The organism is Arthrobacter sp. NPDC057009, assembly GCF_042673905.1.
GTDB lineage: Bacteria > Actinomycetota > Actinomycetes > Actinomycetales > Micrococcaceae > Arthrobacter.
Genome location: NZ_JBHUSB010000006.1, coordinates 112,364 through 165,986, shown reverse-complemented (window position 1 = coordinate 165,986; position 53,623 = coordinate 112,364). Strand labels below are relative to the sequence as shown.

The window sequence follows — 53,623 nt, the reverse complement described above, 5'->3', positions numbered from 1 at the left end:
GCTGAATTCGCGGCTGAGCCGTTCCTGGGTTGTCCGTATTCCTGCGTCCGGCAAAGGCCCGTCCCGGTAGACGAGGAATGCTGCCACCTCGTCGGCCCGGAGCCCGTAGATCCCGGCCGTCCGGCCGATGCTGTCGGTCAGCACGAACCGGTTCCGAAAGCGCTCATTGAGGCCGGCATCGGTGACCACGAACGCGGCGGCGCGCATGCCCAAGGGACGCAGGTAGGCACTTTCCGGGCCGAACACGCCGGCGCGCACCTCGGAGTGGATGCCGTCGGCCCCGATGAGGACGTCGCCGTCCAGCACGGTGTTCCCTGGGCCGCTGCCCGACACATGCCCGCCGTCGTCATCGGTCCACGCGCGGGAAACCCGTGTGCCGTAGCGGACCCGTACGCGGCCCGGCGGGACGTCGTCGAGTGCGGCCAGCGCAGCCTGTTCCATGTCGGGGCGCATGAGCGTCAGGACCTTTCCGCCGGCAAGGCGGGAAAACTTCGCATAGTCCAGGCGTGCAGTGGCTCGCCCCGCCTCGTCGACGTATTCGGCCGCCTCCACGCGGTACGCGGCCGCCGCCAGCCGTGCGTAGAGCCCGATCGCCTCGGCCGCCTCCACCCCGGGGCCAAAGAAATCCATCATGTAACCGTCCGGACGGGGTCCGTCCGACTTTTCCAGAACCAGGACGTCCCAGCCCGCAAGGCCCAATTGCCGGGCCACGACGAGCCCGGCGATGCCCGCCCCGACCACGATGGCCTTCATGGCCGGCCGTTACGCCCGGGGATGTCCACTGGACTCGCGGGGAATGAGGGTGGGCATGGACCTGCTCACCCGCGGCTCCTTGTCCGGATCGATGATGAGATCGATGGCGGTCCTGGCGATCTGGGCCAGCGGAACCCGGACCGAGGTCAGCGGGGTAGGAAGCCGGGACGCCAGGGGGATGTCGTTGTATCCGACCAGCGACAGGTCCCCTCCGATGCTCAGCCGGTAGCGGTGGGCAGCGGCCATGATGCCCATGGCGATGTTGTCGTTCGCGGCGAAAATCGCAGTGGGGCGTTCCGCGGCGTTTCCGCTCAGCAGCGACTCTCCGGCGGAGAAGCCGTTTTCGATGCCGTAGCCGGCGGCGAGGCTCCACTTTTCCGGCAGTTCAATGCCGGCTTCCTGCATGGCCCTCCGGGCGCCCGCCAAACGTGCATTCGCTGTGGACGTGAAGGACGGCCCCGTGACGACGGCGATGTCCCGGTGCCCGAGATCAATCAGGTGCCGCACGGCCAGGTAACCGCCGGTATCGTCGTCTCCCAGTGCGGACGGACTGACCCCGTCTGTGCGAAGCACTAGTACGTGGGCCACCCGGCGCTGGCGCAGGAGGCGGGGCAGCTCGTCATCCAGGCGGGCGGTGGCCAGGATCAGACCGTCCACGTTGCGGTCCAGCAGGGTTTCGGCGGCGCGCCGCTCGTCGTCCGGCTCGTCTCCGCTGGTGGCGACCATGGCAAAGTAGCCGCGGTCCGCGGCGGCGCGTTCCAGCTCTTCGAACATCAGGGCCATCACCGTGTCGCTCAGGCGCGGCACCAGGACGCCCAGGGTGCGTGTCTCGCCCCGGCGCAGGCTCGAGGCAAACGAGTTGCGGCGGTAGCCGAGTTCCTCCGCGACCTTGCGGACGTGCGCGGCGGCAGCGGACCTGGAAGCTGTGCCGCGTTCGTCGAGTGCGCGGCTGGCGGTGGAGATGCTCACTCCACTGGCCGCGGCAACGTCCTTAAGGGTGACGTTCGCGGCTGCGCCGGCGGGTTCCATAGCGATGCTCCTCTGCAGGGATTGTCCTGAAAGACACTCTATTTCCTCGCGGATGAAAACGTTCTCTTGACAGTGAGCTGGACCACGTTGCAAACTTGAAAACGTTCCCGCAAACGTTTTCACAAACCGTGGGACTGCCGACCATTCAAGAAGACAAGAAGGTAGCTGTAATGACACTAGATCTCCGCGGCCTCAGCCCCGCTCCCGTCACCCCGTTCACCGAAGATGGCGCTGTCGACTTTGCTGCGATCCAGCGTCTGGGTTCGTGGCTCGGATCGATTGAGGGCGTGAAGAGCCTGGTCGTCCTGGGGCACGCCGGCGAAGGCACGTTCCTTACCGAAGAGGAGCAGCTGGACGTTATCCGCGCGTTCGTGGCCTCGACCGACGGCCGCGTACCGGTCGTGGCGGGCATCACGAAGGAGGGCAACAAGACCGCGGCCCTCGAGGCCAAGAAGGCAGTCGAAGCCGGCGCGTCAGCTGGCCTGGTCTACCCCTCGCACGGGTGGCTGCGCTTCGGATACCAGAAGGGTGCCCCGCAGTCGCGCTACCAGGAGATCTACGAAGAGTCCGGCCTGCCGCTGATCCTCTTCCAGTACCCCGACAACACCAAGGCCACCTACGACCTCGACACTCAGCTGGAGATCGCCGGCCAGGAGGGCGTCTTCGCCACGAAGAACGGTGTCCGGAACATGCGCCGGTGGTACACCGAGATCCCCGCGCTGCGCGCCGCATACCCCGAACTGCAGATCCTGTCCTGCCATGACGAGTACCTGCTGCCGACCATGTTCGATGTCGACGGTCTGCTCGTCGGCTACGGCAACATCGCCCCCGAACTGCTCGTCGAACTGATCGAAGCCGGCAAAGCGCAGGACTACAAGCGTGCCCACGCAATTCATCAGCGGCTGCTGCCGGTGACCCAGAACGTTTACCACCGCGGGTCCCACATGGAGGGCACCGTCGCCTTGAAGTGGGGCCTGGTGAACCGCGGCATCCTGGACCACGCCACCGTGCGCACCCCGCTCCTGCCCCTGCCCGAGGGAGCCGACACCGAAATCGCGGAAGCCTTCGCCGCCGCAAACATCGGCAAGGTCACCACCACCGCTGCCGTCTGATCCCCGGCCCCACAGGGCAACCACGGATCCTTACGGGTGGCGGGCACAGCCCGCCACCCGTACCAAACTCTTTACTCTCCACCCCGGTCAACGACGACCCCAGCACCGTTGCTGCATAAGGAGGACTCGCCGATGCGCGAGCAGAATAAGACCATCACCCGCACAGGTCACAGGGAAGAACAGATGGCAACCCAGCAAGGAAACCAGCCCGCCACCACCACACCAAAGCGCCGCACCTTCCTGGGCTACCTGGCCCTGATGGGCCCGGCCTTCGTCGTCGGCGCCTGGCAGTTCGGCCCCGGCAACCTCACCACCGCCGTCCAGGCCGGCAGCCGCTTCGACTACACCCTCGTCTGGGTCATCGCCGTGTCCACCGTCCTGATGATCTTCTTCACCGACATGAGCGTCCGGCTCGGCATCGCCACCCCGGCCTCCCTGATCACCTCCATCAAAGACCACCTCGGCAAATGGGTCGGGGTGCTGGCAGGCTTCGGGGTCTTCGGCATCACCCTCATGTTCTCCGTCGGCAACGCCGTCGGGTCCGGGCTCGGCCTGTCCCTGGTCTTCGGCGGCTCCCCCGTCCTCTGGACGATCGTCTGCACCATCGCCGTCGGCATCGTCCTGGCCTTCCGCAACGTTTACGGCATCGTCGAAAAAGCCCTCCTGGTCATCGTCGTCCTCATGGGGCTTGCCTTCATCGCCAGCACCGTCGTCGCCCAGCCCGACTGGTACCGCGCCCTCGAAGGCGCCGTCCCGACTCTCCCGGCCGGCAGCGAAATCCTCGTCGTCGCCCTGGTCGGCACCAACTTCTCCATCAACGCCGCCTTCTACACCTCCTACGGCATCAAAGAACACCGCCGCACCCGCGCCGACTACCGCGACATCACCCTCGCCGACACCATCCCCGGTATCATCGCCCCCGGCATCATGACCGCCCTGGTCATCATGGTCGCCGCCGCCGTCCTCGGAAAAACCGGCGCCGAAGCAGGCACCATCAACGCCCTTGCCTCCATCTTCACGCCTCTCGCCGGCCCCGTCGGGGCGATGGTCTTCGCCCTCGGACTCTCCGGAGCAGCGTTCTCCTCCATGATCGCCAACGCCACCGCCGGCGGCACCATGCTCTCGGACGCCCTCGGCCGCGGCGCCAAAGCGGGATCACCCGTGGCTCGGATCTTCACCGGCGTCATCCTGGCCTTCGGCCTGATCATCACCCTGGCCTTCCAGTCCTCACCAGTCGGCCTGATCGTCATCGCACAGTCCCTCACAGTCCTCATCGCACCTCTGCTGGGCGTTCTGATCGTCGTCATGGCCAACAGGGCCTCCCTTATGGGGGACCTGCGTAACAAGTGGTGGCAGAACCTTTTCGCCGCCATCGGCCTGATCGCCATCATCGCCTCTTCCATCCGCCTTATCACCACGCTCGTCGGATAGCTGCCGATCAGCTGCGAGTCGGCACTGCTCTTCAGCCGAGGCCTGCCGATTTACCAATAAGGGCCGTTTGGCTTCACGAATTACCAATAAGGGCCGCTTGACTTCACCGAATTACCCAAAAGCGCCGCTTGACTTCACTGAATTACCCAAAAGGGCCGCTTGGCTTCACCGAATTACCGAAAAGGGCCGCCTAACTCGCTTGCTGGGCGGCCTTTTTTGGCGAAAGGGGCGAGCGCCAGCCGGAAAGCTCACCGGAACCGCCGCTGGTTGAGCCTGTCGAAACCTCGTGGCCGGTGGTCGCGAGTAGGCACTGCTCTTCAGCCGAGGCCTGCCGATTTACCAATAAGGGCCCCGTGGCTTCGCCCATTTACCAATAAGGGCCGCTTGACTTCACCGAATTACCCAAAAGGGCCGCCTAACTCGCTTGCTGGGCGGCCTTTTTTGGCGAAAGGGGCGAGCGCCAGCTGGACCGGGCTGATTCCGGCACCTCAACCACGGGACGGCACCTCAATCACCGGGATTTCAGGACCTGGTGGCATGGCCGAGGATGTGCGCCACGGGAGGGGTCAGGGCCTGGACGGAGAAGCCGAACCGCTGGTTGTCCTGAATGGTGAATCCGGCCGCGGTGATGGCACCGAGGGTGTCCCGGTTAATGTGGCATCCTCCGGCAATGCGCTTCCATGCCGGGGTGAGAAGGTCTTCGACGACGGCCAGGACGGGGCGCTCGGAGCGGACATGCTCGTAGTAGGCAAGGGTCCCGCCGGGGCGCAGGACGCGCCGGATCTCCGCGAGCGCGGCAGCCTGGTCAGTGACGCTGCACAGCACAAGGCTGGCGACGACGGCATCAGCACTGCCGTCGTCGGCCGGGATACGCTCGGCCGCGGCAGCCCTCACCGTCACCGGCACGGCGGCCTCGGCGGCGCGGTCCAGGGCGAGGCTTCTGAGGTAGTCGTCGGGCTCGAGGGCCAGAACATGGGTGACTGCCGACGGGTAGAGCGCAAAGGCCGATCCGTCACCGGCGCCGATCTCAATGACCGTCCCGTGCAGGCCGGCCAGCACGCGGCGGCGGTTTTCGGTGGCGCCGCGGCGGTTCATCTGCCCGACCGCCCGCGCGTAGGCCCGGGCGAAGCGCGGATGCTGGAGCCGTTTCAACGCGTCGCTGCCATCCCCTGCACTGTCCATGCCGTTCACTCCTTCCGCAGCATCGCTTCCATCTCGTCGATCAGCCCGTCCACTCCGGGCGAAGCCTTGATGGCGGCCCCGATCCGCTGGCTCCCGGCCCGGTACCGCCCGTCGCCCAGGACCTTCCGTACGGCATCCCGGATCGCCTCCGGTTTGGGCCGTCCCGTTTTGAGGTTAAGTCCGACGCCGGCCCAGGCCACCCGGGCAGCCCCCTCCGGTTTGTCCTCGGTGTCCCCGGCGACCACGATGGGCACGCCGTTTTCCATGGCGTAGTGGAGGCCGCCGTAGCCGCCGTTCGTGACGTAAACGGCGACCTTCGGCATGAGCTCCGCGTCCGGCAGGAACTCCGCGGCGCGGGCATTGGCCGGAAGCGGCGGAAGCGCCGACAGCGGACGGCGTCCGGTGCTGACCACGACGGTGACGTCCTCCCCCGCAAGGCCCTCCAGCGCAGGGCCCACCAGGGCGGTGAAGTCCTCGTTGGAGACGGTCCCCTGCGTCACGTAGACCACCGGGCGGGAGCCGTCCAGTTCACCCCACCAGTCCGGCTTCGGGGTCACCGATGCCGAGGCGGCGTGCCGGGCCATGGGTCCGAAGAAGCGGAGGGTGTCCGGGGCATCCGAGCGCGGGTACTCAAACTCCTCCACAGTGAACTGGGCATAGAGGTCGGCGTTGCGTGCCCAGTCGAGGAAGAAGTCGCCGTTCAGGCCCACCCCGCCCAGCTCGCGCATCCGCCGGTCCACCTGCCGCTGCGTGTCCTTGAGCGCGACGTTGGCCACGAGCCAGTTCAGCGTCCTGTTCCGCAGGCGGGACACCGGCCCGGTCCCGGGCGGCAGCCCGAGCCCGAAGGGTGCGCAGTCCGGGCTGGACAGGGTCAGGGGCAGGATGCCGCAGGCGATGACCGGCGGGCGGCTGGCCCGGGGCTGACGGGTGAGGATGGAGGCCGCCATGAAGCTGATCTCCGCGAGGACGGCGTCCGTGTGCTCGGCGGCAATGGCGGCCGTGAGCGGCACGTACTGGCCCTCGGCCGGGTCGATGATCAGCATCTTCACGCCGTCGCGGATCGCCTGCAGCCCGGTCGCATTGCTGTTTTGCGGCTGCCCGTCCGCGCCCGGCCCCAGAGCCAGGAACTCGGCGCCGCTGGCCTTGACCGCGTCCTCGTATTTGGGGCCGGTCAGGAACCTCACCTTGTGTCCGCGGTCCATCAGCTGCCGGGCCACTCCGAGCATGGGCGATACGTGGCCGTCGTGCGGCCCGCTGCAAACGATGACTGAAGCCATGGGTGGAGCTTAGGGCCTGTGACCCTTCAGGAACAGAGGCGGGACTCCTGCGCCCTGCGGCGCAAGATGCGGCCAGCGCTCCCGCAGCTACGGTCGCCTCCAGCCCGACGCTCCCGCAGCTATGGGCGCCTCCAGCCCGACGCTCCCTCAGCTTTAGCCGCCTCCAGCCCGACGCTCCCTCACGTGCAGCTGCGAGCATTTGGTCGCGGGCGATAGGAAGTGAGGAAGCGTTGGCGTGCAGGCGACAGGAGATGAGGAAGCGTTGGCGTGCAGGCGACAGGATCTGAGGACGCGTCGGAAACTCTTGACGGATATACCCCCTGGGGGTATCTTGATCGTGTTGTCAGTGAAGTGGTATGTCCAGGGGATTACCTCCCCGTCACAGCCGTTCAACCCCAGCGCAACCATCCGTCACAGTGGAATGGAGCTGACAAATCATGAAAGACCACACCGCACACTTCGCACCGCACGAGGCAACAGCCGAACACGCGGAGCACAGCGCAACCGCCGCCCCGACACCTGCCCAGGCCGCCGGCGTCGGACACGGTTCACACATGGAACAGGGTCCGCATGCGGGACACAACACCCACGACGACGACCACGTGGTCCACACCCACGGCCAGCACGCCGGGCACAGCACGGCGATGTTCAAGAACAGGTTCTGGCTGACCCTGGCCCTGTCCGTTCCCGTGGTCTATTTCAGCCCGATGTTCGCCCACCTGCTGGGCTACATGCCGCCCCACTTCCCCGGATCCGCGTGGATCCCGCCGATCCTGGGCACCGTCATCTTCCTCTACGGCGGCCAGCCCTTCCTCAGGGGCGGCCTGCATGAGCTGAAGGCCCGCCGCCCGGGCATGATGCTGCTGATCGGCATGGCCATCAGCGTGGCGTTCGTTGCTTCATGGGTGACCAGTCTGGGCATCGGCGGCTTCGACCTCGATTTCTGGTGGGAGCTGGCCCTGCTGGTGGCCATCATGCTTCTGGGCCACTGGATCGAGATGCGCGCCCTCGGATCAGCACAGGGAGCGCTTGACGCCCTGGCCGCGCTGCTGCCGGACGTGGCCGAGCGCATCACCGACGCCGGCACCGAAACCGTCAGCGTCTCTGAGCTCCGGGCCGGGGACCTGGTGCTGGTCCGCTCCGGGGCGCGGATGCCCGCCGACGGCACGGTGACCGAGGGGCGCGCCGAGTTCGACGAGTCGATGATCACCGGCGAATCCAAGACGGTGCCCCGTTCCCCCGGGGACACGGTCGTTGCCGGCACGGTTGCCACGGACAACTCGGTCCGGGTCCGCATCACCGCCGTCGGGGACGATACCGCCCTGGCCGGCATCCAGCGCCTCGTGGCCGAGGCCCAGGCTTCATCGTCCAGGGCCCAAGCCCTCGCGGACCGGGCCGCTGCCTTCCTCTTCTACTTCGCCGCCGGCGCCGGCGTCATCACCTTCATCGTCTGGACCCTGCTGGGCAGCGTTCCTGAGGCCGTCACCCGCACGGTCACCGTCCTGGTCATCGCCTGCCCGCACGCCCTGGGCCTGGCCATCCCGCTGGTCATCGCCATCTCCACCGAGCAGGCTGCCCGTGCCGGCGTGCTGATCAAGAACCGCATGGCGCTGGAGCGGATGCGGACCGTCGACGTCGTTCTCTTCGACAAGACCGGCACGCTCACTAAGGGCGAGCCGGAAGTACGTGACATTGCAGAGGCCGACGGCGGGGGCCGGGTTGAGCTGCTGGCGCTGGCTGCCGCTGTGGAAGCGGACAGCGAACATCCTGTGGCGCGCGCGATCGTGCGGGCGGCCAGTGAACAGGGCCTTTCCGTTCCTTCCGCCACGGGTTTCAGTTCGATGACGGGCCGGGGCGTGAGTGCCCAAGTGGACGGCCGGACGGTGCAGGTGGGCGGCCCTTCCCTGCTGCGGGAACTCGCGGTCACCGAACCCGCGGAGCTCGCGGCAACCACCGGAGCCTGGATGGACCGCGGCGCGGCCGTGCTGCACGTGCTGGCCGACGGCCGGGTGCTCGGCGCCGTCAGCCTCGAAGACGCTGTCCGGACAGAGTCGCGGCAGGCCGTCGCGGCCCTGCAGGACCGGGGCATCAAGGTGGCCATGATCACCGGCGACGCCCGGCAGGTGGCCCAGGCCGTGGCGGCCGAGCTGAACATCGACGAGGTCTTCGCCGAGGTCCTGCCCGCGGACAAGGACAAGAAGGTCACTGAACTGCAGAACCGCGGCCTGAAGGTGGCGATGGTCGGTGACGGCGTCAATGACTCGCCCGCCCTGGCCCGGGCTGAAGTGGGCATCGCGATCGGTGCCGGGACCGACGTCGCCATGGAATCCGCTGGCGTGGTGCTGGCCGGCAACGACCCCCGGGCCGTGCTGTCCATGGTGGATCTGTCCCGCGCAAGCTACCGGAAGATGTGGCAGAACCTGGTCTGGGCGACGGGCTACAACGTCATCTCCGTCCCGCTGGCGGCGGGCGTGCTCGCCTTCGCCGGCATCATGCTCTCCCCCGCGGCCGGTGCCGTGCTCATGTCGGTGTCCACCATCGTCGTCGCACTTAACGCCCAGCTGCTGCGCCGGGTGAAACTGAACCCGGCCCAGGTTCGTTGACCCCTGGGATTAAACGTCATCTACCCGGCGGCCATCGCCGGGTAGCCTTAAGGGACATACCTGCTACCGGACTTTTCCGGCACGGAAGGAGGAACCGTCGTGACTGCAGCCCGCAGCCTCGCCTCAGTGTTCCTGCACCGTGCCGGGATGTTCTCCCTGGTGTTAGCCCTGATCGCCGGCATTTTCGGCATGCACGTGATGAGTGGCCACCACAGCATGCACTCGGTGAGTGCGGTGACGGGCACGGAATCCATCGGGCAGTCCGGCCACCTGCACCACGCGCATGCGGCAGGCGAAGCCGCCGCTGTCACCGCAGGTGCTGCTGACACAGGTCAAGAAATTCCCGCTGCCGCCGGCTGCCCGGACGGGGACTGCAGCGGTGCACAGGCGATGACCGTCTCCTGCATCCCGGCGGGCAAGACAGGCTCACTGGCCGCGCCGATGCCGGGAACGGCCGTGTTTGCCGCAGCACTTGTCCGGGCCGGCCCGGCCGGACAGGTGAGCGGGCGCAGCGCCCATAAGCCCGCCACGCCCACGCCTTGCGAACTGTCCATCAGCCGGACGTAAAACAGGACCCGCCGGGAAACATCCCGGCGCAAGCACCACAAGCGCGGCGCGTGCCGCGCCTTCACGCGCTGACTGAAGCGCGCCAACCCCTCTCCGGCGCCCGGCGCCGATAGAACGCTTGAAGGACCTGATCTAAATGAACAAGAAATTTCTGACCCTTTCCACGGCAGCCTTCGCGGCGGCGATCGCCCTGGCCGGCTGCGGCGGCGGATCCGGCGGCGGCACCGCCACCACCGGTACGGACACCTCCACGCCGGCCACCACATCCGCAACTGCGCCGACTGGCGCTGCAACCGTCGCCGCGGAACACAACGCGGCGGACACGATGTTCGCGCAGATGATGATCCCCCACCACGCCCAGGCCGTGAAGATGAGCGACATGATGCTCGCTAAGAAGGATATTCCGGCGAACGTCACGGCCCTGGCGGAGAAGATCAAGGCCGCCCAGGCCCCGGAGATTGAAATGATGACCGGCTGGCTCAAGAGCTGGAACGAACCCACTGCAGCGCCCGGCGGACACGGCATGTCCACCCACGGCTCGGGCTCGTCCACTCACGGCTCTGGCTCGGGCTCGGGCATGGGCTCCGGCATGGGGTCCGGGATGATGAGCGACGACGACATGAAGAAACTCGACGCCGCACAGGGCACGGAAGCCGCGAAGCTGTTCCTGACCCAGATGACCGCCCACCACCAGGGCGCCATCATGATGGCCAAGACCGAGGAAAGCACCGGACAGAACCCCGACGCCGTTGCCCTGGCGAAGGCCATCATCACCGCCCAGGAGAAGGAAATCCAGGAGATGAAGGACCTGCTGGCCACTCTCTGACCGGCTTTCGGGCGGGCCGGATGCCGGCTCACCATACCTCGCCCCCTGCCGGCACCGGCGGCCAAGTGCCGCCGGTGCCGGGTCCGTCCACATCACTTTTTGGAGCATCGCCTTGCCTTTTCCCCCCACCGTCCGGGCCCGTCGGGTGCCCGCCCTGGCCGCCGCCGTCGTCCTCTTCACGCTTTCGGTTCCGGCCTGCGCCGCCCCGGAGCCGGCCGCCACAAGTCCGGCGGGTGCCGCCACGCACAGCCATGGTCCGGCCCTCCCCAGCGCGCACATCCACGGCCTGGCCGTTAACCCGGATACCGGACAGGTGCTCATGGCCACCCACGACGGCCTGTTCGACGCCACGAAGCGGCCCGCCGCCAAAATCGGCGGGACCAACGACCTCATGGGTTTCACTCCCGGGAAAGAGCAGGGCGTGTTCTACGCTTCCGGCCATCCCGGCGAGGGTTCCAGCCTGCCCAATCCGCTGGGACTCATCCGGTCACGGGACGGCGGAAAAACGTGGGAGCTGCTCTCCCGCCAGGGAGAGTCCGACTTCCATGCCCTCACCAGCACCAAATCCGGGATCGTCGCCTATGACGGCACCCTGCGTGTCAGCCCGGACGGCAAGGCATGGACGAGCGTGAAGGCGGCGTTCGCACCCGCAGTCCTGGCAGGGCATCCGGACAGTGACACCGTCCTCGCCACCACCGGCGACGGCGTGCAGCGTTCAACCGACGGCGGCGCCACATGGACGCTGAACAGCGCCGCACCGGTGATCCAGTTTGCCGGGTTCGCGAGCCCCGGCGAGGCCGCCGGCATAGAACCGGACGGCACCGTCCACGTCTCGGCCGACGGCGGAGCCACCTGGACCAGGACAGGCCGCGTTGACGGCGGGGTCCAGGCCATGTCCGTCCTTAAGGGCCAGAAGGGGAAGCCCTGGATCTGGGCCGCCACGGACAGCGGGATCGTCGTTTCCACGGACGGTGGGGTCACGTTCCGGCCCGCGGACGCGGACTGACGCCGCGCCTGAGCCTTCCGTTCCAACCGAAGATCCTCCCCAACCGAGGAAGGGCAGACAGCAGGAACCTGGCGGGTCTATGGTGGCGTCATCAATGGCAGGCACGGACACCACCGACAGGAGCAGATCATGACGCACCACATCACCGCGATGCTCAAGGCCCACCCCGGAGGCACCGGTTCCGAAGACAAGGAAAAGCTCGCCGCGTGCATTGCCGCCTGCTTCCAGTGCGCCCAGGCCTGTACCGCCTGCGCCGATTCCTGCCTGGCCGAGGAGACGGTGGCTGACCTGACCCGGTGCATCCGCACCGATCTGGACTGTGCCGACATCTGCGCCGCGACCGGTGCCATAGTCACCCGTCAGACCGGTGACAGCTCCGCGATCGTCCGGTCCATGCTCGAGGCCTGCCGAACCGCCTGCGCTGTTTGCGCTGCCGAATGCGAAAAGCACGCGCACATGCACGAACACTGCAGGATCTGCGCCGAAGCCTGCCGGCGCTGTGAAGAAGCCTGCGCCGCGCTCCTGGAGTCACTCAGCTAGGCGTCCTACTTGAGGACCCGCCTCAGTCCTCGAAGTGGGCCGCTGCCACCGGTGCGCCGGAAACCCCCGCGACAATCTCCTCGGCGAGGGCATGCAGCTTCTGGTTCCGTGTGCTGGAGCCGCGCCGCAGGATCTCAAAGGCCTGGTCGTGGGAGCAGCGGTTCTGGGCCATGATGATGCCGCAGGCCAGGTCGATCGCGGTCCGGCTTTCCATGGCTGCCCTGAGGTTTTCGGCGAGCTGGTCGGCGGCGGCGATCCGCAGCGCCAGATGCAGTGCCTGCCCGGCCACGACGGCGAAGACCTCGGCGTCGGCAATGGCGTCCTCAGTGAACAGGCCGCTGGCCGGGGCGAAAAAGTTCAGGACCGCGGACGCGTCCGGCCCCAGTGTGAGCGGGATGCCCAGAACGCTCCGGCACCCGGCCGCCTCGAGACTCTCGCGGTACTGCGGCCAGCGCGGATCGGTGGCGACATCAGCGACGAGCACCGGGGCACCCGTCCGAAGCGCGTCCTCGCAGGGCCCCTGGCCCAGGTGCTGTTCGATTTCGTCCAGCATGACTGCCTCATTACTGCTGCCCGCAATCGACGCCCTGCGCTTGCGCCGGTTCAGCGTCACGGCGCATTCAATCCGGTGGCCGGTGGAACGCGTCATCATGGCGGCAGCGAAACCAGTCATCCCGTCCAGGAAGCCCCTGATGTCCGCGGTATTGGCGATCAGGGCATGCAGCTGCTCGAAATCGTCCGACTGATCGGCAGTACTCATGACCTCCAAGTTAGGAGCAGCGGGACAGTCGGACAAGACCGTCCTTCACCCCATTATCTGTGCCAAAACTTCAGGCGCATCGGCGGGCGCGGACAACAACGTCGTGCAGATTCACCTCGCGCCCGCCGTTGCCCAGGGTCCTGCTCACCTCGTCGGCGGTGACCACGTCCCAGACGGCGGGGTCGAGCCGGGCCGTGATCGCTGCGGCGGTGGCGGTCGCCTTGGCCGGCGGATGGTCCTGGTGGGCGCGTTCGTCGTCATGGCTGTGCCCGTGGCCCTGGTCGCGGTGGCCGACGATGAACAGGGTGCCGCCGGGCGCGACCCACGAGGCGATGCGGTCGTAGAAGTCGAGCTGGGGCATCGTGGGGTGGGCATAGTGCGTGGTCACGAGGTCGAAGGTGCGGCCCGGTTCCCAGGTCTCCAGGTCGGCTTCGGTCCACTGCACGCGTCCGCTGACCTCCGGATTTTCCGTGGCGGACGCATGGGCGCTGGCCCGGTTCAGGGCTGCGGCAGAGATGTCCGCCGCGGTCACCTGCCAGCCCCGGGACGCCAGCCAGATTGCCTCGGCGCCGGTGCCGCATCCGGCATCGAGCGCGGAGCCTGCGGCGAGCCCACCGACCTCACGGAGCAGATGGGGGTTCACCGCGTTCCGGGCCTCGAAGCCTGGACCCTCCTGCCAGTGCTGCTCCCAGTAGTCCTTGTCGAACGAGTGCGTAGGCGTGTGGTCATGGTCGGGTGCCGGGGAACCAACCTTGGTGACGTGCCCTGCGACGGCCCGGTCGGCGTCGTCCGTGACCATAAGGGCATTGATGTGCTGGGCAGCCCGGGCACCGGCCGCAGCGGCGGCGCCCACCTGGGCGCTCAGGTCGGAGGAGTTGCCGGCCGCCCAGACACCCGGCACCGAGGTGGCACCGAACTCGTCGGTCTCGATGAACGCGCCGGCCGGGTGCACGGTGGCCTGGATCCCGATGCCGGCGAACAGTTCGGAGCGCGCCACCATGCGAGGCGCCACTACGACCACCTCGACGTCGACAACTGTCCCGTCAGCCAGGAGAACGCCCGTGATCTGGTCGTCCTTAACCTCGACGGCGGCGACGCGGCCGGTGATGACCGCGATTCCCAGAGCGTCGAACCTGGCCCGATCACCGGCGTCGAGCCCGTGGTCCTGGGCAAAGAAGGTGACCTGGTCACTGAGCTGCCGGAACATGAGTGCCTGGTGGACCGACATGGGCCCGGACGCGATCACGCCGATCCGGCGGTCCCGGACCTCCCAGCCATGGCAGTACGGGCAGTGCAGGACGTCCCGGCCCCACCGCTCGCGCACCCCGGGGATGTCCGGCAGCTCGTCGACCAGGCCGGTGGCGATCAGCAGCCGGTGCCCGTGGAGCACGTCGCCGCTGCGCAGAGTCACCGTGAACCCGTGCGGTGCGTGCGAAACGTCGGTGACCTCCCCGTCCACGATGCCGGCGCCGTAGCAGCGGGCCTCCTCCCGGCCGCGGGACAGCAGCTCGAGCGGGCTCATCCCGTCACGGCCCAGCAGTCCGTGGACACCGTCGGCGGGGGCGTTGCGCGGCGACCCCGCGTCCACCACCACCACGCTCCGCCGCGACCGGGCGAGCATCATGGCCGCACTCAGCCCCGCCGCACCGCCGCCCACGACAATCACGTCCTGCATCTCTTTGACTTGGCTGTTCATCAGTCCTCCACGTTGTCCGCTCCTGCGCCTTATTGACAATGATTCCCAGGAAGGGCGAAGATCGGCAAAGATATTTGCCAAACGGAAAAGGACACCTGATGGACGGCTCCATCGACCGGACGCTCGATGCCCTCGGCCCGCGCCTGAAGCGCCTGCGCCAGCGCCGCGACCTTTCGCTCACGGACCTTGCCAGCGAGACGGGGATTTCGGTCAGCACCCTGTCCAGGCTCGAGTCCGGGCTGCGGCGGCCGACCCTGGAACAGCTGCTCCCTCTGGCGCGCGCCCACGGCCTGACCATCGACGAGCTTGTGGACGCTCCGCCCACCGGGAACCCGCGCATCAACCTGCGCCCCATCCCCTCCGGCGACGGCTCGGTGATCCTCCCCCTGACCCGCCGCCCCGGCGGCATCCAGGCCTACAAAATCGTCAAGCCCGCCGGCGACGACAACGCCGAACCCGAGCTTCGGACGCACGAGGGGTATGACTGGGTGTACGTCCTCAACGGAACGCTCCGGCTGGTCCTCGCCGAGCACGACCTGCTGCTCAAGGCGGGCGAAGCCGCGGAATTCGACACACGGACCCCGCACTGGTTCGGTGCCACCAGCGATGGCCCGGTGGAGTTCCTCAGCCTGTTCGGCCGGCAGGGCGAGCGGGCCCACCTCCGGGCCGCCCCGCGCGACCCGAAGGCGAGTGCCGCTGACGACTGACTGGAAACCACTGTGGTGCTTGGAGTTTTTGTCCAGCTGTCACGACTTCGGGGGCGTTTATCCCCCATTATCTGGACAAAAACTCCTAACGTTGGGCGGCGTACGACGACGGCCGGCCACCCTGGGGGAAGGTGACCGGCCGCCGTCGTCCGCTTCCGGCCGCCCTGCACGGCGCCCGGAAGGTGCCAGGTAAAGCTAGGAAAGGCCCGTCTGGGTGACCTGGTTCAGGTTGAAGCCGACGCTGCCGAAGTTGTAGGACTTGCCGACGTCGGAGCGGCCCGTGGTGGAGGACAGGAACTCGAACGTGATGGTGGCGGTGACCGTCGCGGATGTCTTCAGGGGGTTGTTGACCGGAGTGCCGCCGACTGTCAGTGCGGGAGCCGTGATGGCGACGTTGTCGGCGTTGAAGCCGTTCTCCGCACCGGTGCCGGCGGCGGTGATGGTGGCGGCCATCTTGTCACCGGTCAGGGTGACGGTCAGGTTCTGGGTGTAGGTGAGCTTGTCGCCGGGGACAACCTTGTAGGTGTTGATGTTGATCGTGGTGCCGGCGCGGTCCTTCCAGACGCCGGCGGCTGCGGCGACGTTCAGGTCGCCGGCGACGATGGTGCCCGGGGTGCCGGTATCGGAGGCGTTCCAGGAGGCCAGGGTTCCGCCGCCGCCCAGCAGCAGTGCCGCACCAACGGTGATGGCGGCGGTTCCCTTGATCAGAGCGCTGTTCTTCATGATGAGACCCTTCAAATCTTGTGAGCAGATGTTCTGGGAAGAACATTGCAGGGGCAAACTCAGGTATCCATGCCGCAAAAGGTCAAGAATCAGTCAAGAAAAACAGCCTGCTGATGAGTGGTATCTTGAGTCACCGCCCCGTTCGGGTGGTGACACCAATTTGGCACCTGCCGCGTGCACCGATGCGCGCTGCGGACACCCGTGCAACAGGAAGCTGGGGCTTGTATGCGCTTTTTGAAGAATCTTCGCGTGCCGAAGAAACTGCTCTCTTCGAAGAAACTGCGCGCCGGAAGCGGTGCGCTGGCCGTTGCCGCAATGCTGGCCGTGACAACAGCGGGTCCGGCCGGTGCGGTCACCGGTGACTACGTCAAGGACAACGAGCATCCGTTCGTTGGCCTCATTGTGTTCTACGGCCCCGGCGGCGGGTTCCACCACCGGTGCTCGGGCTCCCTGCTCACGCCCACGGTGCTCCTCACAGCCGGGCACTGCACCGCCGGCGCTTCCTCAGCCCGGGTGTACTTCCAGCAGGATGCCGGCGTGGACTGGAGCCCGGAAACCGGGACAGATCCGGACACCGGATATCCGGGCAGCTGCGCGAAGGGGACGCTGGGAACCCAGTGCGCCACCTCCTCCGAGATGTACAACTACGGCTACATCAGCATGGCGGCAGTCCCCGAAACCAAGGACGCCGGCCTGGTGATCCTGGACCAGCCGATCATGCTCGACGAGTACGCCCGGCTCGCCGCACCGGGGACCCTGGACGCGCTGGCCACGAAGCGCGGGCAGCAGGACACAACCTTTACCTCCAGCGGCTACGGCATTTCCGCGGCCGGGCCGGGCGGCGAGACCTCGTTCCGGGAACGGCTCATGGCCCAGTCCAGGCTGACCAACCTGACCAGCTCCAGCACCGACGGCTACAACGTCCAGACCAATGGCAACGGCAACGGCCTCGGCGGCACCTGCACCGCTGACTCCGGCGGCCCGCTGTTCTACGGCACAGCCGAGTCCAACACCATCACCGGCATTACGTCGTTCAACCACAACCGGTACTGCAACGGAACGAACTTCTCCTACCGCACCGACCGGCAGGACGTGATCGACTGGATCGCCGCCACCACCGGAAGCGAGTTCGCCCAGATCGCCTTCGCCCCCGCCGCCGGCTGACCCTTTCCCGGGCAGAACCAGGCGGATCCGCCCCGTTCAGGGGACAAACTTCACCACCCGCCGTCGGACGCGTTCGACGGCGGGTGCCCGCCCGCCGTCGACCGTTCACCTTCGCAGCGCCCGGCTTCCGGCCCTTACGCCAGGAACTCCGAGGCCACCTTTGCCGCCACGGTGCGCACCGCATAAACCGGCGCAAAGACCGGCCGCTTCGGCAGCAGGGGCGCAGGCGCCGGGTGCTCGACGCCCGGCAGGGCGATGCGCTGCAGGGCAATCCGCTGCCATGCCCACGGCAGGAAATAGTTCCGGGCCCAGGCGAGGTCCCCGGCCCTGGCATCGCGCCAACTGCTGCTTTGCGGCGGGGCCTTCGGCTCCAGAGGCTGCAACGAATGCGGCACCTGGAGTGTGTCCAGCACCTTCATGGCGATGGTGTGGTGGCCCAGCGGCGAGAAGTGGAGCCGGTCCGGGTCCCACATCCGCGGATCCCTGAGTTGCCGCAGGGTCCAGAGGTCCACCAACAGGCAGTCGTGTGCTGCGGCGACGATCCGGATGTTCTCGTTGAAGATAGCCACCCTGGACCGGCTCCGCCCCAGGATCGGAGTGTGCCGCCAATCCGGGCCGGCGAACAGCATGATCGTGGCGCCGGTTGCACTGAGCCGTTCCACGCCGGCCTCGAGTTTGGCGGCCAGCTTGTCGGGATCGGTCCGGTGGAACACCATGTCGTTCCCGCCGGCCGACAGCGTGATCAGGTCCGGCTTCAGCTCCAGTGCTGGCTCCGTCTGCTGATCAAGAATCTGCCCCAGAAGCAGGCCGCGAATGGCCAGGTTGGCGTAGGCAAAGTCTTTCCGCTCTGCGCTGAGCTCCTCTGCCACGCGGTCCGCCCAGCCCCGGAGCCCTCCGGCGCAGCGTTCCTCGGGGTCGCCGACACCCTCCGTAAACGAATCTCCCATTGCCACATAGCGGCTCCAAGGGTGTGGGGCCGTTGCGTCCGCAGCGGAGTTTCGGGGTCCAAAGTGGCCGATGTTTTTCATCGCCTCGTCCTCTCCCTTGCGCCCCGGCGCTGTACGCCTGCGGCGTTATCCAAGGAACGTTCGAAGTCTCCGCAAAATTCCTCAAAAGTGCCGCAACTTGTGAATTTTTTCCCGGCCCGTCCCCGGCGCGAACGTACAGTTGTGGCCCCGTTTCCGTGCGGAAATGGGGCCACAAGTGTCCGTTCGCGCTCCCTGGGCGCTCAGTAGAAGGAGATGAGCTCCACAAGTTCGCCGACGCGGTCCTCCGGGTAGTTCCGGGCGATGTCCGCCTGGGTGAGGATGCCGATCAGGTCGTGGCCGTCGATAACCGGCAGCCGGCGGACCTGGTGTTCTTCCATGGTCCTGATCGCTTCCTCGATGGAATCGTCGGCACCAATGGTCACCGGCTTGCCTTGGCCGAAATCGCCGGCCTTGGCCGTGCGGGGGTCGCCGCCTTCCGCGAAGCACTTGATGACGATGTCGCGGTCGGTGAGCATGCCCTTCAGCTTGTTGTCCTCCCCGCAGATCGGCAGGGCACCTACGTCCAGTTCCTTCATCTTCCGCGCGGCTGCTTCCAGCGTTTCGTTTGCACCGATGCATTCAACGCCGCCGGTCATGATTTCGCGTGCTGTGGTCATGGCGCTCTCTCCTCATTGAGTGGATAGGCTCTTGGGCCGCGCCGGTGGTGCCGGTGCCTTCGACTGCGCACCAGACGCATCAACGGTCACGCGTTAACGCTAAGTATGCTGACCGTTGCTGTCCAGACGTGAAAGGTTGGCGGGCTCCCGGGCTGTCCATTGACGGTTCCGTTCCCGTGCCTGACACTAAGGCGATGAACGGCACTGATGAAGAGAAACAGTCGACCATCAACCAGGTCGTTGAACGGCTGGCCGGGCGCTTCCCGGATGCCGACCGTGGACGTATCGCGGGGATAGTGTCCGAAGAGTATGACGCCCTTGACTCCGGCCGGATCAGAGCGTTCATCCCCACCCTGGTGGAAAAGGGCGCGAAGGCCCGGCTGCGCAACGAATTGGCACCCGAGGTCACCTGACATTTGCCCGCCGGCCTCCGTACCCGCCGGCCCCGGTTCTCACGCGGTGGCCCCTTAAGGCCGTTCCACTGCCGCGCCCCAAAGGTTTTCCCAAGGTTGTCCGGCAAGAATTTTTCTTGCCGGACACTCGTATGCCGCGCGAAACCCGGCATGGCACCGGGAACGGCGGGCCCTCCCCGGACCCGGTGCCTTCACTACCGCAGCGCGATGCCCGTGTGGCTCTCCAACGCCCCAAGCAGTTGCGCCTGGAACGCTGCGTCTTTTACGGCGGGATGGGGCTCCCGGCGCTGGTGATGGAACCAATATCCTCCGGACTCGCGGTCCCCACCCGAGCGCGTGGCGAGCCACACCTGCGTGACATGCCCCAGCTCCAGGTCATCAGGCGCGGCAGGTCCGCCCATGCGGGTGGGCACCCAGCCCGGATCCACTGCGTTGACTTCAGCTTCCGGCCAGCGGTCGGCCAACGCCGCTGCAAGCGCCGTGACATACAGCTTGCTGTCGGAGTAGGCCGCAGGCCTCGTCGCAGCATTCGTCCAGTCGATTCCGCGGAGGTCCGGCGTGCCGTACCGGTGCATGCCGCTGCTGATGTAGACGAGGCGGCGCGGACGGGCCATGAGCGCGCTCAGGACGTACGGGGCCACAGTGTTCACCGCAAAGATCTCGTGGCCGCTGTACACGCCCGCGTTATGGATGACGGCATCGAACGGGCCGTATCTGGCGGCCTGTTCTGCCACCTGCACCGTCTCATTGAGGTCGGCCAGATTCCCGACGACGGTCCCCGCGGCCTGCTCCCGCACCTCGCCGGCGTCCGCGAGCCGGGACTCATTCCTGGCATGCAGCACCACGTCATGGCCCTGCCGAATCAGTGCCCAGGCGGCGTTCAGCCCGAGCCCGCCGGCAGAACCGGTGATGAAAATTCTCGCCAATCTGTGCTCCGTTCCGCGCTTGCCGCGTATCAGACTGCCTGATCAACAGTAAAGCCGGCACCCCTCGTCCGGGAGGTACTGGCAGGGACTCCCACGGTTGTTAAGAGAGGCCCTACGGTCGAGGTGTGAACGGGTCCCTGCCATGAGCCTGCCGGAAATTCCCGTGCCAGGGCGGGAAGAGATTCGGGGGTCCTGTAGTTACCCCTTACGGCAGGGCCTGCCTCTCGCCACCGCGAGTGGGTGAAGTTTTCACCTGCGGCCCGTTCCACCGACACCGATACACAGGAGAACCATGCCTACCGTCAACGCTTACGCCGCGCCGTCCGCTACCGAGGATCTCATCCCTACGACCATTGAACGCCGCGACGTCGGCCCGCACGACGTCCTCATCGAAATCAAGTACGCCGGCATCTGCCACTCCGACATCCACACCGTCCGCGGCGACTGGGGCCCGCAGCAGTACCCGCTTGCCCCCGGCCACGAGATCGCCGGCATCGTCACCGAGGTGGGTTCCGAGGTGACCCGCCACAAGGTCGGCGACCGGGTCGGCGTCGGCTGCATGGTCAACTCCTGCAAGGAGTGCGCCAACTGCCTGGCCGGCGAGGAGCAGTACTGCCTCAAGGGCAACGTCGGCACCTACGGCGCCGTTGACCGCGACGGCACCATCACGCAGGGCGGCTACTCCACGCACGTGGTGGTGGTCGAGGACTTCGTCGTCACCATCCCGGACGGCATCGAACTCGACGTCGCCGCTCCCCTGCTGTGCGCCGGCATCACCACGTACTCCCCGCTGCGCCACTGGGGCGCCGGCCCCGGCAAGAAGGTCGCCGTCGTCGGCCTCGGCGGACTCGGCCACATGGCCGTCAAGCTCGCCCACGCCATGGGCGCCGAGGTGACCGTGCTGTCCCAGTCGCTCAAGAAGCAGGAGGACGGGCTCCGCCTCGGTGCGGACCACTACTACGCCACCAGCGACCCCGGCACGTTTGACGCCCTCGCCGGGAGCTTCGACCTGATCATCAACACGGTCAGCGCCTCGATCGACATCAGCTCCTACCTGCAGCTGCTGTCCCTCGACGGCACGCTGGTCAACGTCGGCGCCCCCGCCGAGCCGCTCCCGGTCAACGCGTTCGCCCTCATCGGCGGACGCCGCGCCTTCGCCGGTTCCATGATCGGCGGCATCCGCGAAACCCAGGAGATGCTCAACTTCTGCGCCGAGCACGGCCTCGGCGCCGAGATCGAGGTCATCCCGGCGGACAAGATCAACGAAGCCTACGAACGCGTCCTCGCCTCGGACGTGCGCTACCGCTTCGTGATTGACACCGCCACGCTCTAAGGCAATAAGCGCCCGACGGCGGGCCGATCACCTAAGGGGGCCGGCCCGCCGTCGTACGGAAATTGCCTTATCAGCAGCCGGATCCGCAGGGCCTGGGGGGAATGCTGACGGATCCGGCCGCACTGTCCCGGCACGGGATAGACGCGATCCCGCCGGGGCTTTCCCATACTGGCGGAACGGACTTGGAGAAAACCGGATCCCAACGCCTGGCCGGCCCCAGACCACCCGTTTTGGGGGTATACAAGCGATCACTCCCACTTTTCTTACGGCTGGCGGAGGACGATAATTAAATCGACCACCGGGGCTGGGCCGGCGGCGGTGTCGCCTGTCTGAGACCAGGGCGACCCCCCCAGCCGCCGCCGTCCCTTAAATTCCCAACTGACTCGCAGTTGTTGCCGTTTTCAGCCTTGAAAACGACAACTACTGCGAGTCAGTTGGGTTAATTCGGGAACTCAGGCGTGCGTGGGCTCCTCGACCAGCGCTGTGGCGATGCTGTCGGCGTCCTCCAACGCGGCGAGGTAGCGTTCCGCGTCCAGGGCCGCGGCGCAGCCGGTGCCGGCGGCGGTGATTGCCTGGCGGTAGCGGTGGTCCACGGCGTCGCCGCACGCGAATACGCCGCTCAGGTTCGTGCACGTGGTGGGCGACTCCACCTTGATGTAGCCCTCGGCATCGAGCTCCACCTGGCCCGCCACCAGCTCGGTGCGCGGCACATGCCCGATCGCCACGAACAGCCCGGTCGCGGGCTGCTGCCGGGTTTCGCCCGTCCGGGTGTCGGTCAGGGTGACGCCGCTGACCTTGCCGTTGCCGTGGATCGCCGTGACGGCCGAATTCCACGCGAACGTGATCTTCGGATTGTCCTTGGCCCGCTGCGCCATGATCCGCGAGGCGCGCAGCTCGCCCTTGCGGACGACGACGGTCACGGACTTTCCGAAGCGGGTCAGGAAGGTGGCCTCCTCCATCGCGGAATCGCCGCCGCCCACCACAATGATGTCCTGGTCGCGGAAGAAGAACCCGTCGCAGGTGGCGCACCACGAGACGCCGTGGCCGCTGAACTGCTTCTCCTCGGCCAGCCCCAATTCCTTGTACGCCGAACCGGTGGCCAGAATGACGGCGGGCGCCTCGTACATCTCGCCGCCGCCGGTGACCACACGCTTGAGGTGGCCTTTGAGCTGAACGGAAGTGGCGTCGTCGAACACCACCTGCGCGCCGAACTTCTCCGCCTGCTGCTGCAGGCCGTCCATCAGCTCGGGCCCCTGGACGCCCTCCGGGAAGCCGGGGAAGTTCTCCACCTCGGTGGTGTTCATCAGCGCGCCGCCGGCCGTGACCGCACCGGCCAGGACCAGCGGCCTGAGGCCAGCCCGGGCGGCATAGATCGCGGCCGTGTAGCCGGCGGGCCCGGAGCCGATGATGATCAGCTGCTCGGCGCTGACCTTCGCTTTACTGGCCTCCCCTGCGGCGGCATCCTCGGGCTTGGCGGTCTTGGTCACGGCTGGCTCCTTCTCTTCGGACTCATTCAGGCAAACTGCTACTGGGCGTCGGCGTGGCGGCCGGGCAGCAGCTCGGTGACCAGCGCCTCCACGCGGGTCCGGATCTCGTCGCGGATGGGGCGGACGGATTCAATGCCCTTACCTGCGGGGTCTGCGAGCTCCCAGTCCTCGTAGCGCTTGCCGGGGAACACGGGACACTCGTCGCCGCAGCCCATGGTGATCACGACGTCGGCCTCCTTGAGGGCTCCGGTGGTGAGGACCTTCGGCACCTCCGCGGAAATATCGACGCCGACCTCGGCCATGGCATCGACGGCCGACGGGTTCACCTCGAACGCGGGCTCCGAGCCGGCAGAACGCACCTCAATTGCCCCGCGGGACAGGCTGGTGAGGAAACCGGCGGCCATCTGCGACCGGCCGGCATTGTGCACGCAGACGAACAGGACTGTGGGCTTCTTCGCTGGATCCTCGGTCATGGCTGTCTCCTGAAGTTGGTGCGTACTCAAGTGCAACAAGAGCGGCCAGTTCAATCAAGAGCCCGAGGGGAAAGGGCGCATGTCAATCAAGAGCCCGAGGGGAAAGGGCGCATGGGAATGCAGTGAATTTTGTGGGACGATGCGGCATGAACAGCGGTGCGGGCGGCCACGTGGTCCTGCTCGGAGACTCAATCTTTGACAACAAGGCCTACGTCGACGGCGGCCCCGACGTCGTTGAGCAGCTGCGCGGTGAACTCCCGTCCGGCTGGAAGGCAACGCTGCTGGCCCTTGACGGGGACGTGATCGCCGGAGTCCACCGGCAGCTGCTCGCCCTTCCCGACGACGCCACCCACCTGGTGGTCAGCGCCGGCGGCAACGATGCGCTCGGCTTCGCCCACCTGCTCGAAGCGCCCGCACGCTCGGTGGCCGAGGCCCTGGAGCTGTTCGCCGATGCTCAGGAGCGGTTCGCCGCCGACTACGAGCTGATGGCAGGCGCGCTTGCGGCATCCGGCCTGCCGGGAACGGTGTGCACCATCTATGACACGCCCTCCGCCGGCCCCCTTTACCGGCTGATCAGGACCGCCCTCACGGTGTTCAATGACCGCGTGACCAGGGCCGCGTTTACCCGGGGCCTCAGCCTGATCGACCTCCGGATCATCTGCGACCACGACGGCGACTACGCCAATCCGATTGAACCCTCCGTGCAGGGCGGGGCCAAGATTGCCAAGGCGATCGGCGCGCTGCTGGACCCGAACCGCCGGGCGCCGCGGTCAACGGTCATCGGCGGCTGACACCCCCAGCAGATTCACCTGGGCGGGGCTGTGGAGCCGCGGACCACCAGCCGGGGCGTGACGCACCTGTCCGCAATGGGGGCCCCGGGATTGCTCAGCCGTTCCAGCGCGACGCCTCCGGCAATTTTTCCCAGTTCCACAGCGTGCATGTCCACGGACGTCAGGTCGATCCCGTGTAGCCGGGCAGTCCGCGAATCGTCGTAGCCCACGAGCGAGAGGTCGCCGGGAACCGTCAGCCCCATCCCGTACGCGGCTTCGCGGACACCCAGGGCGAACTGGTCGTTGTGGGTAAAGACGGCCGTCGGGCGGCCGGGTCCGCCCAGCAGCTCCGCCGCCGCACGTTCCCCGGCCTCCTGGGTGAAATCGCCAGCCACGACGGTGCGCGGGCTCAGGCCGGCGTCCCGCATCACTTGCTCGTAGGTCTCCTGGCGGACGGTGTGGCCGTCAAAGGGCGGTCCGGCCAGGTGGGCAATCCGTGTATGCCCGAGGCCCAGCAGATGCTCGACGGCGGCCCGCGCCCCTGCGCGGTCGTCGGGGTACACGCTGTCCACCCCCTCCACCCGGCGGGTGACACTGACCACCGGAACCGTCTGCGCCAGTTCCCGTACCCTTTCGTCAGTCTCGAGCAGCGTCGCCGCGATGATGATCCCCACCCGCGCCTCGATCAGCGAGTCGACCGCACCCTGGTCCTCGCCGCCGATCGAGCGGGCGACGCTCAGGATGAGCCGGTTGCGCGCCTGCGGCAACGCCAGCCGGACACCGTTGAGGACGTCCGAGAAGACCTCGTTCCGCAGGTCCAGAAGATAAAGTCCGACGGCGGTCCGGGACTTGCTTGCCAGGGCGGCGGCTGCCGCGTTGTGCCGGTATCCCAGACGTTTCGCGGCGTCGAAAATGGCCTGTTTGGTCTCATCGCTGACCCCCGCGGCGCCGCGGAAGGCGAAGGACACGAGGGTGCGGGAGACGCCGACTTCGCGCGCAACATCAGCCTGGGTGGCCGGGCGGTGCTGCCGCTCAAGAGTCATACCGCCATCCTCCCACGGCGGGAAACACACGAAATTAAAATCATTTGTAAGTTTGACCTTACATTTAAGCCTTTCGCGCGTTAGTCTTGTCTGTGACGGCGGGCACACGACCCGCAAAACTGAGACAAGGAAGTCCTGATGTCTGCAACCCAAGCCCAGCGCGACGGCGCATCCAGTCCCTCACTTCCCCCGCTGACCAACGGCCCGCACCGTAAGCGCCTCGGCATGGTGGCCACGATCGCAACCTTCGGCGGCCTGCTATTCGGCTACGACACCGGTGTCATCAATGGCGCACTCCGGCCCATGACGGCCGATCTTGGCCTGACCCCCATTACCGAGGGCATCGTCACCAGCTCCCTGCTGTTCGGCGCCGCCGCGGGCGCGGTGGGCGGCGGCCGGCTCTCCGACACCTGGGGCCGCCGGAAGACCATCATCCTGCTGGCCATCCTGTTCCTCGTCGGAGCCCTCGCCTGCGTCTTCGCGCCGAACTTCGAGGTGATGGTCATCGGCCGCGTCATCCTCGGCCTCGCCGTGGGCGGCGCCTCCTCGGTGGTCCCCGTGTACCTCGCCGAACTGGCCCCTTACGAAATCCGCGGCTCGCTGGCCGGGCGCAACGAACTGATGATCGTCATCGGCCAGCTCGCGGCATTTGTCATCAACGCCGTCATCGGCAACGTCTGGGGCGAGTTCGGCGGCGTCTGGCGCATCATGCTCGCCGTGGCCGCGGTACCGGCGGTCGCCCTGTTCGTCGGCATGCTCCGGATGCCCGAATCCCCGCGCTGGCTGATCTCCCGGGGCCGCAACCAGGACGCACTGGCCGTACTGAAGACCATCCGCTCAGCCGACCGCGCCGAGGCGGAAATGGCCGACGTCAAGCACCTCGCTGACGAGGAAAAGGAAATGAACCTCTCCGGCTGGGGCGCGCTGAAGAACAAGTGGATCCTGCGCATCCTGCTCGTCGGCATCGGCCTGGGCGTGGCGCAGCAGCTGACCGGCATCAACTCGATCATGTACTACGGCCAGTCGGTGCTGGTTGAGGCCGGCTTCGATTCCGGTGCCGCCCTCATTGCCAACATCGCCCCGGGCGTCATCGCCGTCGTCGGCGGTGTCATCGCCCTAAGCATGATGCAGCGGGTCAACCGCCGCACCACCCTGCTCGTCGGCTTCACGCTGACCACCATCTGCCACTTCCTCATCGGCATCGCCTCCATCGCGCTGCCCGTCGGCAATTCAGCGCGGCCTTTCGTGATCCTCTTCCTGGTGGTGGCCTTCGTCGGCTCCATGCAGACCTTCCTGAACATCGCCGTCTGGGTGATGCTCTCGGAGATCTTCCCGCTGCACATCCGCGGCTTCGCGATCGGCGTCTCCATCTTCTGCCTCTGGATCGCCAACGCCTTCCTGGGCCTGTTCTTCCCGTCCCTGGTGGCGGCGGTCGGCATCACCGGAACGTTCTTCATGTTCGGTGTGGTGGGCATCCTGGCCCTCATCTTCATCTACACCCAGGTGCCGGAAACCCGTGGCCGGACGCTCGAAGCCCTCGAGGAGGACGTCACCACCGGCGCCATCTACCTGGTGCACAAGACCCCTGCGCCCGCGGCGCACTAGCCACTGCAGCACTAGGGCGTGTCTCCTAAATCCTGGGTTCCTTAGCCGGGATGCTTGATGGGTGTCTCGTACTTCTGTTTTGACTGACGGGCAGTGGGCCCGCATCCAGCCGTTGCTGCCGTCCTCTGCCGGCCGCCGAGGTCGTCCTTTCAGGGACGACCGTCGGGTGGTCGAGGGCATCATCTACCGGTATCGGTGCGGGATCGCCTGGCGGAATGTGCCTGCCGAGTTCGGTCCGTGGCAGACCATCTGGAAGCGTCACCGCCGCTACAGCGGTGACGGAACCTGGGACAGCATCCTGTCGGCACTGCTGACCGTCGCGGATGCCCAAGGAGAAGTGGATTGGTCGATCTCGGTCGACTCGACGGTGAACCGCGCCCACCAGCACGGCACAAACCTTCCCCGCACCACAGGGGGCCGGCGCGAATTACATGAATCTGTTTGCTGAGCCGGACGATCATGCAATTGGGCGGTCCCGTGGTGGACTGAGCACCAAGATTCACGCCCTCGTCGACGGCAAAGGCAGGCCACTGGTACTGCTGGTCGCTCCAGGCCAGGGCGGGGATGCGCCGATGTTCACCCACCTGATGGACCAGTTGAAGATCACTCGGGCCGGCCCGGGCAGGCCACGTACCCGCCCGGACCGTGTCCGCGGCGACAAGGCCTACTCGTCCCGGGCGATTCGGACGCACCTTCGCGACCGCGGCATCGTGGCGGTCATCCCGCAACCATCCGACCAGATCGGCCATCGGAAACGACGGGGATCCACCGGGGGCCGACCGCCCGCCTTCGATAAGGAGGACTACAAAGGTCGCAACGTCGTCGAACGCAACTTCAACATCTTCAAGCAGTGGCGAGCCCTGGCAACCCGCTACGACAAACTCGCCCTTACCTACCGCGGCGGGGTCGTCCTCCGGGCAATCAGCATCTGGCTGACAGCTTTAGGAGACACGCCCTAGCCCCCTGTTACCCCGCCCCGTCCGCCGGATTCACCCGAAGCCGGCGGACGGGGCTTCGGCGTTCCCAAGGACCTCAGCTGGCCGGCTGGAAGAGTTCGACGACGTTGCCGGCCGGATCCTCCAGCAGGATCTGCTGGCCGCCCGGCCCCTTGACGATGTCGTTCCGGAACGGCACTCCCGCGGCGCGCAGCCTGTCCACCTCGGCGGCGATGTCAGTCACGATGAGATGGATGCGGTTCCATCCACCCGGTGCCGGGACCGCGCCGTCGGGCATTGGCCTGCCCGCCGAACTGGTGGGCCCGCTCAACAAGAGCCGCAGCTGCCCGCGCGCGACGTCGGCAAAGGCCGGTGCGGCGTTCATTCTTACGGTGAAGCCGAGGTGCTTCGTGTAGAAGCCGACGGCGGCATCGACGTCGTCCACCATGTACCGGACACTGACCAGGTCTTTGACGTTTGCCAGATCCTCGGGGTTGCTGGACATTTCCCTTTCTCCTTAAGTTGGGAGTCGTCTCTATACGGAAGCCTCATCAGATGGAAACCCCGTCGGGTGAAAGCCCGGATCAGACGTGCTGGTCCACGATGACGGGGTTGCCGTCGGGGTCCACAAGGATGAAGCTGGCAGGCCCCGTACCGTCCCCGGTTTCAGCGATGAAGGGAACACCCAGTTCCTTCAGCTGGCGCTGGAGATCGCGCACATCGGTGAACGACTCCAGCTGCTGCGCGTCCTGGTTCCATCCGGGGTTGAAGGTCAGGGAGTTCTTCTCAAACATTCCCTGGAAGAGCCCGATCACCGTCTGCCCGTTCCGGAGGATCAGCCAGTGCTGGTCGGCGTCGCCCCCGGATTTGGTGAATCCCAGCTTCTCGTAAAACGCCGCCGATGCCGCGATGTCCTTGACCGCCAGGCTGAGTGAGAAAGCGCCGAGTTGCATGAGCTGCTCCAGTCTCCGGAACGTTCCGGGCCACGTACTTTTTCCGATGGTACTCGCGGCACGGCCGAAGGGCTGGGTGTGGGCGGCACAACACTTGTCCGACACAACACTTGTTCAACACCAAAGTTGCTAAAACGCGTCCGTGTGGTTGAGTTCCGGCAGGACCACCAGGGGGTCTCCGGCAAAGTGCAGCCTGCGGGAAGACTGCCCATCAATCCAGGTGAAAACAACGGAGCCGCCAAACGGCACGCTGCCGGCGGCGCCGGAGCGGACAGGGCTGCCCGGGTTCCGGGTCTCCATCTCCGGCCCCGGGGCCAGTGTCCCCCACGCTGCCGGCAGGTCGGCGTCGTGATCGTTGCCAGTGTTCGCATCCATGCATCTATGGAACCAGCTGCGGGTGAACAGGCTGTGAACGTGGCCCGGGCAACACGCCGCCCCAGTTCACACCCTGCGGACCCCCCGTTCCCCCGTGGGGCCCAAGGAACCCCAAAGTTCTTCCAAGGATGAACGCCGATACTTTATCCAGGGCCGGCGGCGGTGGCCCTTGGTCCACCCTCCGGGACCTGGCTGCCTAACCCAGTCCGCCGCCGGCCCCAAACGATGCTGCTCCCCGGCAGCCAGCCGCGTATGCTGTACAAGCGAGCTACTGGCGGGTAAATTCAATACAGGCCTCTGCGATCTTCCTGCAGCGACCCCTTCAGGTGTTGTGCACCGCCCGGAGGTAACGCCGCTGTAGCCTCACGGTGGCCATCCCGCACCCCAGAGGAAAGAGCCTGCCATGGCCACCTCGCATTTCCAGCAGTTCCTTCACGACGCCACCTCCCCCGCCCCCGAAACTGACAGCCCGCTGGGGCCGGACTGCCTTTACGGGCTGTATACGAGCTGGTGCCTGCTCCAGGGGCTGACGCCGAAAACCGACTCGTCCTTCCGGGCCGGCATGCGCCGCTGCCGCATCAACCTCCGTGGCACCAAGCGGCGGATGAAAGGGCGCGCCGCGGCCGACTACATCCTTGCCAGCTATCCTTACGCCGGCTGACCATGTCGCTCAGTTCCCCCGACTTCCGTTCCGACGGCGCCGGCGAAGCACGGGTCCGGCCCGTGATGTGCAGCCGCTGCGGCACCGATTACCACCTCACCGTCAGATCGGTGACGGACATCCGGGACTGTCCGCCCGACGTCGTCATGGTTGCCTACACCTGCAGCCGTTGCCGGCTCTTCAGTGAACATCCTGCCCAGGTCGCCGACCTGTCCGCGGTCCTGGGGCGCCGGAAACAATCAGGGGACGTCCTGATCTTCGGCGGGCATTACATGCACTGCGGACAACCGATGGCCAAGGCAGGATCGGAGCTCCGCCGGCTGTCCGCACCGCTGTCCACTGAAGGCGCAGCGGAGGACAATCTGGATGTCTACCTGGCCACCCGTGTCCTCAGGTGCGTGTGCGGCTTCCAGATGGAACTGCCCGAATGACGGGAATCGTACATTTGAAGTACAAACTTACGCCCGGGTAACTTTGTGCGGGGCCCCATCCTATTCCCCCATGCGGATGGTCGTCCCCGGGAAGCCCCGCACCGCCTTCACAATGGTGCGGGGCTTTTTCGCGCCCCGGCCCCTCCCGTCTTGAGGTTCCCGCCTTACACTGGGCACACCTACTACAGGCCGGGGGGCACGTTTGGGTACACGGGGGCTTTGTCTGGTCATCGAGGATGACCAGGACATTCAAGATCTGGTCACTCTGATCTTGGCGCGGATCGGATTTGACGTTCACGCGGTGGGCAACGGCGCTGACGGGGTGGCCGCAGCGTGGGAACACCATCCCGTCCTGGTGACGCTGGACCTGAACCTGCCGGACATGGACGGACTGGAGGTGGCGCAGCACATCCGCGCCCGCTCCGAGGCACCGATGCTGTTCATCACGGCCCGGGCGGAGCTCGACGACGAATGGGCCGGCATGGCATCCGGAGCCGCCGCCTACCTGATCAAGCCTTTCCGCCCGCGGCAGCTCACAGAGACGGTCAACAAGCTGTGCCCCGTCGGTCCGCTGACGGCCCACGGCCTCGAACCACGGGCCTGACGGCGCACCGCAGCACGGGGTTCCGGCAACAGCGCCAGCCAGCCGGCGTCGTTCCTTTCTGTTTCCGCGCCCTGTATGCGCAGGCGGGACATCGGCTCCATAATGTCCCCATAAAACTTCGGGGACACTCGCGCCGGTGAGCTGGCAGGGCGCCGCAGGGTCCCAGGCGGCCGCCCCGGCTGTCGGCGAAACGGGCGGCCACGCGGCCCGGGCAAGGACGGCCAGTCCGCTCCCGGAGCCGACCCGTTCCCGGAACTGACCGGGGACCAACGCCATCAACTCAACGAGGAGTGAACTGTCATGCTCAAAGACACACCAGTCGCAGCTGTCCTTCCGGCGAAGGACATTGCCAGGGCGAAGGAGTTTTACCGGGACAAGCTGGGACTGGAACCCCAGGCACCCGGGGACGACGACGTGATGTACCAGTGCGGCAACGGAACCAGGTTCCTGCTGTACCGAACAGACAACGCGGGCACTGCGAAGAACACCCAGATGGGGTGGGTCACGGACAACGTCGAGCGTGACGTGCAGGAACTGCGGAGCCGCGGCGTCGTCTTCGAGGACTACGATCTCCCCGGCTTGAAGACCGAGAACGGCATCGCCAGCTCGGATGCCGGCAAGGCGGCTTGGTTCCTGGACAGCGAAGGCAACATTCTGAGCCTCTTCGAAATGCCGTAGTTCCGGCAGCTCCGTGTTCGCGGAGTTTGGTGCGGCGCCATGCCGGGGCGGGAACCGGAAAGGAGTCGGAACCACGCTGTTCCGGCCCCTTTCCGCCTATTTCGCGGCCCCCGGGCAGTGAAGGGTTTCGACCTGCCCCGCGACGCTTGATCCCTCTGCCCCGCCGGAGCAGAGGGCCCCCAAAGAAGAGGATTGAAAAAACCATAAATTCATCAATTCCTCAATTACGAGTCTCGCCGACGGCCGCCTTCGCCGTCAATAGCCAAACCCTTAGTGCCCAAATCGAGACCTGTCGGACATGCGCCCCGGGTGGGGCCTACAAGCACGTTTGGACAGTCTCAACTTCGGGTGTCGGCAGGCTCAACTTCGGGCTACGACAGGCTCAGCGGGCGCCGGGGTCCGCAACCGCCTCGCCGGACACCTCGGCCAGCGTGAGGCTGCGCTCCCGCGCCTCAGTCAGGAATCCGGCCAGGACCTGCTCGGTGGTGCGGCCGGTTCTTGCACTGACGGTCCGGACAGCGTCAGTTACCAGCGCGCGCCTTCCCAGCGATTCCTCCAGTACAGCCGCGGACTGGTCGGTCAGGACGGCCGCCTCCAAGCCACCCGACACTGCCTGCGACTCTCTGATGCGGGCCAGGCCGCCCGCGTCCGCGGCGGCTCGGGCGCGCAGCACGGACTCGGCAACAAGCAGCAGATCTGCGATCTCGGGAACGGACAGCCAGTACTGCAGGCGCCCGTCTGTCCGACGCCCCGTCACAAGATGCTGGGCACGCAACTGAGCGAGATGCCCGGCCAGATGCGATGGCTTCAGTCCTGTGGCTGAACACAATTCCGCCACGCTGGCAGGGCCGGACGCGAGCACCGCAAGCGCATGGACCCTTGCAGGGTGCGCCAGCGCCTTGAACAGTTCCGCGTCACCAGCCGCGACCCGTTCCCCGAGTCCTGCACGTCCCGTCACAGCTGCCCCAATCTGACAGAAGCACACATGTTCTTAACCGATTATCTCCCCACAAAACCCTCGCCAGCGCAATGGAATTGGCATTTTCCACTGCGGCATTACCACGCTGAATTCGTTGTCATGCAAGGGCCAATACCCCTCCCGGCGGACGCACTGCGCTGAAATAATTGTGTTAATCGTTTTCAACATACGGCGGTCTGCCACCCGGGACGGCGCGGCACCCTGCTGGCCCAGGAAAGGAACGAACACCCATGCCTGTCTCACCAGCCACTCTTGGAAGGACCGGAACCCGCCCCCGCAGCCGGCCAGGTCCCCGCGGGCCAGCCCGCCACATGTCGGCCAGGTCCTGATGCAAGCCAACCTGCCCCTCGCCGATGAACTGGCAGCTCTCACAGCCAGGATCGCCGACCTCCTACTGACCCACGAAACTGTCGACGAAGCCGTTTCGGCGCTCGCCCAGGCCCTGAAGGAGGCCATCCCGGGAACCCTGGGGGCAGGCGTCAGCCTGATCGACACGCGCGCCCGGCGCACCAGCACGGCCTCAACTGATCCCGACATCCTGCAGGCAGACAAGCTTCAGTACGACCTTGGACAAGGACCGTGCCTGACTGCCTGGGCCCAGCAGACAACAGTCACGGTCCAGGACACGCGTACCGACCCCCGGTGGCCCGCCTGGAGCCGTGCCATTGCCGGCTTGCCCGTTCGCTCGGTGATCAGCACGCCGCTGTCCACCCCTGACGGCGCCATCGGGGCACTGAAGGTCTACTCCCCCGTCCAGAACGGCTTGGACTCCAAGGCCGTCCGGTTGCTTGAACTGCTCGCCCGCCCGGCGGCGCTGATGCTGGCCAACACCCAGGCCCGCGACGCCGCCGAGCGGCTCAGCGACGGACTGATCAGCGCCCTCGGCGCCCGCGATGCCATCGGCACAGCCACCGGAATCGTCATGGAACGGCTCCATGTCAGCCGGGACCAGGCACTCGCCACCCTCATCAGCACCTCCCGGCGCCGGAACGCACCACTGCACCAGCTCGCCCGGGACATCATCGGCGGCGGCAACCTGTAACCGTCCGTCATAAAACTGCCTTACCACGCGCCGTAACGGCACGTGCATGAGGGGGCTGCCGCCGTCGTCAAAAACCTCACTTCCGGGGCCGGGAACGGGTGAAGCCGCAGCCGGCTACAGCATTTTCCGGCTCTGCGCAATTTTGGCGCGCGCGCCGGTTCCAAGGAAAATAGCGAGACAGCACACAATGCACGTCCCGCTTACTTCAGGAGAACCATGACTAACAACATTGCCCCGGGTGCCGGGTTGAACGCCGCCCCGACCGCAGGCGTGGTCGCTCTGGACGACCTGGATCTCACGCCCGCGGGACTGGCCGACGCACCGGCGAGCGAACTGGAGACGGACACCCTGGTGCACCCTGGCGTCAGCTAGGTTGCTCCACCTGGCCAAGCGCCAGGCGGCTCAGGTACCGCAGAAGGTCCGGTAGGGACCAAAGCTTTCCGGCGCGCCCTCCGCGTAGCGCTCGACGCCGGGACGCTCGTTATAGGGGTCCGTCACCGCTTCGAGCAGCCGCTGGAGCGGGCCAAGGTCACCTTCGGTCGCAGAGCCGAGTGCTTCCTCAACGAGGTGGTTGCGGGGCACATAGGCAGGGTTGATCCGGTCCATGGCGTCCGCATCCGGGTTCAGCGCCCGCCAGCGTTCGGCCCAGGCATCGAATGCCTCCGGCTCCGGGAACATGCTCCGTGCAGGGCCGCCCTTGCCGCGGGCCGTGCTGCCAAGCCGCCGGAAGAACGACGTGTAGTCGACCCGCCCCTCCCGCAGAAGCCCGAGCAGTTCGTCAGTCAGGGGCGAAGCATCGTCATCGGCAACACCGTCCAATCCGAGCTTCGCCTTCATGCCCGCGAACCAGGTGGCACTGTACTGCTGGCGGAATGCCCCCAGTGACTCCTGGGCGCGCTCGACGGCAAGCTCCTCGTCGTCGTCGAACAGCGGCAGCATCGCCTCCGCCAGGCGCGCAAGGTTCCACTCTGCGATGAGGGGCTGGTTCGCATAGGCGTAACGGCCGGTCTCGTCGATGGAGCTGTAGACGGTGGCGGGGTCGAAGGCGTCCATGAAGGCGCAGGGGCCGTAGTCGATGGTCTCGCCCGAGATGGCCATGTTGTCCGTGTTCATCACGCCGTGGATGAAGCCCACCAGCATCCACTGGGCCACCAGCGAAGCCTGGGGCCCGATCACCGCATCGAACAGTGCCAGATATGGGGTGTCCGCCTCCGCGGCGTCCGGATAGTGGCGGGCAATCGCGTGGTCGGCAAGGCGGCGGAGGAGAGCGCCGTCACCGGTCGCCCGGGCGTACTGGAAACTTCCCACCCGCAGATGGCTGCCCGCGATGCGCGTCAGGACCGCTCCCGGCAGCACGGTTTCCCGCTGGACGGGACGGTCAGTGGCCACGACGGCGAGCGACCGGGTCGTGGGAATGCCCAGCGCGTGCATCGCTTCGCTGACGATGTATTCGCGCAGCATCGGCCCGACGACGGCCAAGCCGTCGCCACCCCGGGCGAACGGCGTGCGGCCGGAACCCTTCAGGTGGATGTCACGGAGGCGGCCGTCGACGCCGGCAATCTCACCGAGCAGGAGCGCACGGCCATCACCCAGTCTCGGCGCAAACCAGCCAAACTGGTGGCCGGAGTATGCCTGCGCAACGGGAGTGGCGCCGTCGGGCACTGCATTGCCGATCAGCAGCGGAAGCCCTTCGGGGCTGCTGAGGAAAGCCGGATCAAAACCCAGTTCCGCGGCCAGCGGCTCATTCAGGACCAGCAACCGGGGGCTTGGGACCTCCTCGGCCTTCCAGGGGATGCCCATTTCGGCAAGCTCAGTGGCGAAGCGGCTTTCAAAGGTAACGGTTGATGCGGCTGAAGCGCTCATCTTTCAAGCATACGTTCGCCGCCCGCCCCAACGCCCCATCAGATCCTGCCGCCTTTCCCCCAACGCCCCATCAGATCCTGCCGCCTTTTCGCCAACGCTCCATCGCATCCCGTCGCCGCCTGGCCAACGCTCCATACCTAGTGCAGGCACGAAGTGCACGCACTGTGGCAGCGGGAGCGACAGTAACCGTCAGAAGCGGCGGGTGGGTGTCCCGCGACGACGGCGGCCTACCATCGACTCCGCGACACCAATGAGGGCAACGGCCGCAACAACAGCAACGACGAAGCCGAGGACATTCAACTCAAAGATGTCGCCAGTACCGAGCAAGCTGGCCACAACTCCACCGATAACGGACCCCGCCAGCCCCAAGAGCAGCGTGGCGACGATCCCGAGATTCTGCCTTCCCGGTTTGATGAGGCGGGCAAGGGCCCCGATAACGAGACCGGCGACGATAAATCCAATCATGATCCATAGCCTTCCTACTTGCACATGACAAGTTCTGAGATGGTGTAGGAAGTCTACTTACTATTAGATCGTAATCATGCTTACTATTGCTGCGTGCTGGTTCATCAGCAGCAGCTAACCCTCAAAGGAAAGAGAGCAATGATGACCGAGAACCCATTCGGCACCGACGTGGAGAACACGGGCCCGGGCACGACCGGTTCGGGCACCACGGGCTACGGCACAACTGGAACGGGCACCACCGGCTACAACGCCACGGGCGCGGGCAGTGCCGGCTACGGCACAAGCGGCTCCGCCACGGCCTACCAGGACGATGCTTCCAAGAAGGATGTGGCCAAGGACGAGGCCGCCCACGTGGCGGGCCACGCTGCCGGGGCAGCCCAGAACGTGGCCGAGACGGCCAAGTCCGAGGCGAAGAACGTTGCCTACGAGGCCAAGAACAGCGCGCGGGACCTGCTGCACCAGGCAAAGTCTGACCTGACCAGCCAGGCCGGCACTCAGCAGACCAAGGCCGCCGAAGGCATTCGCAGCATCTCCTCGCAGCTGCGCACCATGGCCGAGGCACCGGACCAGCAGGGCGTGGCCTCGGACCTGATCCGGCAGGCCGCCGACCGCTCCGAATCCGTCGCGTCCTGGCTGGACAACCGGGACCCGGGTTCGCTCCTAAATGAGGTCAAGTCCTTCGCCCGCCAGCGCCCGGGCACCTTCCTGCTCCTCGCGGCAGGCGCTGGCCTGCTTGCCGGACGCCTGGGCCGCAGCCTGCAGGCCGGCGCCCCCGAAACCGGCACCGGCTACGGAACAACGGCCGGCACTGTTCCCCAGTACCCCGTCCAGCCGCCCGTCACGGAAAGCAGCCTGACTTCACCGGCCGCTCCCCTGTATGACGCACCGCAGGCAACCCCGACGAGCTACGCGGAGACGGTGTATGGCGAGGCCGCACGCCCCGGATTTGACGCTCCGGGTTCAGCCGGCGTTCCGCTGCGCGATCCCGAGGACCCGTACACCGAGGGTGGAGGTCGTCCCCTGTGAGCAGCCAGATACCCGATACCCCGCCAACGGCCGCGCACGCGAAGGCCGACACCACGTCCCTGGGCGACCTCCTCGGTGAGGTCACCCGGGACCTGTCCACCCTGATCCGGCAGGAAATCGAACTCGCCAAAGCCGAACTCAAACAGTCCGGCACCCGCGCCGGCAAGGGCGGCGGCATGCTCGCCGGCGCCGGCGTCGCCGGGCACTTCGTGCTCCTGTTCCTCTCCATCGCCCTCTGGTACGCCCTCGGCGAGCTGATGGGACTGGGCTGGTCCGCCGTCGTCGTCGCCGTGATCTGGGGCATCATCGCCGCGATCCTGGCCTCCGTCGGACGCAAGGAACTCAAAGCCATCAAGGGCATGCCCCAGACCGTCGAAACCGCCAAGGAAATCCCGCCCACCCTCAAACCGAACGGAGACCACCGATGAGTGAGAACCCGGACGCCATCCGCGCCGACATCGAAGCCACCCGCGCCCGCCTCGGCACCAACGTGGACGCGGTCGCCGACAAGGTCACCCCCTCCAACATCGTCCAGCGCCAAACCAGCAAGGTCCGCGACGCCGTCTTCGGAGTAAAGGAGAAAGTCATGGGCACCGCAGAACACGCCACCCACAGCGCCTCCGGCCACCTCCACTCCGCCGCCCACACCACCGGCGGCGGAGTCCACCAGGCCACCGACGCCGCAGGCAACGCCCTCCACGGCGCCGGCGAAGCGATCGCCGACGCACCCCGCCAGGTCGCCGCGAAAACCCAGGGCAACCCCCTGGCCGCCGGGCTCATCGCCTTCGGCGCCGGACTGCTCGTCTCCTCCCTGATCCCGCCCAGCGAGAAGGAACGCGAAGCCGCCGACAAGCTCAAGACCGCGGCCGAACCGGTCACCACCCAACTGACCGAAACCGCCAAGGACATGGCCCAGGGCTGGAAGGAACCCGCCCAGGAAGCCGTCGAAAACGTCAAGGCCACCGCCACCGACGCCGCCCAGCACGTCAAGGAAGAAGGCCAAACCGCCGCCTCCGACGTCAAAGCAACCGCCACCGACGCCAAAGACCACGTCCAAAACACGTAGTCGACATGAGCCGGACTGATTCAGCAGGGCTCTGTCCCGGCACTGAATCCGCCCTGCTGCATGTCCCCTGGAACGCTGCATCCGCAACCTCGTGGATGCAGCGTTCCAGTCGTCTTCAGGCGTTCTTAAATCCAGTCCGCGTACAGCCACCGCCCAAGAACCGATCGGAACCAAACGATGACCACCCAACTGACTCGCAGTAGATGCCGTTTTGGGCCCTCAAAACGGCATCTACAGCCAGTCAGTTGGGCCGCGCCGGCGCCGGGTCCGGGCGTCGTGTATCCCGCGCAGAATATTGGGAGTAGGCTCGAAAGCAGAGGTGAAGCGCGGAGCTCCTGCGGTGGTGTTTGCCTTGTTTGTTACGCGTTGGCCGTGGATCCAACCAGTCCGCGATCGTTTCCGGAGCTTGGATCCGGCCCAAAGAATGGATTGTGGGATCCTCCTCCCAGTGGATCGAGGCATGCGATGGCCGCTGAGCCTGGCCAGGCAGCCTCGTCTGCCCAAAATCCGCCGCCGTCGCTGGAACAGCTGCAGGATCTGCTGCTGGAGAGCCCGGGCTTTGACGAATTCCTCCTTGAACTCAGCGTCTTTTCGGCGGCGAAACTCGCTGCGCCCGAGCCCCTGCTGTGCGCGATTTCCGTGGAACGTGACGGGCGGCCGGTTACCGTGGCCAGCAGCAGCGAGGCAGCCAAGAGGATGGATGAAAAGCAGTACGGGTTCGACGACGGCCCTTGCCTGACAGCCCTGAGGGAAAACCGGAGGGTGCTGGTCGAGGACCTCGAGGAGTCTGAACGGTGGCGCCGCTACGCCGGGGCGGTGGGGCACGGGGCTGCATCCGTTCTAGCTGTTCCCATCGATGCCGGACCGGACGCCTCAGCAGCCCTGAACTGCTATGCCATGAGCACCGACCTGTTTGACGAGGCCGCCATCGCCTCGGTCGAGTCCTACGCCCATTCGCTGTCGCGCATACTGCGCCTCGCCCTGCGCGTCCACCGGGTGGCACTACACCCCGAACGGCTGCACGGAGCCCTGCAGTCCCGGGCCGTCGTCGATGCCGCCCTCAGCCTGGTCATGGCCCAAACGCGCAGCAGCCGTGACGAAGCAGCCGGAATCCTCCACGACATGGCGCTGTCCAGCAAACAGCAGTTGAAGCGGATAGCAGCGGACATCCTGAACGGCGCAAAGCTTCCGGAGCGGGCAGGACACGGTGATGAAACGCATGGATAAGCCCTCCGGAAGTAGCCGCAGGACCCCTGACTATGATGGGAAGCACCTGCCGGACGCACCTCGCAGAGGGGCGTTTCCCATCCTGATGACATGTGAGGCCACCCCGTGACGCGGAACCAACCCATGGCAGGTGAACTGTCCGAGATCTTCGCACGCGTGGCCGGACTCCTGCTGACGGAAACAGTGGTCGACCATGCCGTGGAAAGCCTGGCACAGGTAGCGCACGAAAGTGTAGCCGGCAGTGTCGGCGCAGGCGGCACCTTGATCGATGCCCAAGGCAGGCCAACCAGTACGGCGTCGACAAACGCCCTGGTGGAAGAGATGGACCGCCTGCAGTACGACCTCGGGGAGGGTCCCTGCCTGTCCGCCTGGGCCGGTGCGCGACCCGTCCGCGTTGACGATCTTCGCGAGGAACGGCGCTGGCCGGAGTGGAGCGCTGCCAGTGCTCCGCTGGGCCTGCTGTCCTGCCTCAGCGTCCCGCTGTGGGTGCCGGACGCCACCGGCGCGAGCGGGCAGGAGCCCATTGGAGCGCTGAAGGTCTACGCAGACCGGCCGCATGCCTTTGATCAGCACAGCGAGCAGATCCTGTCCCTCCTGGCCGGTCCTGCAGCACTCTTCCTGTCCAACCTGCAGGCCCGGGATCGCGCCTCGGCGCTCAGCGCTGCCCTGAAAGATGCCCTGCACAGCAGGAGCGTCATCGACATGGCCAAGGGTGTGCTCATGGAGCGGCTGCAGGTGGGCGAACGGGACGCCCTGCAGGTCATGATCAAGCGCTCGCGCACGGAGGAAGCGTTACTCAGCGCCGTGGCGTTGGGGATCCTCGAACCGACCATGGACCTCGCCGCCGGTCGCCATGAATCTTGACCCAGACGGCGAGGAGCAGCGGGAACAGACTGCCAAGGCATTCCGTTCGACGGACCTTGAGGTCGACGAGCTCTGGATGCACTACTTCAGCATCGGCGGCGACGCCGGAGCGATGGAGATTGAGGCCTACCTCCACGGCTCCTACATGCTGCGCCCCATCCAGCGGGACCTTCTGGACCACGCCATCTACGAACTGGGCAATTCTTTCGACAACTGACCCGTTCAGCGACGACTAACCCGTTCAGCGCGGTTGCTGGGATGGGTTCGTGGGGACTCCGTGAGGGGGCGGATTCACCGGTGGTCCCGACGTTGCTGGGGTCACCTTCGATCCGCCGTCTGCACCGCTAACTTCCGGGGTGGGGGGAGCCGAACTTCCGCTGGGCTCGGCGCCTCCCTTGAGCGCCTCCAACCGGTGCTCCAATATCTGGACGACCGGAAGCCTGTTGCCATGGGCACGTTCGTACTCCAGCAGCTGGCCCACGCCGCCTTCGTCCAAGGCTGAGATCCGGGAGGGCAAGGTTCCGCTGGGAATGTGGTCATAATCGGCCAAGGGCAGTTCATCGTGTCCAGGAACATCGTTCATGAAAGAAACCTCCTAAAACAACAGCCTGCACCGGCCGGTGGGGACGGCAGGCAATGGATGCGTCCTGCCAAACTAGCAGTGATCGGCCTGCTGCATAAGGCGCCGGTTACGTCCTGTTCAGCCGGTTGGGGAACTTGACGGCCCACCCGGCACGGACTAAACAATAAGTAACCTTAGTAATCGCTATCGTCCAGCACGAGGAGGAATTGCCATGAGTGAAAAGCCAGGTAACCAGACGCCGGACACTCCCAATGTCAGCGAGACCGAACTCCGGGAAATGAAGGCGGATGAGCTGCGTGAGGAGGCCCGCGGCGAGAACATCAGCGGAGCCTCGAACATGCGCAAGGAGGAGTTGGTGAAAGAGGTCGCCAACGCCCGTTCCCAGGGCGGCGGGGGCAGTGACTCCCGGGATGGGGAAAACAACGACGGCGGTGCTGACGCTGACGATCTGGGCGCCGGGCCGGAAGGCGGCAAGATCCGCCACGGCGACGCCTCATCCAGCTCGCTGAAATATTCACAGGAGGTCACCTCCACCGAGGACGAACCGGAACGCGAAGGCCGCAGCCTGGCCACGACCCACCATGAGGTCATCAGGCAGTGGGCAGAGGAACGCGGCGGATCCCCGGCCACCGTTGAAGGCACCGAGCACGGCGACCACCTGGGCGTGCTGCGCATTGATTTCGGCGGCGACGATAGCAAGCTGCGCCGCGTCAGCTGGGAAGAATGGTTCAAGACGTTTGACGACCGCCGTCTCAATTTCATCTACCAGGAACAGCGCACCGACGGAACACAGTCCAACTTCTTCCGGCTGGAAAATCCGGAACGTGAAGACGCGTAGGGGTGCCGGAGGCCTCCTGCCAGGGCTCATCGCCCTGGCAGCGCTCTCCGGCTGCGCCCCCGAAGGAACGGCCGCCACCGGCGCGGCCGAAGCATTTCACCGTGCCCTGGCCGGTTCCGACATGGCCGCCGCCTGCTCGCTGCTGCAGCCCCACACCCGGGAGGAGACGGCCCGCTCCAGCGACTCCGGAACCTGCGAGGACCAACTGGAGAAGGAGAAGGCGAAGCTCACGGACCCCGGAAACGTGCTCCGCACCGAGCAGTACGGCCAGGACGCCTTTGTTCAATTCGAAAACGACGCCGTCTTCCTCGCCGTCTCCGAGGGAGGCTGGAAGGTCACCGCCGCCGGCTGCAAGCCCAACGGCGAAGAGGCGCCCTACGCCTGTGAAGTGGGAGGCAAGTGAGATGCGCTGGAGCTTCACCCTGTACCTGGTCCTGATCCTCGGCGGCCTGGCGTACATGGCCGCTGTCGGCCTGATGCACGGATAGGCGGACTGTGAAAAAAGCATTGAGGAACAACGGCCTCAGCCTGTTCTTCGGCCTGATCTTCCTCCTCGCCCTCCTCGGCCAGGCCCTCACCGGCCATGCCCTGTACAACGAGGAACAGCTCAGCTCCGGGCTGGAGGAAATCAGCCTCGCGCAGTACCTGGTGTCGTCCAACTTTGCCGTGGACGTCTCGGAAAACTGGCAGTCGGAGTACCTGCAGTTCCTGCTGTACATCTTTGCCACCATCTGGCTGGTCCAGAAGGGCTCCCCGGAATCCAAGGAGCTGAACGAGCCCGGCACCGAGTCGGACAAGGAACAGCTCGTGGGCGAGTTCAGCAACGCCAAATCGCCGAAGTGGGCCCGCGTCTCCGGCTGGCGGCGTACCCTCTACTCCAACTCGCTGGGGCTGACGATGGGACTGATCTTTGTCCTGTCCTGGCTGGTGCAGTCCATTTCCGGCAACAGCAACTACAACCAGGAGCAGATCCAAAACTTCGAGCAGCCCGTCGGCTGGACGGAATACATCGCCTCGCCGGAGTTCTGGAACCGCACGCTGCAGAACTGGCAGTCCGAGTTCCTGGCCGTCGGATCCATGGTTGTGCTGTCCATCTACCTCCGCCAGCGCGGCTCACCCGAGTCCAAGCCCGTGGGCTCGGCACACGACGACACCGGCACAACCGGCTGATGCCGGCTTAGAGGTCGGCTCAGAGGCCGTCGACGGCCCAGCCTTCCTGGTAGTCCGGATGGTCCTTGTACACAGCGGCGAGGGCCATCAGGACGTATTCACTGGTGGCGCCGATGGCGGTGGGAACGTCGGTGACCAGCGGGACATTGCCCAGGATCTTCCGTTTCGCCGCGCATTCCGACAGCACACGGCCGGGATTGAACCACCCGACGACGGGTCCTGCCGTTCCTTCCGTCTCCAGTCCCTGCCGGGCATCCGCCTCGTCCTCCGCGATCCGCGCTTCCAGAAAATCGATCAGGTCGGCCATATGAAGTCCCTCGCATTCAATTTGGGTAGGTGGATAGAGTCCATCGTCCGGACCCTCAGTCGCGTCGGTATGGCGTCAGGCTTCCTCCTTCGGACGGTGCCGCCGCTGCGGGGCGAGCGGAACAACAACCACCGGCCGGGTCTGCCGGTGCGTGAGGTGGACGGCCACGGAACCGAGCAGCAGCTGCTCCAGCCGGGCGCCCACCCTTCCTTCGCGCGTCCCCACCACGATCACCGAGGCGTCGGCCGAATCGGCCAGCCGGGCAAGCGCCCGCGCAGGTTCCCCGACAAGGGTCAGCAGCGACCAGCGGATCCCGGCCTTGCCGAGGACACCCTGCAGGTGCTCCCTGAGACGGGCGCTGGTCTGCTCGGCGTCGTCAACGGTTCCCGCGCCCGCCGACTGCAGAAGGTCCTGGTCGTCCCGCTCGTTGCTGAGGTAGGACGTGATGTCCACATAGGCGCAGATGAGCTTGACGTTCAGGGAGTAAGCCAGCCGGGCGGCATGCTGCACGACGGCGGGCGGCTGCCCGGGCACAACGCCCGCCACCACCGGGCCGGCGATGCGCTGGGGGACGAATTCGCCCTCGCCGCTGGGAAGCCCGGCCTTCTTCGCTGGCTCATTCATGAGTGCTGCCATTCCACGCTGTCCTTACGGCAGATCGGGGTGACTCTCATTGTCAGCCTACTAGGGCCCATTGGCACCGGCGGGCAACCTGACGGAGGATGGGCGCATGGCGGAACGCGGAGGTAGCAGGCAGCATGCCGTCGCCGGCTGGTTCTTCGGCTCGGTCAGTGTTGTCCTGGGCCTGATCATCCACGCCGGGACCGGGCATCCGGTGCCCGCGGTGCCTCTCCTCGTCGCCACCGCCGCACTGCTGGGCCTGGCCGGTGCAGTCGTGGCCCGCATCGGTGTTCCGAACTGGGCCCTGCTGGTGCTGGCGGGTATGGGACAGCAGACCGTTCACTGGGCTTTTGCGTTTTTCGCCAATCCGCTCGCCACCACCCTGGGCGGCGGCCACGGACATGCGTCCGCCGCGCAGTTCACCGGCCCCGGCCTGCTGCTGGAAGGCGTCCCGTCCCAGCCACTGCATGTGCTGCTCCACGTGCACATTGCCGCAGCCCTGCTGACGTTTGTTCTGGTTCAGCGGCTGACAACACGGGCCACGAAGCCGTCCGGCCCGGGTGCCGCAGCGTACCCGGGATAGTGCAGCCCGCATGTTAAGTTGAATCGGTGGGACAGACCTGCCCTACACGCCAGTCTGGGAGAGCCAATACGTGGAACCGCATTCGCCAGTCCGAATCCTGACCGTCTGCACGGGCAACATCTGCCGTTCCCCGGTAGCCGAACGCCTCCTCCAGGCGGGTCTGGACCAGGTGCTTCCCGGCGGCTTTGAGGTTCGCAGCGCGGGAACCCGTGCCCTGGTGGGCGATCCCGTCCAGCCGCTCTCCGCGGACATCATCCACACCTTTGGCGGGACAGCGGAGGACTTCGCGGCGCGCCAACTGACGGGCAAGATCCTCCGGAACGTGGACCTGGTCCTCACCATGACCTCCGGCCACCGGGGTGAGGTGCTCCAGCTCGATGCCTCGCTGCTGAAGCGCACCTTCACCATCCGCGAGTTCGCCAGGATGCTCGATGTCCTGGAGGAGCGGGAAGGCCAGGCACCTCCGGCGGCGGGCCTCAACGGTGAGCGGCTCGCGGCCAACACCAGGCTCTGGCGCAAGCTCCCGGCGCGCGCGGCATCGGTCCGGCATCTCGCACTGGCCCCCGACGCCGCGGACAACGACGTCGTGGACCCCTACCGCCGCAGCGCCGATTACTACCGGCAGATGGAAGACGAGCTGGCCCCGGCGATCATCTCCATCCTGCGTTTCGCCCGGCTCAACGCGCCCGCTTAAGGCGGCCGGCCGCCGTCGTTCTCACGGACGGCTTTTGGTGATACCTTCCGATCATGAAATCCCGGAACAGTCCGGGAGCCGGGGCCAACGGCGACCCCGCTCCGGGTGCCGACGGCGGCACCAAACCCAAACGGCCCATACGCAACGTTGTGCTGGCAGCGGTGCTCGGGATTGCCCTCGTGGCGGGCGCCTTCCTGGTCAGCCTGGCCCAGGTCTGGAACAACCAGACCGCCAAGACAGAGATCAGCGCGGCCCCCGAAAGCCCCACGCAGACAGCAACCGCCAAGCCCTCCCCCACCAAGAAGCCTGCGCCCAAACCGCTGAAACCGCCGGCGCCGGCCAAGCTGCCCATGAACATCCTGCTGATCGGCAGCGACCACCGCAGGGGTGATCCCGCCTTGCCCAGCGGCCTGCCAAACCAGCGCGCTGATGTCCTCATGCTGGTGCATCTGTCCGGCGACGGAAAACAGGCCTACGGGATCTCGCTCATGCGCGACCTCTGGGTCTCAATCCCCGGCTACGGCGAAGCCAAGATCAACGCCTCGCTCGAGCAGGGCGGAATCCCGCTGGCCGTGAGGACCGTGGAATCCCTGTTCGGGCAGAAGATCCACCACGCCGTCATGATGGACTTCGAAGGCTTCAGGGGCATCACCGAGGCGCTCGGCGGCGTGGACGTCAACAATCCGCAGGCCTTCACCTCAACGCACGACACGCGCCAGCACTTCCCGGCCGGCGTGAACCGGCTCAAGGGCCAGCGCGCGCTCGAGTTCGTCCGCGAACGCTACGCGTTTACCGACGGCGACTACCGCCGGGTCGCGAACCAGCAGCTGTTCCTGCGCTCCACCCTGGCCAAACTGCTTTCCGCCCGGACCCTGGCCAACCCGGTGACGCTGTATAAGCTGGTCAACACAGCGTCGAAGTACATCACGGTGGACAAGGGACTGAACGCGGCGGGGCTGGCCAGCCTCGCGTACAGCCTGCGGAACGTCAGGATGCAGGACGCGGTGTTTTTCACGCTTCCGACGGCGGGCACCGGGTTCAGCACGGACGGCCAGTCGATCGTGGTGCAGGACCCCTCCGCTGTGGCCGCAGTGGGGGCGGCGCTCGGGAGGGACCGGCTGGGGCAGTACGCCGCGACGCTGGGGAAGTGACGCTCTTGGAGCGCCGATCGTGAGGGGTAGCCAGTGAATAAGCTGATCTGGGTCATCGCAATTGTTGCGGTGCTGTTTTTCATCGTGGGCGCCGCCGTGGAGGCCGTGTCCTTCCTGCTGTGGCTGGCGCCCGTCCTCCTGCTGGCGGCCCTGCTGGTGTTCTTCGTCAACCGGTCGGGCGGCAAACGCATCCCCTAAACGCGTCCTCACCTCCTGCCGCCTTTCTCCCAACGCTCTCTCAGATCCCGTCGCCTTTTGGCCAACGCGTCCGCACAGGTGATAGAGCGTTTCCCGTTTGGCAGCAGGATGTGAGGGAGCGTTTGGCTCGAGGCGACTAAATCTGAGGACGCGTCTGAGGTTCCGGGCGGGTGATTACTCTGCTGACATTCCGGGTAAGGCACTAGTAACGTGAAAATTCGCAGGCCTAGCCCAAACGGGAGTGCAATCGTGGGACAGAACGGAACCTCCGCTGACGGAACGCACAAGGATGCCCCGGTGCCCGCTGCCTGGACAGCCGGCGCCGTGGAGCTCATCCTGATCCGGCACGGCGAGAGCCAGGGCAACGTGGCCGCCACCGACGCCACTGTTTCCGGCGCGGAGGTGATCGCCGTCCCGGCCCGTGATGCCGACGTCGAGCTTTCCTCCACGGGACGGGAGCAGGTAACTGCCCTGGGACGCGCCCTGGCGGCGGTCCCCGAGGACCGGCGGCCCGACGTCGTCATCTCCTCCCCCTACATGCGCGCCTACCAGACGGCCGAGATCGCTGTGGAGACGGCGGGCTGGCCCGTCCCCGTCCGCTCGGACGAGCGCCTCCGCGACCGTGAGCTGGGCATTCTGGACATGCTCACGGCCTTTGGCGTGGAAACCCGGCTCCCCGAGGAGGCAGAACGACGGCGGTGGCTCGGCAAATTCTATTACCGGCCGCCGGGCGGGGAATCCTGGGCGGACGTGGCGCTGCGGCTCCGCTCTGTGATCGGCGAACTGAACGCGCTCGGCAGCGGCCACCGGGTCATGCTGGTGTGCCATGACGCCGTGGTCATGCTGTTCCGGTACATCCTTGAGGGCATGTCTGAACGGGAGCTCCTTGACGTGGCGGCCAGCAACCCGGTCCTGAACGCCTCGCTGACCCGCTATGTCCGGCCGGAGGGCGTGGGCCCGTGGACGCTGGAAAGCTTCAACGTGGCCCACCACCTCATAGAGCAGGGCGTCGAAGTGACCGAACACGCGGGGGATGCCAATGTCCACCCGCGCTGAGGCCTCCAACGCTGCCCCCAATGCTTCCGCCGACAATGCCGGCACCCTGATCACTCCGACGCTCCTGCGAAGCTGGCCGCTGCCGTCGGCCGGCGCGGACAAGTACTCCCGCGGCGCGGTGCTGGTGGTCGGCGGCGGCCGCCGCACGCCGGGCGCCACATTGCTCGCCGGCACGGCCGTGCTTCGGGCCGGGGCCGGGCGGGTGACTTTGGCAGTCGCCGAATCGGTGGCGGTCCAACTGGCCGTGACGCTGCCCGAGGCGGGGGTGATCGGACTGCCCGAAGCTCCGGGCGGCTCGGTGGGCGACGCCGGACTCGAGGATCTGCTCGGGGATTATGATTCTGCGGATGCGGTGCTGATCGGCCCGGGACTGGATGACATCGGCAAGACCGAGGCGCTGCTGCGGGGACTGCTCCGGCATGACTCCTCCCGGGATTCCGGTGATGCGCCGGCCCTGGTGCTCGATGCCTATGCCCTGGGCGCACTCCCCCGGCTGGTCGACGAACTCGGTCCCTGGGCTGGCCGGCTGATCCTCACACCCAACCCCACCGAAGCGGGAATCCTGCTTGGCCGGGATACGGAAGATCTGGCGGCGGACGCCGTCGAAATCGCCCGGAAGTACGGGGCAGTGGTGAGCTGCCAGGGCGTGATTGCCGGGCCTCCCGGCGCCGGCAATCCGGACGGCGGAAACCCCGACGGCGGCTCTCCGGACAGTGGATCCCCCGCCTCCGGGAACCATTGGGAGATCACCACCGGCTACGGCGGGCTGGGAACCTCGGGCAGCGGCGACATCCTGGCGGGCGCCATCGCAGGGCTCCGGGCCCGGGGAACCAGCGACGCGCAGGCTGCATGCTGGGGGACGCATCTTCATGCAGTGGCAGGCGACAGACTGGCCAGCCGGGTGGGCAGCCTCGGCTATCTGGCGAGGGAACTAGCGGACGAACTGCCGCGGCTCATGATGGAGCTGGCCACGTAGGCAAGAGGTGCCGCCAGCGGATCACTTCATCGACTTCAGCATGGACCGGAGCGATGCGGCAGCCATGGTGGCTGCGGCCTGCGGCTCGGCGCGGCCAGCTGCGACGTCGCCGACGGCCCTGGCTATGGGCAGTTCTGTCATCGCAGCTCCGGCAAGCTCCCCGTGGCCCTCGACGATCCCCCAGCGCTCCAGGTCGTTGGCGCCCTGCAGCAGGGTGGAGAGAACGTCCCTGGCATAAACGCTGCCGAGCCGTTCGGTCCGGCCGGCCGCAACGGGCGTGGACATCCAGGCCTCGGCGTATTCGGCCGGGTTTGCAGTGCTGCCCGAGCGCACCGGAATGCGCTCCTCCGGGGCAATGGCGAGCCAGTCAGCATAGCCGCCGGTCAGGAAGTACTCCACGAAGCGGCGGGCAGGTTCGGCGTCCGAATCAGCCGTGACAGTCCACGAGACCACTTCACCGAAGTGTGCCGGCCGTTCCCCGTCCGGGCCCTGGAGACCGGCGACCACTCCGGTATTCCGTGCCAGGAACAGCGGGTCCTTGATGCATTCCGCGCAGCCGGGCCGGGCATCGGTCCGGGTACCGGCCAGCTCATCCAGCATGTTCGTGGGCCAGATCGCCATGGCTGCCTTGCCGGCGAAGTAGGCGGACCGCACGGAGTCAATGTCCTGTATGCCGGGCATGGAATAGTTCTTGAGCAGGTCACGGTAGAAGCGCAGGGCCGCAATGCACTGGGGGCTGTCGAAGGTGATGCCTCCCTTGGCGTCCACCATCTCGCAGCCGTTACCCTGCGCAACGTGCTCAAACGACTGCTGCGTGAACGCCTGGCCTGTCTTGTTGGCCGCAACTATTCCGGCGAGCGCCGGGGAATCCAGCGTCCTGGCCGCGGCTACAAGGTCCGCGTATGTCCGGGGCGCCTTCAGCCCGGCCTTCGTGAAGAGATCCTTGCGGTAATAGACCAACTGGTGCCAGGCGGAGCCCGGAACGGCCAACTGCTGGCCGTTGTGGCGGGTCAGTTCAAGCGCCCGGGCGGACCACGTCTGTTCCCCGAGGCTCTGTACGATGGCCGCGTTGGCCGCGGAGTTGATGTGGCCGGAGGCCGCCATGGTCCGGACCTGCCCCAGCGACAGGGAAGCCATCACGTCGGGAAGGTCTCCGGAGGCGGCTGAAGACGCCATGACCTGGTTGAAGCGGTGCGAAGGAACGCCCACGAGGTCGGCTTTCACCCCGGTGGCGGCGGTGAAATCCTCGATGACGGCGCGGAGCTTGGCCATCCGGTCCGGAAGCGTCTCGGTAGTCCAGACGGTGATGTTGTGGTGGTCGATATCCGGGGCAGGCCCGGGCGGCTGGCCTTTGCCGGGCGTACAGGACACGAGAAAGGCCGCCGCCAAGGAGACTACCGCTAGAACAGCCGCCCTGACTTGGCCTCTGGTCCTATTCACTTGGCACTCCTGCCATACGTGTCCGCAGTACGGAGGCACGCGGGGCGTCAACCCCGTACAACTAGGAGACCTGTGTGATAAGCGTAGCCAATAGGTTCCCGGCTGTCAGCAGGGCCTGCCTGACCCGGAAAATGAATGCCCACATGAAGGGACGGCCTCCGCTCGTTGAGCCGGAGGCCGTCCGCGAGAGGATCCGGACGCTGCTGCCGTGCGCTGTCTGGCGCGGTGGCGTGCTCCCGGGCTAACCGCCCCTCTGGCAGCCAAATTGAAGCCCCGGGTCCTCCCGTTCACTGCCGGCCGCGTGGGCTGGCTGTAGATGTTTTATAGCACCGGCACCACACCGCCACAAGGGTGCAGTTGCGGGTATTTTCCTTCCGGAGTTGGCGCCGTCGGGACGGGAAAACGGGAGCTGACGACGGCGGGCGGCCGGCTGTTCCTGCGGCTCCCCGCCGGCTTGGGGTGCTATTGCTAGGCCCGTCTGGCCGGGAGTATTTTAAGCGTGGGATTGAGCTCAAGCAGCAGGGCGCCGATGCCCCCTAACCAGGAGCGCGTCAATGACGACCATCTCCAACGCCCACCTGCCCGGCGAAGCGCAGCGTCCCTCCGGCGACCCCCTGTGGTGTTCGCAGTGCCAGACGGATGAACATCTGATCGTCGAATCGATCGAGGCCCTTCATCCCCCTCAGGACGGCGTCGTCGACGTTTCCTACACCTGCGTGGAATGCGACCACTTCTACGCCCACGCCGCCGGTGTCCATGACGTGGCGGGTGTGCTGAACCGCCACGGCCAGGTGATGGGGGTGCTGCAGTTCGGCGGCGAGTACTTCCACTGCGGTACCCCGATGGCTTCGCTCAGTTCGGGGACCAGCAGCATCTACGGTTCGGAGCTCGGCCACTACCCGACCATCCACGACGTCCACTTGCCCACCCGGCTGCTGCGTTGCGGCTGCGGATTCCAAATGGAAGTGCCCGACTGAACAAGAGCCCCGCACAAGGGCTCGACAGAAAACCCCGGAATGAGGAGAACGGCAATGTCCATCCTGGCTCGCGACATCATGACCGGCGGGGCCGAGTGCATCGGCGTCAACGAAACCCTGGAGCAGGCTGCCAGGAAGATGAAGGACCTCGACGTCGGTTCGCTACCGATCTGCGGGGAGGACAACCGGCTCAAGGGGATGCTCACAGACCGGGACATTGTGGTCCGCTGCCTGGCCGAGGGCGGCGACCCCAAGAGCACCACGGCGGGCGATCTCGCTGCCGGCAAACCCGTGACAATTGGCGCCGACGACACGATTGAAGAAGCTATCCGAACCATGCAGCAGCACCAGGTGCGCAGGCTGCCGGTGATTGACGGCCACGACCTGGTCGGGATGCTCAGCCAGGCCGACATTGCCAGGAATTACCCGGAAGACCGGGTGGGTGAACTCGTGGAGTTCATCTCCTACTGAGCGTCCCCAGGCGGGGCGTCCCTTAATCGGGCGTCCCTTAATCGGGCGCCCGGTGCCGCAGCTCCGGCATCGGCTGAATCCGGATCGGCTGCCTCGGTCGGCGAGAACTGCGCGTCCGGATACACCTGCTCGGGACGGTCGCCGTAATAGCGGGCCAGCCAGCGGCAGAGGCCGTCCAGGCCGGGCAACAGCACACGTTCAGTGACGTTGGCCTGGTCAAGGTGGTTCCGGATGGCCCACTTCAGCTCCGCCGGAAACACCACCTTGCGGTAGAGCTCGGGGTGCCCTGCCAGCCAGTCTGCCAACGACGCCTCCGGATCAGTCATGATCGAGAAGACGGCCGACTGGTTGACGATCCGGTCATCCAACGACGGCGGTTCGAAGAACAGCGGGACGCCGGCGCCGTCGTCGGACCTGTATTCATCAAAAGCTTCCAGCGACCCGGCGGCAGCAGTGAGGATTTCGGTGGTGAACAGGCCGTGGCCCAGCGGCTCCACGTGGGTCCGCAGGCCCGGCGGCAGGAGCTCGTGCGCCGCCACGTAATCGACGCACCAGATCACGCCGGGACGGCCGTAGCCCCGCGGATTCGAGGTGGCGAAGTGCAGGGCGACGTACGGGGAAAACGTCCAGTCGAGCAGGCGAGTTGGCAGTCCGTGGTGCTGCGCAACGCTCAGCCAGTTCCACAGCGAATCCCCGGGGGTGGCATCCCGGTGGGCGTACTTCTTGAAGTTGCGCAGCAGATGCTGCTCCAGGCCGCCGGCGGCTTCGGCCTGCAGCCTGGCCAATCCGGTCTCCAGCGGATACTCGTCCGAGGACAGGCCGCGGTACGCGATGTTGATGCGGTACTTCGCCTCTGACGGCTGCCACTGGTCCTGCGTCAGGGCAAAGATCAGCTGCTGAAGATCTTCAACGTGGACTTCCTGTCCGTTTCCCACGAGACCGCCTTTTGGACTGGAGCCGCATAAATTACCAAGGGCACTTATCTTTAGATACTAATCATGCTTACTATATTCATGCCAGCACCGGACAACCGCAGGAGAATTTATGCGCAGGCTGTTTGCTACTCTCGCCGCCCTAGTTGCCATCGCCGGCGCCGCGCTTTCGCTCGCTGCACCGTCCCATGCGGGACCTTCCGCCGCGGCTGCAACGAAGGCCCACACTGTGACGGTTCACCCTGTGACCGCGCACTTGGTCCCCGTGCAAGCGGGGACGTCCGATGCGGCCGGAACGCCGGCGCCCACCGGTACGTCGTCGCCGTCCGCAACCCCGTCCGAGCCTCCCGCCAATCCAGGCACTGGAGAACCGGCCGAATCGGAAGCCAACCGCCTCAACTGGGCCCCGTATGTCATCGGGGCGGTGCTGATCGTCACCGCTCTCATCGTCTTTGTTTGGCGACGCCGCCGCGGAAACAAAACCATGGTTTAGGCGCCGCCGAAAACGGGCTTCCTGAATAGGCACCAGTCACTATCCGTTCCACCCAATTCCATTTGAAGGAGTAGTCGCCATGACCACCATGGGCAGCGCGGCCGGTGCAAGGTCCCGGCTGCAAAGGGCCGCCCAGGCCGTAGGGGCAGTCTTCCTGCTCGTCGGCATCCTCGGGTTCATTCCCGGAATCACCACGAACTACGCGGCTCTGGGAATGGCCGGGCCCGCGTCCGACGCCCTGCTGCTGGGCGTCTTCCAGGTGTCGATCCTGCATAACATCGTCCACCTGCTCTTTGGCGTGGCCGGACTTCTCATGGCACGGACGCCGGGGCAGGCACGGAGCTACCTGCTGTACGGCGGGATCATCTACCTGGTCCTGTGGCTGTACGGCCTGCTGATTGGGCACGAGACCGCTGCGAACTTTGTTCCGGTCAACACGGCCGATAACTGGCTGCACTTCCTGCTGGGTGTCGGCATGGTCGGTCTGGCCCTGATGCTGTCCCGTGACACCCGGAGGGTCCACGGTCCCGCCACGGGCCATTAACCGGTAAACCTTTTGCGGGGGTGCCGCAGGCGCTATCCTGATGCCGTCGGTTCTGTGAACCGCTCACGGTCCTGCCGGCACCCTCGCACCAAACGGGGCGTTGAAGCGCGATGCCGGGGAGTGGCAGACGATGACCGCATATCAGCAACCAGTAAGCATCACCACTGAGGCTCCCAGGGTTGTGCCCCGCCGAAAAGGCAACATGGTGGTCAGGTGGGTCACCACAACCGACCACAAGACCATCGGGTATCTGTACCTGATTACCTCCTTCGTGTTCTTCTGCCTCGGCGGCGTGATGGCCCTGCTCATCCGCGCCGAACTCTTCGAGCCAGGCATGCAGGTCCTGGTG

At 66.4% G+C, this 53,623-nt stretch carries 63 protein-coding genes (2 of these 63 cut by a window edge); 40 read left to right on the top strand and 23 right to left on the bottom strand.

Annotated elements, in window-relative coordinates:
* Positions 1-753, bottom strand: partial view of an FAD-dependent monooxygenase gene (locus ACFTR6_RS08765; protein WP_377957611.1) — the 5' portion only. Its footprint begins 429 nt before the window's first position; the window shows 753 of its 1,182 coding nt (coding positions 1-753); its start codon is at positions 751-753; the stop codon falls past the left edge of the window.
* Positions 754-762: 9 nt separating this feature from the next.
* Positions 763-1,782, bottom strand: a complete 1,020-nt coding sequence (locus tag ACFTR6_RS08760) for a LacI family DNA-binding transcriptional regulator (protein ID WP_377957610.1) — start codon at positions 1,780-1,782, stop codon at positions 763-765.
* A 170-nt stretch (positions 1,783-1,952) separates the two neighbouring features.
* Between ACFTR6_RS08760 and ACFTR6_RS08755 the strand changes: the two genes are divergently transcribed.
* Together ACFTR6_RS08755 and ACFTR6_RS08750 are read left to right on the top strand one after the other, a co-directional pair.
* A complete protein-coding gene (locus ACFTR6_RS08755; protein WP_377957609.1) occupies positions 1,953-2,894 on the top strand; it encodes a dihydrodipicolinate synthase family protein in 942 nt (313 codons plus the stop codon).
* Positions 2,895-3,026: 132 nt separating this feature from the next.
* Positions 3,027-4,325, top strand: coding sequence for an Nramp family divalent metal transporter (locus tag ACFTR6_RS08750; RefSeq protein WP_377957608.1), 1,299 nt, complete (start codon positions 3,027-3,029; stop codon positions 4,323-4,325).
* A gap of 522 nt (positions 4,326-4,847) precedes the next feature.
* Here the strand turns inward: ACFTR6_RS08750 and ACFTR6_RS08745 are convergent.
* Positions 4,848-5,507 (bottom strand): class I SAM-dependent methyltransferase, encoded by a 660-nt coding sequence (locus tag ACFTR6_RS08745; protein ID WP_377957607.1) that lies wholly within the window; start codon positions 5,505-5,507, stop codon positions 4,848-4,850.
* 5 nt (positions 5,508-5,512) lie between these two features.
* Positions 5,513-6,784 (bottom strand): glycosyltransferase, encoded by a 1,272-nt coding sequence (locus ACFTR6_RS08740; RefSeq protein ID WP_377957606.1) that lies wholly within the window; start codon positions 6,782-6,784, stop codon positions 5,513-5,515.
* Positions 6,785-7,221: 437 nt separating this feature from the next.
* Here ACFTR6_RS08740 and ACFTR6_RS08735 point away from each other — a divergent pair, with 437 nt between their 5' ends.
* The 5 genes from ACFTR6_RS08735 to ACFTR6_RS08715 all read left to right on the top strand — a co-directional run bounded on the left by ACFTR6_RS08735 (position 7,222) and on the right by ACFTR6_RS08715 (position 12,326).
* Positions 7,222-9,387, top strand: coding sequence for a copper-translocating P-type ATPase (locus tag ACFTR6_RS08735; RefSeq protein WP_377957605.1), 2,166 nt, complete (start codon positions 7,222-7,224; stop codon positions 9,385-9,387).
* A gap of 99 nt (positions 9,388-9,486) precedes the next feature.
* Entirely contained in the window at positions 9,487-9,954 is a 468-nt protein-coding gene (locus ACFTR6_RS08730; protein ID WP_377957604.1) for a hypothetical protein, read from the top strand.
* A 136-nt stretch (positions 9,955-10,090) separates the two neighbouring features.
* Positions 10,091-10,780, top strand: a complete 690-nt coding sequence (locus ACFTR6_RS08725; RefSeq protein ID WP_377957603.1) for a DUF305 domain-containing protein — start codon at positions 10,091-10,093, stop codon at positions 10,778-10,780.
* 112 nt (positions 10,781-10,892) lie between these two features.
* Complete coding sequence (locus tag ACFTR6_RS08720; protein ID WP_087874745.1) at positions 10,893-11,786, top strand: F510_1955 family glycosylhydrolase; 894 nt, start codon at positions 10,893-10,895, stop codon at positions 11,784-11,786.
* A gap of 129 nt (positions 11,787-11,915) precedes the next feature.
* Positions 11,916-12,326, top strand: a complete 411-nt coding sequence (locus ACFTR6_RS08715; RefSeq protein ID WP_377957602.1) for a four-helix bundle copper-binding protein — start codon at positions 11,916-11,918, stop codon at positions 12,324-12,326.
* A 22-nt stretch (positions 12,327-12,348) separates the two neighbouring features.
* Here the strand turns inward: ACFTR6_RS08715 and ACFTR6_RS08710 are convergent, their stop codons facing one another.
* Both ACFTR6_RS08710 and ACFTR6_RS08705 read right to left on the bottom strand, forming a co-directional pair.
* Complete coding sequence (locus ACFTR6_RS08710) at positions 12,349-13,086, bottom strand: GAF and ANTAR domain-containing protein (RefSeq protein ID WP_377957601.1); 738 nt, start codon at positions 13,084-13,086, stop codon at positions 12,349-12,351.
* Positions 13,087-13,156: 70 nt separating this feature from the next.
* A complete protein-coding gene (locus ACFTR6_RS08705) occupies positions 13,157-14,782 on the bottom strand; it encodes an FAD-dependent oxidoreductase (RefSeq protein WP_377957600.1) in 1,626 nt (541 codons plus the stop codon).
* A 98-nt stretch (positions 14,783-14,880) separates the two neighbouring features.
* On the opposite strand from ACFTR6_RS08705, the gene ACFTR6_RS08700 reads away from it, so the two are divergent.
* Complete coding sequence (locus tag ACFTR6_RS08700; RefSeq protein ID WP_377957599.1) at positions 14,881-15,489, top strand: helix-turn-helix domain-containing protein; 609 nt, start codon at positions 14,881-14,883, stop codon at positions 15,487-15,489.
* A 195-nt stretch (positions 15,490-15,684) separates the two neighbouring features.
* Here ACFTR6_RS08700 and ACFTR6_RS08695 read toward each other — a convergent pair whose 3' ends face one another.
* Complete coding sequence (locus tag ACFTR6_RS08695; RefSeq protein ID WP_377957598.1) at positions 15,685-16,212, bottom strand: alternate-type signal peptide domain-containing protein; 528 nt, start codon at positions 16,210-16,212, stop codon at positions 15,685-15,687.
* 249 nt (positions 16,213-16,461) lie between these two features.
* Here ACFTR6_RS08695 and ACFTR6_RS08690 point away from each other — a divergent pair, with 249 nt between their 5' ends.
* Positions 16,462-17,376 (top strand): trypsin-like serine protease, encoded by a 915-nt coding sequence (locus ACFTR6_RS08690; protein ID WP_377957597.1) that lies wholly within the window; start codon positions 16,462-16,464, stop codon positions 17,374-17,376.
* Positions 17,377-17,510: 134 nt separating this feature from the next.
* On the opposite strand, the gene ACFTR6_RS08685 is transcribed toward ACFTR6_RS08690, so the two are convergent.
* Together ACFTR6_RS08685 and ACFTR6_RS08680 are read right to left on the bottom strand one after the other, a co-directional pair.
* Positions 17,511-18,323, bottom strand: coding sequence for an SGNH/GDSL hydrolase family protein (locus ACFTR6_RS08685; RefSeq protein ID WP_377957670.1), 813 nt, complete (start codon positions 18,321-18,323; stop codon positions 17,511-17,513).
* A gap of 281 nt (positions 18,324-18,604) precedes the next feature.
* Complete coding sequence (locus ACFTR6_RS08680) at positions 18,605-19,021, bottom strand: CBS domain-containing protein (protein WP_076800719.1); 417 nt, start codon at positions 19,019-19,021, stop codon at positions 18,605-18,607.
* Between the two features lie 194 nt (positions 19,022-19,215).
* Here ACFTR6_RS08680 and ACFTR6_RS08675 point away from each other — a divergent pair, with 194 nt between their 5' ends.
* Complete coding sequence (locus tag ACFTR6_RS08675) at positions 19,216-19,434, top strand: three-helix bundle dimerization domain-containing protein (RefSeq protein WP_076800717.1); 219 nt, start codon at positions 19,216-19,218, stop codon at positions 19,432-19,434.
* Between the two features lie 194 nt (positions 19,435-19,628).
* Here ACFTR6_RS08675 and ACFTR6_RS08670 read toward each other — a convergent pair whose 3' ends face one another.
* Positions 19,629-20,360, bottom strand: coding sequence for an SDR family NAD(P)-dependent oxidoreductase (locus tag ACFTR6_RS08670; protein ID WP_377957596.1), 732 nt, complete (start codon positions 20,358-20,360; stop codon positions 19,629-19,631).
* Between the two features lie 292 nt (positions 20,361-20,652).
* Here ACFTR6_RS08670 and ACFTR6_RS08665 point away from each other — a divergent pair, with 292 nt between their 5' ends.
* Positions 20,653-21,693, top strand: a complete 1,041-nt coding sequence (locus ACFTR6_RS08665) for an NAD(P)-dependent alcohol dehydrogenase (protein WP_377957594.1) — start codon at positions 20,653-20,655, stop codon at positions 21,691-21,693.
* A gap of 452 nt (positions 21,694-22,145) precedes the next feature.
* On the opposite strand, the gene trxB is transcribed toward ACFTR6_RS08665, so the two are convergent.
* Complete coding sequence (gene trxB, locus ACFTR6_RS08660; RefSeq protein ID WP_377957593.1) at positions 22,146-23,180, bottom strand: thioredoxin-disulfide reductase; 1,035 nt, start codon at positions 23,178-23,180, stop codon at positions 22,146-22,148.
* A gap of 38 nt (positions 23,181-23,218) precedes the next feature.
* A complete protein-coding gene (locus tag ACFTR6_RS08655) occupies positions 23,219-23,653 on the bottom strand; it encodes an arsenate reductase ArsC (RefSeq protein WP_076800711.1) in 435 nt (144 codons plus the stop codon).
* A gap of 146 nt (positions 23,654-23,799) precedes the next feature.
* On the opposite strand from ACFTR6_RS08655, the gene ACFTR6_RS08650 reads away from it, so the two are divergent.
* The gene (locus ACFTR6_RS08650; RefSeq protein WP_377957592.1) at positions 23,800-24,444 is read left to right on the top strand and encodes a GDSL-type esterase/lipase family protein; all 645 of its coding nucleotides are present in this window, start codon (positions 23,800-23,802) and stop codon (positions 24,442-24,444) included.
* Between the two features lie 14 nt (positions 24,445-24,458).
* Here ACFTR6_RS08650 and ACFTR6_RS08645 read toward each other — a convergent pair whose 3' ends face one another.
* The gene (locus tag ACFTR6_RS08645) at positions 24,459-25,466 is read right to left on the bottom strand and encodes a LacI family DNA-binding transcriptional regulator (protein ID WP_076800706.1); all 1,008 of its coding nucleotides are present in this window, start codon (positions 25,464-25,466) and stop codon (positions 24,459-24,461) included.
* A gap of 138 nt (positions 25,467-25,604) precedes the next feature.
* Here ACFTR6_RS08645 and ACFTR6_RS08640 point away from each other — a divergent pair, with 138 nt between their 5' ends.
* Together ACFTR6_RS08640 and ACFTR6_RS08635 are read left to right on the top strand one after the other, a co-directional pair.
* Complete coding sequence (locus tag ACFTR6_RS08640) at positions 25,605-27,071, top strand: sugar porter family MFS transporter (protein ID WP_377957591.1); 1,467 nt, start codon at positions 25,605-25,607, stop codon at positions 27,069-27,071.
* Between the two features lie 61 nt (positions 27,072-27,132).
* Positions 27,133-28,030, top strand: a protein-coding gene (locus ACFTR6_RS08635; protein WP_377957590.1) for an IS5 family transposase whose coding sequence is annotated in 2 segments (ribosomal slippage) — positions 27,133-27,483 and positions 27,485-28,030 — 897 coding nt in all. Because the reading frame shifts where the segments join, the coding sequence is not laid out codon by codon here.
* A gap of 73 nt (positions 28,031-28,103) precedes the next feature.
* Here ACFTR6_RS08635 and ACFTR6_RS08630 read toward each other — a convergent pair.
* The 3 genes from ACFTR6_RS08630 to ACFTR6_RS08620 all read right to left on the bottom strand — a co-directional run bounded on the left by ACFTR6_RS08630 (position 28,104) and on the right by ACFTR6_RS08620 (position 29,334).
* Positions 28,104-28,511 (bottom strand): VOC family protein, encoded by a 408-nt coding sequence (locus tag ACFTR6_RS08630; protein WP_377957589.1) that lies wholly within the window; start codon positions 28,509-28,511, stop codon positions 28,104-28,106.
* Positions 28,512-28,590: 79 nt separating this feature from the next.
* Entirely contained in the window at positions 28,591-28,959 is a 369-nt protein-coding gene (locus tag ACFTR6_RS08625; protein WP_076800700.1) for a VOC family protein, read from the bottom strand.
* A 129-nt stretch (positions 28,960-29,088) separates the two neighbouring features.
* Complete coding sequence (locus tag ACFTR6_RS08620) at positions 29,089-29,334, bottom strand: hypothetical protein (RefSeq protein WP_377957588.1); 246 nt, start codon at positions 29,332-29,334, stop codon at positions 29,089-29,091.
* Between the two features lie 403 nt (positions 29,335-29,737).
* Here ACFTR6_RS08620 and ACFTR6_RS08615 point away from each other — a divergent pair, with 403 nt between their 5' ends.
* The 4 genes from ACFTR6_RS08615 to ACFTR6_RS08600 all read left to right on the top strand — a co-directional run bounded on the left by ACFTR6_RS08615 (position 29,738) and on the right by ACFTR6_RS08600 (position 31,708).
* Positions 29,738-29,995 carry a hypothetical protein gene (locus ACFTR6_RS08615; protein WP_087874729.1) on the top strand — a complete coding sequence of 86 codons (258 nt, stop codon included), beginning with the start codon at positions 29,738-29,740 and terminating at the stop codon, positions 29,993-29,995.
* Positions 29,996-29,997: 2 nt separating this feature from the next.
* Positions 29,998-30,426 carry a hypothetical protein gene (locus ACFTR6_RS08610; RefSeq protein WP_076800694.1) on the top strand — a complete coding sequence of 143 codons (429 nt, stop codon included), beginning with the start codon at positions 29,998-30,000 and terminating at the stop codon, positions 30,424-30,426.
* Positions 30,427-30,697: 271 nt separating this feature from the next.
* Positions 30,698-31,030, top strand: a complete 333-nt coding sequence (locus tag ACFTR6_RS08605) for a response regulator transcription factor (RefSeq protein ID WP_253250630.1) — start codon at positions 30,698-30,700, stop codon at positions 31,028-31,030.
* A gap of 300 nt (positions 31,031-31,330) precedes the next feature.
* Positions 31,331-31,708, top strand: a complete 378-nt coding sequence (locus ACFTR6_RS08600) for a VOC family protein (protein WP_087874727.1) — start codon at positions 31,331-31,333, stop codon at positions 31,706-31,708.
* A gap of 382 nt (positions 31,709-32,090) precedes the next feature.
* Here the strand turns inward: ACFTR6_RS08600 and ACFTR6_RS08595 are convergent, their stop codons facing one another.
* Positions 32,091-32,666, bottom strand: a complete 576-nt coding sequence (locus ACFTR6_RS08595) for a helix-turn-helix transcriptional regulator (RefSeq protein WP_087874726.1) — start codon at positions 32,664-32,666, stop codon at positions 32,091-32,093.
* A 349-nt stretch (positions 32,667-33,015) separates the two neighbouring features.
* On the opposite strand from ACFTR6_RS08595, the gene ACFTR6_RS08590 reads away from it, so the two are divergent.
* A complete protein-coding gene (locus ACFTR6_RS08590; RefSeq protein WP_377957587.1) occupies positions 33,016-33,729 on the top strand; it encodes a GAF and ANTAR domain-containing protein in 714 nt (237 codons plus the stop codon).
* A 216-nt stretch (positions 33,730-33,945) separates the two neighbouring features.
* A complete protein-coding gene (locus tag ACFTR6_RS08585; RefSeq protein WP_157365165.1) occupies positions 33,946-34,101 on the top strand; it encodes a hypothetical protein in 156 nt (51 codons plus the stop codon).
* 30 nt (positions 34,102-34,131) lie between these two features.
* On the opposite strand, the gene ACFTR6_RS08580 is transcribed toward ACFTR6_RS08585, so the two are convergent.
* Together ACFTR6_RS08580 and ACFTR6_RS08575 are read right to left on the bottom strand one after the other, a co-directional pair.
* Positions 34,132-35,592, bottom strand: a complete 1,461-nt coding sequence (locus ACFTR6_RS08580; protein ID WP_377957586.1) for a YdiU family protein — start codon at positions 35,590-35,592, stop codon at positions 34,132-34,134.
* 189 nt (positions 35,593-35,781) lie between these two features.
* Positions 35,782-36,057 carry a GlsB/YeaQ/YmgE family stress response membrane protein gene (locus ACFTR6_RS08575; protein ID WP_377957585.1) on the bottom strand — a complete coding sequence of 92 codons (276 nt, stop codon included), beginning with the start codon at positions 36,055-36,057 and terminating at the stop codon, positions 35,782-35,784.
* 141 nt (positions 36,058-36,198) lie between these two features.
* Here ACFTR6_RS08575 and ACFTR6_RS08570 point away from each other — a divergent pair, with 141 nt between their 5' ends.
* From ACFTR6_RS08570 to ACFTR6_RS08530, 9 genes are all read left to right on the top strand, one after another.
* Positions 36,199-37,083, top strand: a complete 885-nt coding sequence (locus ACFTR6_RS08570; RefSeq protein ID WP_377957584.1) for a hypothetical protein — start codon at positions 36,199-36,201, stop codon at positions 37,081-37,083.
* Positions 37,080-37,511: a phage holin family protein gene (locus ACFTR6_RS08565; protein WP_076800676.1), complete on the top strand. Its 432-nt coding sequence runs from the start codon at positions 37,080-37,082 to the stop codon at positions 37,509-37,511. Before ACFTR6_RS08570 ends, ACFTR6_RS08565 begins: the two co-directional genes overlap by 4 nt.
* Entirely contained in the window at positions 37,508-38,149 is a 642-nt protein-coding gene (locus ACFTR6_RS08560) for a DUF3618 domain-containing protein (protein ID WP_377957583.1), read from the top strand. The genes ACFTR6_RS08565 and ACFTR6_RS08560 overlap by 4 nt, the downstream gene beginning before the upstream one ends.
* A gap of 465 nt (positions 38,150-38,614) precedes the next feature.
* Complete coding sequence (locus ACFTR6_RS08555) at positions 38,615-39,376, top strand: GAF and ANTAR domain-containing protein (protein ID WP_377957582.1); 762 nt, start codon at positions 38,615-38,617, stop codon at positions 39,374-39,376.
* 123 nt (positions 39,377-39,499) lie between these two features.
* On the top strand, positions 39,500-40,240 hold the full coding sequence (locus ACFTR6_RS08550) for a GAF and ANTAR domain-containing protein (protein WP_377957581.1): 741 nt from the start codon (positions 39,500-39,502) through the stop codon (positions 40,238-40,240).
* Positions 40,230-40,457 (top strand): hypothetical protein, encoded by a 228-nt coding sequence (locus tag ACFTR6_RS08545; RefSeq protein WP_377957580.1) that lies wholly within the window; start codon positions 40,230-40,232, stop codon positions 40,455-40,457. The genes ACFTR6_RS08550 and ACFTR6_RS08545 overlap by 11 nt, the downstream gene beginning before the upstream one ends.
* A 577-nt stretch (positions 40,458-41,034) precedes the next feature.
* Entirely contained in the window at positions 41,035-41,661 is a 627-nt protein-coding gene (locus ACFTR6_RS08540) for a Rho termination factor N-terminal domain-containing protein (protein WP_377957579.1), read from the top strand.
* Positions 41,648-42,064, top strand: coding sequence for a hypothetical protein (locus ACFTR6_RS08535; protein ID WP_087871921.1), 417 nt, complete (start codon positions 41,648-41,650; stop codon positions 42,062-42,064). Before ACFTR6_RS08540 ends, ACFTR6_RS08535 begins: the two co-directional genes overlap by 14 nt.
* Positions 42,065-42,156: 92 nt before the next feature.
* A complete protein-coding gene (locus ACFTR6_RS08530) occupies positions 42,157-42,831 on the top strand; it encodes a DUF6766 family protein (protein ID WP_076800665.1) in 675 nt (224 codons plus the stop codon).
* Positions 42,832-42,850: 19 nt separating this feature from the next.
* Here the strand turns inward: ACFTR6_RS08530 and ACFTR6_RS08525 are convergent, their stop codons facing one another.
* Both ACFTR6_RS08525 and ACFTR6_RS08520 read right to left on the bottom strand, forming a co-directional pair.
* Positions 42,851-43,138 carry a DUF6221 family protein gene (locus tag ACFTR6_RS08525; protein WP_076800663.1) on the bottom strand — a complete coding sequence of 96 codons (288 nt, stop codon included), beginning with the start codon at positions 43,136-43,138 and terminating at the stop codon, positions 42,851-42,853.
* A gap of 75 nt (positions 43,139-43,213) precedes the next feature.
* Positions 43,214-43,774, bottom strand: coding sequence for a universal stress protein (locus tag ACFTR6_RS08520; protein ID WP_377957578.1), 561 nt, complete (start codon positions 43,772-43,774; stop codon positions 43,214-43,216).
* Between the two features lie 94 nt (positions 43,775-43,868).
* Here ACFTR6_RS08520 and ACFTR6_RS08515 point away from each other — a divergent pair, with 94 nt between their 5' ends.
* The 6 genes from ACFTR6_RS08515 to ACFTR6_RS08490 all read left to right on the top strand — a co-directional run bounded on the left by ACFTR6_RS08515 (position 43,869) and on the right by ACFTR6_RS08490 (position 48,417).
* Entirely contained in the window at positions 43,869-44,342 is a 474-nt protein-coding gene (locus tag ACFTR6_RS08515; protein WP_377957577.1) for a hypothetical protein, read from the top strand.
* Positions 44,343-44,412: 70 nt separating this feature from the next.
* On the top strand, positions 44,413-45,036 hold the full coding sequence (locus ACFTR6_RS08510) for a low molecular weight phosphatase family protein (RefSeq protein ID WP_377957576.1): 624 nt from the start codon (positions 44,413-44,415) through the stop codon (positions 45,034-45,036).
* Between the two features lie 53 nt (positions 45,037-45,089).
* A complete protein-coding gene (locus ACFTR6_RS08505; protein ID WP_377957575.1) occupies positions 45,090-46,187 on the top strand; it encodes an LCP family protein in 1,098 nt (365 codons plus the stop codon).
* A 33-nt stretch (positions 46,188-46,220) separates the two neighbouring features.
* Complete coding sequence (locus tag ACFTR6_RS08500; protein WP_157365164.1) at positions 46,221-46,385, top strand: hypothetical protein; 165 nt, start codon at positions 46,221-46,223, stop codon at positions 46,383-46,385.
* A gap of 297 nt (positions 46,386-46,682) precedes the next feature.
* Positions 46,683-47,441 carry a histidine phosphatase family protein gene (locus ACFTR6_RS08495; protein WP_076803739.1) on the top strand — a complete coding sequence of 253 codons (759 nt, stop codon included), beginning with the start codon at positions 46,683-46,685 and terminating at the stop codon, positions 47,439-47,441.
* Entirely contained in the window at positions 47,425-48,417 is a 993-nt protein-coding gene (locus ACFTR6_RS08490; protein WP_377957574.1) for an NAD(P)H-hydrate dehydratase, read from the top strand. Before ACFTR6_RS08495 ends, ACFTR6_RS08490 begins: the two co-directional genes overlap by 17 nt.
* Positions 48,418-48,438: 21 nt before the next feature.
* Here the strand turns inward: ACFTR6_RS08490 and ACFTR6_RS08485 are convergent, their stop codons facing one another.
* Positions 48,439-49,857 carry an ABC transporter substrate-binding protein gene (locus ACFTR6_RS08485; protein WP_377957573.1) on the bottom strand — a complete coding sequence of 473 codons (1,419 nt, stop codon included), beginning with the start codon at positions 49,855-49,857 and terminating at the stop codon, positions 48,439-48,441.
* 554 nt (positions 49,858-50,411) lie between these two features.
* Here ACFTR6_RS08485 and ACFTR6_RS08480 point away from each other — a divergent pair.
* The gene (locus ACFTR6_RS08480) at positions 50,412-50,834 is read left to right on the top strand and encodes a hypothetical protein (RefSeq protein ID WP_076800652.1); all 423 of its coding nucleotides are present in this window, start codon (positions 50,412-50,414) and stop codon (positions 50,832-50,834) included.
* A gap of 54 nt (positions 50,835-50,888) precedes the next feature.
* Positions 50,889-51,305, top strand: coding sequence for a CBS domain-containing protein (locus tag ACFTR6_RS08475; protein ID WP_076800650.1), 417 nt, complete (start codon positions 50,889-50,891; stop codon positions 51,303-51,305).
* Here the strand turns inward: ACFTR6_RS08475 and ACFTR6_RS08470 are convergent.
* On the bottom strand, positions 51,299-52,240 hold the full coding sequence (locus ACFTR6_RS08470; protein ID WP_377957572.1) for an FRG domain-containing protein: 942 nt from the start codon (positions 52,238-52,240) through the stop codon (positions 51,299-51,301). The two genes, ACFTR6_RS08475 and ACFTR6_RS08470, sit on opposite strands and share 7 nt — an antisense overlap.
* Positions 52,241-52,349: 109 nt before the next feature.
* Here ACFTR6_RS08470 and ACFTR6_RS08465 point away from each other — a divergent pair, with 109 nt between their 5' ends.
* From ACFTR6_RS08465 to ctaD, 3 genes are all read left to right on the top strand, one after another.
* A complete protein-coding gene (locus tag ACFTR6_RS08465; RefSeq protein WP_377957571.1) occupies positions 52,350-52,730 on the top strand; it encodes a LuxR family transcriptional regulator in 381 nt (126 codons plus the stop codon).
* A gap of 79 nt (positions 52,731-52,809) precedes the next feature.
* Positions 52,810-53,274, top strand: coding sequence for a DUF4383 domain-containing protein (locus ACFTR6_RS08460; RefSeq protein WP_377957570.1), 465 nt, complete (start codon positions 52,810-52,812; stop codon positions 53,272-53,274).
* A 130-nt stretch (positions 53,275-53,404) separates the two neighbouring features.
* A protein-coding gene (gene ctaD / locus ACFTR6_RS08455) for a cytochrome c oxidase subunit I (RefSeq protein ID WP_076800642.1) crosses the window boundary here: on the top strand, positions 53,405-53,623 show its start. Its footprint extends 1,530 nt past the window's final position; the window shows 219 of its 1,749 coding nt (coding positions 1-219); its start codon is at positions 53,405-53,407; its stop codon lies off the right edge, out of view.

Coding starts and splice junctions, on each gene's coding strand:
- ACFTR6_RS08760 (WP_377957610.1), bottom strand. CDS start 1,782: ATGGAACCCGCCGGCGCAGCCGCGAACGTCACCCTTAAGGACGTTGCC.
- ACFTR6_RS08755 (WP_377957609.1), top strand. CDS start 1,953: ATGACACTAGATCTCCGCGGCCTCAGCCCCGCTCCCGTCACCCCGTTC.
- ACFTR6_RS08750 (WP_377957608.1), top strand. CDS start 3,027: ATGCGCGAGCAGAATAAGACCATCACCCGCACAGGTCACAGGGAAGAA.
- ACFTR6_RS08745 (WP_377957607.1), bottom strand. CDS start 5,507: ATGGACAGTGCAGGGGATGGCAGCGACGCGTTGAAACGGCTCCAGCAT.
- ACFTR6_RS08740 (WP_377957606.1), bottom strand. CDS start 6,784: ATGGCTTCAGTCATCGTTTGCAGCGGGCCGCACGACGGCCACGTATCG.
- ACFTR6_RS08735 (WP_377957605.1), top strand. CDS start 7,222: ATGAAAGACCACACCGCACACTTCGCACCGCACGAGGCAACAGCCGAA.
- ACFTR6_RS08725 (WP_377957603.1), top strand. CDS start 10,091: ATGAACAAGAAATTTCTGACCCTTTCCACGGCAGCCTTCGCGGCGGCG.
- ACFTR6_RS08715 (WP_377957602.1), top strand. CDS start 11,916: ATGACGCACCACATCACCGCGATGCTCAAGGCCCACCCCGGAGGCACC.
- ACFTR6_RS08710 (WP_377957601.1), bottom strand. CDS start 13,086: ATGAGTACTGCCGATCAGTCGGACGATTTCGAGCAGCTGCATGCCCTG.
- ACFTR6_RS08705 (WP_377957600.1), bottom strand. CDS start 14,782: ATGAACAGCCAAGTCAAAGAGATGCAGGACGTGATTGTCGTGGGCGGC.
- ACFTR6_RS08700 (WP_377957599.1), top strand. CDS start 14,881: ATGGACGGCTCCATCGACCGGACGCTCGATGCCCTCGGCCCGCGCCTG.
- ACFTR6_RS08695 (WP_377957598.1), bottom strand. CDS start 16,212: ATGAAGAACAGCGCTCTGATCAAGGGAACCGCCGCCATCACCGTTGGT.
- ACFTR6_RS08685 (WP_377957670.1), bottom strand. CDS start 18,323: ATGGGAGATTCGTTTACGGAGGGTGTCGGCGACCCCGAGGAACGCTGC.
- ACFTR6_RS08680 (WP_076800719.1), bottom strand. CDS start 19,021: ATGACCACAGCACGCGAAATCATGACCGGCGGCGTTGAATGCATCGGT.
- ACFTR6_RS08675 (WP_076800717.1), top strand. CDS start 19,216: ATGAACGGCACTGATGAAGAGAAACAGTCGACCATCAACCAGGTCGTT.
- ACFTR6_RS08665 (WP_377957594.1), top strand. CDS start 20,653: ATGCCTACCGTCAACGCTTACGCCGCGCCGTCCGCTACCGAGGATCTC.
- ACFTR6_RS08655 (WP_076800711.1), bottom strand. CDS start 23,653: ATGACCGAGGATCCAGCGAAGAAGCCCACAGTCCTGTTCGTCTGCGTG.
- ACFTR6_RS08650 (WP_377957592.1), top strand. CDS start 23,800: ATGAACAGCGGTGCGGGCGGCCACGTGGTCCTGCTCGGAGACTCAATC.
- ACFTR6_RS08645 (WP_076800706.1), bottom strand. CDS start 25,466: ATGACTCTTGAGCGGCAGCACCGCCCGGCCACCCAGGCTGATGTTGCG.
- ACFTR6_RS08640 (WP_377957591.1), top strand. CDS start 25,605: ATGTCTGCAACCCAAGCCCAGCGCGACGGCGCATCCAGTCCCTCACTT.
- ACFTR6_RS08630 (WP_377957589.1), bottom strand. CDS start 28,511: ATGTCCAGCAACCCCGAGGATCTGGCAAACGTCAAAGACCTGGTCAGT.
- ACFTR6_RS08625 (WP_076800700.1), bottom strand. CDS start 28,959: ATGCAACTCGGCGCTTTCTCACTCAGCCTGGCGGTCAAGGACATCGCG.
- ACFTR6_RS08620 (WP_377957588.1), bottom strand. CDS start 29,334: ATGGATGCGAACACTGGCAACGATCACGACGCCGACCTGCCGGCAGCG.
- ACFTR6_RS08615 (WP_087874729.1), top strand. CDS start 29,738: ATGGCCACCTCGCATTTCCAGCAGTTCCTTCACGACGCCACCTCCCCC.
- ACFTR6_RS08610 (WP_076800694.1), top strand. CDS start 29,998: ATGTCGCTCAGTTCCCCCGACTTCCGTTCCGACGGCGCCGGCGAAGCA.
- ACFTR6_RS08600 (WP_087874727.1), top strand. CDS start 31,331: ATGCTCAAAGACACACCAGTCGCAGCTGTCCTTCCGGCGAAGGACATT.
- ACFTR6_RS08590 (WP_377957587.1), top strand. CDS start 33,016: ATGCAAGCCAACCTGCCCCTCGCCGATGAACTGGCAGCTCTCACAGCC.
- ACFTR6_RS08585 (WP_157365165.1), top strand. CDS start 33,946: ATGACTAACAACATTGCCCCGGGTGCCGGGTTGAACGCCGCCCCGACC.
- ACFTR6_RS08580 (WP_377957586.1), bottom strand. CDS start 35,592: ATGAGCGCTTCAGCCGCATCAACCGTTACCTTTGAAAGCCGCTTCGCC.
- ACFTR6_RS08575 (WP_377957585.1), bottom strand. CDS start 36,057: ATGATTGGATTTATCGTCGCCGGTCTCGTTATCGGGGCCCTTGCCCGC.
- ACFTR6_RS08570 (WP_377957584.1), top strand. CDS start 36,199: ATGACCGAGAACCCATTCGGCACCGACGTGGAGAACACGGGCCCGGGC.
- ACFTR6_RS08560 (WP_377957583.1), top strand. CDS start 37,508: ATGAGTGAGAACCCGGACGCCATCCGCGCCGACATCGAAGCCACCCGC.
- ACFTR6_RS08555 (WP_377957582.1), top strand. CDS start 38,615: ATGGCCGCTGAGCCTGGCCAGGCAGCCTCGTCTGCCCAAAATCCGCCG.
- ACFTR6_RS08550 (WP_377957581.1), top strand. CDS start 39,500: ATGGCAGGTGAACTGTCCGAGATCTTCGCACGCGTGGCCGGACTCCTG.
- ACFTR6_RS08545 (WP_377957580.1), top strand. CDS start 40,230: ATGAATCTTGACCCAGACGGCGAGGAGCAGCGGGAACAGACTGCCAAG.
- ACFTR6_RS08540 (WP_377957579.1), top strand. CDS start 41,035: ATGAGTGAAAAGCCAGGTAACCAGACGCCGGACACTCCCAATGTCAGC.
- ACFTR6_RS08525 (WP_076800663.1), bottom strand. CDS start 43,138: ATGGCCGACCTGATCGATTTTCTGGAAGCGCGGATCGCGGAGGACGAG.
- ACFTR6_RS08520 (WP_377957578.1), bottom strand. CDS start 43,774: ATGGCAGCACTCATGAATGAGCCAGCGAAGAAGGCCGGGCTTCCCAGC.
- ACFTR6_RS08515 (WP_377957577.1), top strand. CDS start 43,869: ATGGCGGAACGCGGAGGTAGCAGGCAGCATGCCGTCGCCGGCTGGTTC.
- ACFTR6_RS08505 (WP_377957575.1), top strand. CDS start 45,090: ATGAAATCCCGGAACAGTCCGGGAGCCGGGGCCAACGGCGACCCCGCT.
- ACFTR6_RS08490 (WP_377957574.1), top strand. CDS start 47,425: ATGTCCACCCGCGCTGAGGCCTCCAACGCTGCCCCCAATGCTTCCGCC.
- ACFTR6_RS08480 (WP_076800652.1), top strand. CDS start 50,412: ATGACGACCATCTCCAACGCCCACCTGCCCGGCGAAGCGCAGCGTCCC.
- ACFTR6_RS08475 (WP_076800650.1), top strand. CDS start 50,889: ATGTCCATCCTGGCTCGCGACATCATGACCGGCGGGGCCGAGTGCATC.
- ACFTR6_RS08465 (WP_377957571.1), top strand. CDS start 52,350: ATGCGCAGGCTGTTTGCTACTCTCGCCGCCCTAGTTGCCATCGCCGGC.
- ACFTR6_RS08460 (WP_377957570.1), top strand. CDS start 52,810: ATGACCACCATGGGCAGCGCGGCCGGTGCAAGGTCCCGGCTGCAAAGG.